The 43706-nt window shown below is 63.5% G+C and carries 43 protein-coding genes, 1 tRNA gene and 1 pseudogene; 15 read left to right on the top strand and 30 right to left on the bottom strand.

What is annotated here, in order from left to right; genetic code table 11:
• The 3 genes from DFO50_RS12865 to DFO50_RS12855 form a co-directional block, all read right to left on the bottom strand.
• Positions 1 to 195: acetyl-coenzyme A synthetase N-terminal domain-containing protein (locus DFO50_RS12865; RefSeq protein WP_146745083.1), on the bottom strand; the 195-nt coding region annotated here is incomplete at its 3' end.
• 129 nt (positions 196 to 324) lie between these two features.
• Complete coding sequence (locus tag DFO50_RS12860; RefSeq protein ID WP_028499674.1) at positions 325 to 2001, bottom strand: cation acetate symporter; 1677 nt, start codon at positions 1999 to 2001, stop codon at positions 325 to 327.
• The gene (locus tag DFO50_RS12855) at positions 1998 to 2312 is read right to left on the bottom strand and encodes a DUF485 domain-containing protein (RefSeq protein WP_028499675.1); all 315 of its coding nucleotides are present in this window, start codon (positions 2310 to 2312) and stop codon (positions 1998 to 2000) included. Before DFO50_RS12855 ends, DFO50_RS12860 begins: the two co-directional genes overlap by 4 nt.
• A 321-nt stretch (positions 2313 to 2633) precedes the next feature.
• Between DFO50_RS12855 and DFO50_RS12850 the strand changes: the two genes are divergently transcribed.
• Positions 2634 to 3542 carry a LysR family transcriptional regulator gene (locus DFO50_RS12850; protein WP_107889939.1) on the top strand — a complete coding sequence of 303 codons (909 nt, stop codon included), beginning with the start codon at positions 2634 to 2636 and terminating at the stop codon, positions 3540 to 3542.
• A gap of 74 nt (positions 3543 to 3616) precedes the next feature.
• Positions 3617 to 5056, top strand: a complete 1440-nt coding sequence (locus tag DFO50_RS12845; protein WP_112692669.1) for a YdiU family protein — start codon at positions 3617 to 3619, stop codon at positions 5054 to 5056.
• On the opposite strand, the gene DFO50_RS12840 is transcribed toward DFO50_RS12845, so the two are convergent.
• From DFO50_RS12840 to DFO50_RS12830, 3 genes are all read right to left on the bottom strand, one after another.
• The gene (locus DFO50_RS12840; RefSeq protein ID WP_112692668.1) at positions 5040 to 5792 is read right to left on the bottom strand and encodes a UDP-2,3-diacylglucosamine diphosphatase; all 753 of its coding nucleotides are present in this window, start codon (positions 5790 to 5792) and stop codon (positions 5040 to 5042) included. The two genes, DFO50_RS12845 and DFO50_RS12840, sit on opposite strands and share 17 nt — an antisense overlap.
• Before the next feature lie 148 nt (positions 5793 to 5940).
• On the bottom strand, positions 5941 to 6447 hold the full coding sequence (locus DFO50_RS12835; RefSeq protein WP_028499679.1) for a peptidylprolyl isomerase: 507 nt from the start codon (positions 6445 to 6447) through the stop codon (positions 5941 to 5943).
• Between the two features lie 21 nt (positions 6448 to 6468).
• Positions 6469 to 7029, bottom strand: coding sequence for a peptidylprolyl isomerase (locus tag DFO50_RS12830; RefSeq protein WP_028499680.1), 561 nt, complete (start codon positions 7027 to 7029; stop codon positions 6469 to 6471).
• 364 nt (positions 7030 to 7393) lie between these two features.
• On the opposite strand from DFO50_RS12830, the gene DFO50_RS12825 reads away from it, so the two are divergent.
• Entirely contained in the window at positions 7394 to 9790 is a 2397-nt protein-coding gene (locus tag DFO50_RS12825; RefSeq protein ID WP_146745082.1) for a hypothetical protein, read from the top strand.
• Positions 9791 to 9795: 5 nt separating this feature from the next.
• Here the strand turns inward: DFO50_RS12825 and DFO50_RS12820 are convergent, their stop codons facing one another.
• Positions 9796 to 11955, bottom strand: a complete 2160-nt coding sequence (locus DFO50_RS12820; RefSeq protein ID WP_112692666.1) for an AsmA family protein — start codon at positions 11953 to 11955, stop codon at positions 9796 to 9798.
• Positions 11956 to 12218: 263 nt separating this feature from the next.
• On the opposite strand from DFO50_RS12820, the gene DFO50_RS12815 reads away from it, so the two are divergent.
• The gene (locus DFO50_RS12815; RefSeq protein ID WP_028499683.1) at positions 12219 to 14597 is read left to right on the top strand and encodes a hypothetical protein; all 2379 of its coding nucleotides are present in this window, start codon (positions 12219 to 12221) and stop codon (positions 14595 to 14597) included.
• A gap of 221 nt (positions 14598 to 14818) precedes the next feature.
• Positions 14819 to 15979 carry a porin gene (locus DFO50_RS12810; RefSeq protein ID WP_028499684.1) on the top strand — a complete coding sequence of 387 codons (1161 nt, stop codon included), beginning with the start codon at positions 14819 to 14821 and terminating at the stop codon, positions 15977 to 15979.
• 1 nt (position 15980) lies between these two features.
• On the opposite strand, the gene DFO50_RS12805 is transcribed toward DFO50_RS12810, so the two are convergent.
• Both DFO50_RS12805 and DFO50_RS12800 read right to left on the bottom strand, forming a co-directional pair.
• Positions 15981 to 16589, bottom strand: coding sequence for a response regulator transcription factor (locus tag DFO50_RS12805; RefSeq protein ID WP_028499685.1), 609 nt, complete (start codon positions 16587 to 16589; stop codon positions 15981 to 15983).
• Entirely contained in the window at positions 16586 to 18367 is a 1782-nt protein-coding gene (locus tag DFO50_RS12800) for a PhnD/SsuA/transferrin family substrate-binding protein (RefSeq protein WP_112692665.1), read from the bottom strand. Before DFO50_RS12800 ends, DFO50_RS12805 begins: the two co-directional genes overlap by 4 nt.
• Before the next feature lie 189 nt (positions 18368 to 18556).
• Here DFO50_RS12800 and DFO50_RS12795 point away from each other — a divergent pair, with 189 nt between their 5' ends.
• From DFO50_RS12795 to DFO50_RS12765, 7 genes and pseudogenes are all read left to right on the top strand, one after another.
• On the top strand, positions 18557 to 19090 hold the full coding sequence (locus tag DFO50_RS12795; RefSeq protein ID WP_158537457.1) for an OmpA family protein: 534 nt from the start codon (positions 18557 to 18559) through the stop codon (positions 19088 to 19090).
• Between the two features lie 47 nt (positions 19091 to 19137).
• Positions 19138 to 19989, top strand: a complete 852-nt coding sequence (locus DFO50_RS12790) for a zinc ribbon domain-containing protein (protein WP_112692663.1) — start codon at positions 19138 to 19140, stop codon at positions 19987 to 19989.
• Positions 19990 to 20021: 32 nt separating this feature from the next.
• Complete coding sequence (locus tag DFO50_RS12785; RefSeq protein ID WP_112692662.1) at positions 20022 to 21197, top strand: hypothetical protein; 1176 nt, start codon at positions 20022 to 20024, stop codon at positions 21195 to 21197.
• A 5-nt stretch (positions 21198 to 21202) separates the two neighbouring features.
• Positions 21203 to 22051 (top strand): zinc ribbon domain-containing protein, encoded by an 849-nt coding sequence (locus DFO50_RS12780; RefSeq protein ID WP_028499688.1) that lies wholly within the window; start codon positions 21203 to 21205, stop codon positions 22049 to 22051.
• A gap of 81 nt (positions 22052 to 22132) precedes the next feature.
• Positions 22133 to 22297: an ESPR-type extended signal peptide-containing protein gene (locus tag DFO50_RS12775; protein WP_084300139.1), complete on the top strand. Its 165-nt coding sequence runs from the start codon at positions 22133 to 22135 to the stop codon at positions 22295 to 22297.
• Positions 22298 to 22423: 126 nt separating this feature from the next.
• Positions 22424 to 22693, top strand: a pseudogene (locus DFO50_RS12770) (autotransporter domain-containing protein); the annotation flags it as partial.
• 176 nt (positions 22694 to 22869) lie between these two features.
• Entirely contained in the window at positions 22870 to 24480 is a 1611-nt protein-coding gene (locus DFO50_RS12765; RefSeq protein ID WP_028499690.1) for a methyl-accepting chemotaxis protein, read from the top strand.
• 84 nt (positions 24481 to 24564) lie between these two features.
• On the opposite strand, the gene DFO50_RS12760 is transcribed toward DFO50_RS12765, so the two are convergent.
• A complete protein-coding gene (locus tag DFO50_RS12760) occupies positions 24565 to 26226 on the bottom strand; it encodes a PLP-dependent aminotransferase family protein (RefSeq protein ID WP_199489828.1) in 1662 nt (553 codons plus the stop codon).
• Between DFO50_RS12760 and DFO50_RS12755 the strand changes: the two genes are divergently transcribed.
• Together DFO50_RS12755 and DFO50_RS12750 are read left to right on the top strand one after the other, a co-directional pair.
• Entirely contained in the window at positions 26219 to 26938 is a 720-nt protein-coding gene (locus DFO50_RS12755; RefSeq protein WP_036386269.1) for a GNAT family N-acetyltransferase, read from the top strand. The two genes, DFO50_RS12760 and DFO50_RS12755, sit on opposite strands and share 8 nt — an antisense overlap.
• Entirely contained in the window at positions 26938 to 27669 is a 732-nt protein-coding gene (locus tag DFO50_RS12750) for a sulfite exporter TauE/SafE family protein (protein ID WP_028499692.1), read from the top strand. The genes DFO50_RS12755 and DFO50_RS12750 overlap by 1 nt, the downstream gene beginning before the upstream one ends.
• Positions 27670 to 27950: 281 nt before the next feature.
• On the opposite strand, the gene DFO50_RS12745 is transcribed toward DFO50_RS12750, so the two are convergent.
• The 18 genes from DFO50_RS12745 to DFO50_RS19195 all read right to left on the bottom strand — a co-directional run bounded on the left by DFO50_RS12745 (position 27951) and on the right by DFO50_RS19195 (position 41111).
• The gene (locus DFO50_RS12745) at positions 27951 to 28391 is read right to left on the bottom strand and encodes a hypothetical protein (RefSeq protein ID WP_051528930.1); all 441 of its coding nucleotides are present in this window, start codon (positions 28389 to 28391) and stop codon (positions 27951 to 27953) included.
• Positions 28392 to 28797: 406 nt separating this feature from the next.
• A tRNA-Gly gene (locus DFO50_RS12740) sits at positions 28798 to 28871 on the bottom strand.
• Between the two features lie 35 nt (positions 28872 to 28906).
• A complete protein-coding gene (locus DFO50_RS19400; protein ID WP_199489827.1) occupies positions 28907 to 30145 on the bottom strand; it encodes a hypothetical protein in 1239 nt (412 codons plus the stop codon).
• On the bottom strand, positions 30142 to 30942 hold the full coding sequence (locus DFO50_RS12730; protein ID WP_036386271.1) for an ABC transporter ATP-binding protein: 801 nt from the start codon (positions 30940 to 30942) through the stop codon (positions 30142 to 30144). The genes DFO50_RS19400 and DFO50_RS12730 overlap by 4 nt, the downstream gene beginning before the upstream one ends.
• 1 nt (position 30943) lies before the next feature.
• Positions 30944 to 31975: an iron ABC transporter permease gene (locus tag DFO50_RS12725; protein WP_051528932.1), complete on the bottom strand. Its 1032-nt coding sequence runs from the start codon at positions 31973 to 31975 to the stop codon at positions 30944 to 30946.
• A complete protein-coding gene (locus DFO50_RS12720; protein WP_107889926.1) occupies positions 31962 to 32984 on the bottom strand; it encodes an ABC transporter substrate-binding protein in 1023 nt (340 codons plus the stop codon). The genes DFO50_RS12725 and DFO50_RS12720 overlap by 14 nt, the downstream gene beginning before the upstream one ends.
• Positions 32981 to 35038 (bottom strand): TonB-dependent receptor, encoded by a 2058-nt coding sequence (locus DFO50_RS19810; protein ID WP_158537456.1) that lies wholly within the window; start codon positions 35036 to 35038, stop codon positions 32981 to 32983. The genes DFO50_RS12720 and DFO50_RS19810 overlap by 4 nt, the downstream gene beginning before the upstream one ends.
• A gap of 183 nt (positions 35039 to 35221) precedes the next feature.
• A complete protein-coding gene (locus tag DFO50_RS12710; RefSeq protein ID WP_028499695.1) occupies positions 35222 to 36598 on the bottom strand; it encodes a phosphomannomutase/phosphoglucomutase in 1377 nt (458 codons plus the stop codon).
• Between the two features lie 32 nt (positions 36599 to 36630).
• Positions 36631 to 37659 carry an anthranilate phosphoribosyltransferase gene (gene trpD, locus DFO50_RS12705; protein ID WP_028499696.1) on the bottom strand — a complete coding sequence of 343 codons (1029 nt, stop codon included), beginning with the start codon at positions 37657 to 37659 and terminating at the stop codon, positions 36631 to 36633.
• 14 nt (positions 37660 to 37673) lie between these two features.
• Positions 37674 to 38081 carry a hypothetical protein gene (locus tag DFO50_RS12700; protein ID WP_107889924.1) on the bottom strand — a complete coding sequence of 136 codons (408 nt, stop codon included), beginning with the start codon at positions 38079 to 38081 and terminating at the stop codon, positions 37674 to 37676.
• On the bottom strand, positions 38081 to 38650 hold the full coding sequence (locus DFO50_RS12695) for an aminodeoxychorismate/anthranilate synthase component II (protein ID WP_028499698.1): 570 nt from the start codon (positions 38648 to 38650) through the stop codon (positions 38081 to 38083). The genes DFO50_RS12700 and DFO50_RS12695 overlap by 1 nt, the downstream gene beginning before the upstream one ends.
• 100 nt (positions 38651 to 38750) lie before the next feature.
• Positions 38751 to 38966: an AlpA family transcriptional regulator gene (locus DFO50_RS12690; protein WP_112692659.1), complete on the bottom strand. Its 216-nt coding sequence runs from the start codon at positions 38964 to 38966 to the stop codon at positions 38751 to 38753.
• Positions 38967 to 39067: 101 nt separating this feature from the next.
• Positions 39068 to 39298, bottom strand: coding sequence for a hypothetical protein (locus DFO50_RS12685; protein WP_112692658.1), 231 nt, complete (start codon positions 39296 to 39298; stop codon positions 39068 to 39070).
• Positions 39295 to 39657: a hypothetical protein gene (locus tag DFO50_RS12680; protein ID WP_112692657.1), complete on the bottom strand. Its 363-nt coding sequence runs from the start codon at positions 39655 to 39657 to the stop codon at positions 39295 to 39297. The genes DFO50_RS12685 and DFO50_RS12680 overlap by 4 nt, the downstream gene beginning before the upstream one ends.
• Entirely contained in the window at positions 39650 to 39853 is a 204-nt protein-coding gene (locus DFO50_RS12675) for a hypothetical protein (protein WP_112692656.1), read from the bottom strand. Before DFO50_RS12675 ends, DFO50_RS12680 begins: the two co-directional genes overlap by 8 nt.
• A complete protein-coding gene (locus tag DFO50_RS12670) occupies positions 39850 to 40209 on the bottom strand; it encodes a hypothetical protein (protein ID WP_158537455.1) in 360 nt (119 codons plus the stop codon). Before DFO50_RS12670 ends, DFO50_RS12675 begins: the two co-directional genes overlap by 4 nt.
• Positions 40210 to 40491: 282 nt before the next feature.
• Positions 40492 to 40866 (bottom strand): hypothetical protein, encoded by a 375-nt coding sequence (locus tag DFO50_RS12660; RefSeq protein ID WP_112692654.1) that lies wholly within the window; start codon positions 40864 to 40866, stop codon positions 40492 to 40494.
• A gap of 68 nt (positions 40867 to 40934) precedes the next feature.
• Positions 40935 to 41111, bottom strand: coding sequence for a hypothetical protein (locus DFO50_RS19195; RefSeq protein WP_158537454.1), 177 nt, complete (start codon positions 41109 to 41111; stop codon positions 40935 to 40937).
• Between the two features lie 319 nt (positions 41112 to 41430).
• On the opposite strand from DFO50_RS19195, the gene DFO50_RS12655 reads away from it, so the two are divergent.
• Positions 41431 to 41820, top strand: a complete 390-nt coding sequence (locus DFO50_RS12655) for a hypothetical protein (RefSeq protein WP_112692653.1) — start codon at positions 41431 to 41433, stop codon at positions 41818 to 41820.
• Positions 41821 to 42000: 180 nt separating this feature from the next.
• Here the strand turns inward: DFO50_RS12655 and DFO50_RS12650 are convergent, their stop codons facing one another.
• Both DFO50_RS12650 and DFO50_RS12645 read right to left on the bottom strand, forming a co-directional pair.
• The gene (locus DFO50_RS12650) at positions 42001 to 42909 is read right to left on the bottom strand and encodes a recombination-associated protein RdgC (protein ID WP_112692652.1); all 909 of its coding nucleotides are present in this window, start codon (positions 42907 to 42909) and stop codon (positions 42001 to 42003) included.
• A gap of 15 nt (positions 42910 to 42924) precedes the next feature.
• On the bottom strand, positions 42925 to 43605 hold the full coding sequence (locus tag DFO50_RS12645) for a hypothetical protein (protein WP_028498277.1): 681 nt from the start codon (positions 43603 to 43605) through the stop codon (positions 42925 to 42927).
• Positions 43606 to 43706: the final 101 nt, after the last annotated feature.

The raw sequence follows: 43706 nt of genomic DNA, 5'->3' as shown, positions 1-43706 counted from the left end.
GAAGGTGCGGGTGAACGGCTTGTGCCAGCTCAGCAGTTCGCGGGCCAGGTCGGCCCAGAAGCCTTCGTAATCGTTGTTCGCGCGTTCGCAGACGGTGTTGTATGCCTCCATGCCGGACAGGGTGGCGTTCTGACGGAAAGCGTCGATCGGCGCGAAACTGCGGGTTTCCTTGAGTACGGATTCGATGGTGGACATGGCTGATTCTCCTTGGACATCTGTGAGACTGGTGTGGGGCAGTCCGGGTTGGGGCTTCCCCGACCCGGACTGCCGCCTCCCCGGTGGTGGCCGGGAAGGCCCCGCCCGTTTCCGGGCGGGTGACTTGCTTTAGTGCTTGGATGCGCCGGTGGCGCCGATGCCGGTCATGGCCCGCACGAACTGGGCGTCAAACCTGGCACGTTCTTCGTTCGCGGTACGCGAGTTGTCGAGGACCGAGATGAGCCAGGTGCTCAGGAACGCCAGGGTCATCGAGAACAGGGCCGGGTTCTTGAACGGGAACAGCGGGGCGTCATGCTTCAGCACATCGACCCAGACCGTCGGCCCGAGCAGGATCATGACCACGGCCGAGACCAGACCGATGGCACCGCCGAGCACGGCACCGCGGGTGGTCAGGCCCTTCCAGAACATGGACAGGAACAGGATCGGGAAGTTGGCCGATGCGGCGACCGAGAAGGCCAGGCCGACCATGAAGGCGACGTTCTGCGTTTCGAAGGCGATGCCGAGGATGATCGACAGCACGCCGAGCACCAGGGTGGTGATCTTCGACACACGGATTTCGTCCGCTTCGTTGGCCTTGCCCTTCTTGAACACGCTGGCGTACAGGTCATGCGACACCGCCGAGGCACCGGACAGGGCCAGACCCGACACCACAGCAAGAATCGTCGCGAATGCCACCGCCGAGATGAAGCCGAGGAACAGGTCGCCGCCCACGGCATCGGCCAGGTGGACCGCCGCCATGTTCGCACCGCCCAGCAGCTTGCCGCCCAGATTGCCGCCTTCGAAGAAGTTCGGGTTGGTGCCGACCAGCAGGATCGCGCCGAAGCCGATGATGAAGGTCAGGATGTAGAAGTAGCCGATGAAGCCCGTCGCGTAGAACACCGACTTGCGTGCTTCCTTGGCGTTCTTCACCGTGAAGAAGCGCATCAGGATGTGCGGCAGGCCTGCGGTACCGAACATCAGGGCGATGCCGAGCGAGATCGCGTCGATCGGGTTGGACACCAGCTGGCCCGGTTCCATGATCGCCAGATGCTTGCTGTGGACTTCGACCGACTTGGCGAACAGCGCCTCGGGGCTGAAGCCGACGTAGGCCAGCACCATGACCGCCATGAAGGTTGCACCGGACAGCAGCATGATCGCCTTGATGATCTGCACCCAGGTGGTGGCCAGCATGCCGCCGAAGGTCACGTACAGGACCATCAGCACGCCGACCATGACCACGGCCGACGAGTAGTTCATGCCGAACAGCAACTGGATCAGCTTGCCGGCACCGACCATCTGCGCGATCAGGTAGATCGACACCACGATCAGCGTGCCGGTCGCGGCCAGCGAGCGGACCGGGGTCTGCTGCAGGCGGTAGCTGGCGACGTCGGCAAACGTGTATTTGCCGAGGTTGCGCAGCCGCTCCGCGATCAGGAACAGAATCACCGGCCAGCCGACCAGGAAGCCCATCGAGTAGATCAGGCCGTCATAGCCGGAGGTGTACACCATGGCGGAAATGCCGAGGAAGGACGCGGCGGACATGTAGTCGCCAGCGATGGCGAGTCCGTTCTGGAAGCCGGTGATGCCGCCACCGGCTGCATAGAAGTCGGACGCAGAACGCGTGCGGCGGGCAGCCCAGTAGGTGATGCCCAGCGTGAACGCGACAAACACGAAGAACATGATGATGGCGTGCATGTTCAGCGGTTGCTGCTTCACGTCACCTTCGATCGCGCCGGCGGCAAGCGCGGCGAGCGGGAGCAGGGCGATGGCACCCCCTCCCAGAATGGAAAGCCAGCGTTGTTTCATGCGTTCACCTCATCGACAATTTGCTGATTGAGCTGGTCGAACTCGGTATTCGCCCGGCGCACATAGATGCCGGTCAGGACGAAAGCCGACAGAATGATGCCGATACCCACCGGGATGCCCCAGGTGGTCACGCCGCTGCTGCTGATGGGCGTGCCGAGCGTATGCGGCGAAAAAGCCAGAATCAGGATGAAGCCGTAGTAAATGACCAGCATGGCGATCGAGAGCGCCCAGCCGAAGCTGGTTTTCTTGTGCACCAGCTCTGCGAACTTCGGGTTTTGTTGTACCCGTTTTAGGACTTCGTCGTTGTTCATCGTTTCCTCCTTTGGGTGGCGCGGACAGCGAAGGTCCGGCACGCAATGGAATGTACGTTGACGTTGACGTCAGCCTCCAATCGCAATTTTTGATGCAGAAAATCACGCAGACTGATGCTGTGGTGCACAAACCCAGTACTGGCAAGGCTTTGCGGGCTGTTAATGACACTGGGAAGTGCGAGAAAAATTGGAACTTTTGCTCTAATTTACTGCTGTCGCTTGTCATGACCCCTGTAGAATCAAGGTCAATAATTGGGAATGAGCGTCGCTTTTCGTCGCCCTGGTGACGTGGGCGGCGGCCAGCCAGACCAGGAGGAGTAGATGGAACTCTATCAATTGCGCACCTTTGTCACCGTGGCCCAGCAGGGACACCTGACCCAGGCCGCCGAACTGCTGCACCTGAGCCAGCCAGCCGTTACCGCACAGATCAAGGCGCTGGAAGAAGACATGGGCATGCCGCTGTTCGACCGCAGCGCCGGTGGTGTCCGGCTGACGCGGGCCGGCGAGGAATTGCTGCCGCGGGCCCAGTCGATCCTGACGTCCAGCCGCGATCTGCTGAACCACGCGCGCGGGCTGAAAGGCCAGTTGGCGGGACGGGCCATCATCGGCACCATCACCACGCCGGAAATGCTGCATATCGGGCCGTGGATTGCGTCGCTGGTGGAAAAATACCCGCTGCTGGATATCCAGATCCGTCACAACGTGACCGGCGTCATTCTGAACCAGGTGCGCAAGAAGGAAATCGACGCCGGCTTCTATATCGGCAAGAACCCGTATGTGAACGTCAATACCGTGCACCTGGCCGACATCCGCTTCCGGGTCATGGTGCCGAACGGCTGGCGCGAACGGATCGAAAGTGGCGGGCCGAAGGCGCTGGGCAAGATTCCGTGGGTCGGCATGTCGTCGCTGTCGAGTTTCAACAAGCTCTGTAGCGAATTGTGGCGCGAACTCAATATTGCCCCGAAAAAACTGATCGACGTCGACCATGTCCCGATCATGGCGACGCTGATGTCGGTCGGTATCGGTGCAGTGCTGATGCGCGAGGACGATGCCATTCGCGCCGACGCCGACGGCATGGGCTATCTGGTGCCCGATGTGGTCAAGACTGCCGAACTGCAGTTCATCTATCCGGCTGATCGCGATGGCGATCCGGTCATCGATGCGTTGCGCGTCGAACTGGCCAGCGAATGGCGCGGTCTGGGCGTGCCTGCTCCCGGGGCGCAGCCATAACCCTGCTGGCGGTGTGAATTTCGCCCCGGCAGCGCAGGCCGTATGCTGGCCGCTTTCCCTCAGCCGTTATCGCCATGCCGACCCTGCAACAGCGCCTGCTTCCTTCCCGCCATGCCGCGGTGCATGCCGAATTCGCCCGCCGGGTATTGCCGACCCCGCTGCCGTCGCCGCGGCTGGCGATCGCCAACACCGCACTGGCCGCGTCGCTCGGCATTGACGCGCCGACGGCCGACGCGGTGGATACGGTCGCCCTGCTGGCCGGCAATGCCGGCGGAGAAGCGGTGGCCACGGTCTACGCCGGCCATCAGTTCGGTGTGTGGGTGCCACAGCTTGGCGATGGCCGGGCCTTGCTGCTCGGTGAGGTCGACAGCGCGGACGGCCCGCAGGAAATCCAGCTGAAAGGAGCCGGGCAGACGCCGTATTCGCGCATGGGTGACGGCCGGGCCGTGCTGCGTTCGTCTATTCGTGAATACCTGTGTTCCGAAGCGATGCACGGGCTGGGCATCCCGACCACGCGGGCCCTGGCCATGGTGACCTCGCCGGCCAGGGCACGGCGCGAGCGGATGGAAACGACGGCGGTGGTGACCCGGGTGTCACCAAGCTTCATTCGCTTCGGCCACTTCGAGTTCTTTGCCCATCACGGCCGGCTGGATGCGTTGCGTGCACTGGCCGACCATGTGATCGACCGCCATTTCCCTGCCTGCCGCGCCCATGCCGACCCGGTGCTGGCGCTGTTCGGCGAGGTGGTGGCCCGCACGGCGACGCTGATGGCCGACTGGCAGGTGGTCGGCTTCTGTCACGGGGTGATGAATACCGACAATATGTCCATCCTCGGCCTGACGCTCGACTATGGACCGTTCGGCTTTCTGGATGGTTTCGATGCCGGCCACATCTGCAACCACTCCGATCCGTCCGGCCGCTATGCGTGGGACCGCCAGCCCGGCATCGGCCAGTGGAATCTGGCCTGCCTGGCCAGCGCCCTGCTGCCGCTGACCGGGCAGGCCGGGCTGGAAGCCGCGCTGGCACGCTATACCGGGCTGTTCGAGACCGCACTGGCCGCGCGCTTTGCCGCCAAGCTGGGTCTTGCCGACTGGGAGGACGAGCGGGACTGGCCGCTGCTGACGGCGCTGCTCGAACAGATGAATGCCGAGCGGACCGACTGGACGCTGTTCTGGCGCCGGCTGGGTGATTTTGCCGCGCAGCGCAATGAGGCGGTTCGTGACCTGTTTGTCGATCGCGAGCGCTTTGATCGCTGGGCCGCCGACTATCGCCGCCGCCTGCACGGTGACGCGGCCGCACGCGGCCGGGCGATGCAGGCGGTCAACCCGCGCATCGTGCTGCGCAACTGGATGGCCGAGGCGGCGATCCGGGCGGCGGAACAGGATGATTTCTCGCTGATGGAGGCGCTGGCTGCGGCGCTGGCCCGGCCATACACCGACGGCATCGGCGACGAGGCCTGGGCCGGTCTGCCGCCGGACTGGGCCGACGGGCTGTCGGTCAGTTGTTCGAGCTGAGTGCGGCCAGATCGGCGAGTGGATCGGCGCTGAAGCGCGGGCCGCCGGCATCGACCCACAAACCGCCCATCTGACCGGGACGCCAGTCCGGCAGCACCCAGCGCTCGCGCTGGTCGCGTCCGACACGGTGATAGTGGTGACCCGGGCGATGGGTATGGCCATGGATCAGCGTGGCCCCGGGATGCGCTGCCAGCAGGCTGGCCACGGCGCCGGCATTGACGTCCATGATCGCGGCCGGCTTGCCTGCCTTGTCGGCCTGGCTGCGTGCGCGCAGCGTACGGGCGATGGCGCGACGAATGGACAACGGCAGGTGTTCCAGCAACCAGCGCCGAGCAGGACGGCGGATGGCGGCACGGTAGCGCTGGTAGGCGACATCATCGGTGCACAGGCTGTCGCCGTGGCTGAGCAGGTAGCGGCGGTCGTACAGGGTGACGGTGGCCGGATCGTCGAGCAGGCAGACCCCTGTCCGGGCGGCAAAGCGCCGGCCGATCAGGAAATCGCGGTTGCCGTTCATGACCCGGACCGGCGTGATGGCGGTAAAGGCGGCCAGACGCGCCTGCAGGTCACTGGAGAAGGGCGTGTCGTCGTCGTCGCCCAGCCAGGCATCGAACAGGTCGCCAAGCAGGTAGAGCGCGTCGATGCGCCCGCTGGCTTCGCCGAGCAGGGCGGTGAAACGGTCATTGAAGGCCGGAGTATCGGCAGACAGGTGCAGGTCGGACAGGAAAAGGGTGGCCACGTAGGGTGCGGTCCGGCAAGGGGTGCCATGCGGGTTGGAAGAGCGGGCGCAGCGGGCAGGCACCGGCGCCATGGCAGCCGTCGGACCCGCCTTCATCAGCAGCCGGAACGGCGCGGGCCAGGCGCCTGCGCCGTTCCGGCCGGGCGGATCAGGCCGCGGCGGCTTCGACCACTTCGGCCTTTTCGACCACGACGTCTTCCAGCGGCACATCCTGGTGCATGCCGCGGCGGCCGGTCTTGACCGTCTTGATATTGTCGACCACGTCCTTGCCATCGACCACTTCACCGAACACGCAGTAGCCGAAACCCTGTGCATCCGCGCTCTTGAAGTCGAGGAAATCGTTGTCGGCCACATTGATGAAGAACTGCGCCGACGCCGAGTGCGGGGCGCTGGTGCGGGCCATGGCCACGGTGTAGATCTTGTTCGACAGACCGTTGGCGGCCTCGTTCTCGATCGGTTCGCGGGTCGGCTTCTGCACCATGCCGGCAGCGAAACCGCCGCCCTGGATCATGAAGCCGTTGATGATGCGATGGAACACGGTGCCATCGAAATGGCCGTCGCGCACATACTGCTCGAAGTTGGCAACGGTCTTCGGCGCTTTGTCGGCGAACAGTTGCAGAGTGATGACGCCGAAGTTGGTGGTCAGCTTGATCATTACAGTCTTTCCTGGGAGAAATTACGGAAGCAGCGTGGCTTTTTCGATCAGGACCGGCGTGGCCGGCACATCCTGATACATGCCCTGCCGGGTCGTCCTGCTTTTGGCGATGCGGTTCACGACATCCATGCCCTTGACCACGCGGCCGAACACGGCATAGCCATAGCCTTGCGTGGTCGGTGCCCGGTAGTTGAGAAAGGCGTTGTCAGCCACATTGATGAAGAACTGGGCGCTGGCCGAGTTCGGGTCCGAAGTGCGGGCCATGGCTAGCGTGCCGAGCTCGTTCTTCAGGCCATTATTGGCTTCGTTCGGAATCGGTGCACGGGTCGGCTTTTCCTTGAACGTGCGGTCAAAGCCGCCGCCCTGGACCATGAAACCGTCGATCACGCGATGAAACTGCGTGCCGTCATAGAAGCCGTCTTTCACATACTGGGTAAAGTTGGCGACAGTCTTCGGCGCCTGCTCCGGATAGAGCTCGACTTCGACCGTACCCTGGCTGGTCTTCAACGCAACATGCGGGTTGGCGGCCAGCGCCGTCAGTGAGCACAGGCCCAGCGCGAGCGCGACAAGCGTGGTTTTCATCAAGAGTCCTTGCTGGCGTTGTACTTGAGTGCCGAATTCTAGCACGTTGGCCCTTTTCTTCCTGTCGGCCGCGCGGGGTTTTCGCGACAAAATCACTGGCCGGCCACTGCCGGGGTGGATGACGGCCGGCGGCGGCAGATCATAAAAACCACAGTAATGGCTGAGTCATTTGCCATGCCGTTTTTCGCGGAGTAGGGTCTTTTCCGAAGGCCAAGGATAAATTCGGGGGCTGCGTTTGCCTGTTCAGTCATCGCTGCAGGTTCAAGTGGCGCCTGAATTTCCATTTGTGTCACCTCTCATTGAAAATCCTGCGCAGGCAATGATGTAGGCCACCTACAAGGTATCCGATATGATTTGCCGAATCATGACTGGCGTCATGGCCGCAGCCTGCCTGCCGGCGATCGCCAGCGCAGGCACAATGCAGAGTGCCTGCCTGGCCACTGCAGATTCAAATATCTGCATCGCAGGAGAAAGTCCAACGCTGGATCTGGTATCCAATCCTGTTCTGGCCCGCCATTTCAAGGGAAAGGAAAAGGAAAAACGGCTGATTGTCAATGGTGATGCCAAAGTCTATCTGTATGGCCAGGGCCGATTCATGCAGCCATTGGCGGCCATCGACAGCAGTACATACGTCACGAAGCGGGATAGCCTGGCAAGGAAAGCGCTGTCCTTCTACATGGTGCCCCGCGCCTGCTTTTTTCAGCATGAACGGCAGCAGGGACTCAGCCTTTGCAGCGAGCCGGGTGCAGATATGGCCATGCCGTCCAGTATGGACAGAAAAACATCCTCGATCCGTATCCCAAAGGGAATCCGGGTTTATGCATCGTATGACCGGATAGGTACGCGGGCGGAGCGCTGGTATGCATACGACGACAGCGATGTGGACATGGCAACCCTGGCCGCGAACGGGCAGCAGGACAGTATCCGGAAAATAAAAGTGGCCCGGACCCGCGTTGGCTGCGATCGCGGCTGCCCCATCGGGGTTTCGGACAGCTATGCACTCGATGCCATTTTTGGCGACATGTGGAATGGCCCGCTTTTTGACAGAAAAACATTCCAGTTCACCTTCAGGACCGGGCGAGGCTCCATGTTCGAGGTCTCGCTGGATGGCCATGGCGGCGTCAGTTTCGTGCTGCATGGCGGTGTGCTGTACATTTATCACGCAGGTGCGAATCGTGCACAATTTTCCTCGGTATCCATCGCCAGTGATGTCCGGTATCTGTCGCTTGCGATTGAACTGATTACCAATGAATATATTCGCTATCAGGTTATTGGGCTTGACCACAGCAAGAAAATGCTGGGTGTGTCGCCCATTTTTTCAAAATTCCCGAATTACGCGCCGGTGAACGGTGAGATAAAGAATGACCCGTCCACAAGGAGCACCTTTACCATCAAATCAAGAAGTCAGGATGTGCAGATTGAAAACCTGACTTTTGCGGTAATGGTAAAGCCTGAAAAGGACAAAAAACGCTCTGCAGCCGGTATGACCATATGTTATCTCATGCCCATTCTGGCTATATATAATTATGTGACCAGCGGGGTGTGCAATCAGCCGGATCGGCTGTATCGCTATCTGAAAGGCATGGTCATTCCGCGGAAAGCGCTGATGCTTCATGTCGCCGGCGACGCCGACGCAAAACCGAGAGACACGTCCGTTCGGCATGGCATGCCGGCTTTCAGCAAAACCAGCGAAATCCTGATGAACGGGCGTAATCAATTCCAGGCCTACGGCATAGCGCGGGCATGCAGACTGCCGATGGAAATCGTGCTGGTATCTCGCGATGCGGGCCGCGTGGTGAAACGCGGCACGGACCACCATTGCCTTGTCCGGACGCAAGATATCCTGAGTGCCTTCAACCAGGTGTTCGGTGATACCCGGGATGCCTCCCTGTTCAACAGGGTGATCGCCAACATCATCGAAACCGGCTCGACCGGTCATGCGAGCAGCGAGCCGCAGGCAGAGCAACATCTGGTCAGCCTGGTACTGGCATCAGCACGGCAGCAGGACGTGGATACCATAGGGACTGCCATCCTGGCTTATTCCAGCGCGGCCTCCCTGTACTATGCCTCGGCGCTTCGGGTCTTGAATCCGGAGGACGTGTCCGACCCGGGCGGGGAGGCGCCGGACATGGCCCCGTCAGATGCCGAGATGGTACATGCCCCGCTTGGCGAGTACCGGCTGGACCTCCAGCACAGTGTGGCCAGGACGATCCCTCCGAGGCGGTGGCAGGGCCGGCACTGGGTTGCGACCGATCAGGATTTCACCACGACCGTGTTTCCGGCCTCGCTGGCAAGGCGCAGCAATCCGGCCTTTGCTGCGCTCTATGTCGAACTGCAGTCCTGGGCCTCCCGGTTTGACGATAATGCCACCGTGGGGATGGCTGCCGTGCCATCACAGCTGCCGATCTCATTGCGACGCTGGGGGTATGCGTTGTCAACGACGTTTGTCCAGGAAGCCACGCAGGGTTTCAGGCTGGGATCCCATGTCGTGGCTGTCTATTTCCGCGGCCGTCTGGTCAGCATGTTGCTTGGGGAAATCAGGGGGGACGCCGGCGAGGTCATCTCGATCGTCTCCCACCCGCAAAGCGTGCTCAAGCCGTACACCGAAAGCAGCCTGCGTGGCGGTGGCAGCCGGGCGCTGGAGGCATTCATTGCGCTGTGCCGGGCACGCAATGTCAGAAGCATTGCCGCCCGTGCCGTCACGCCACCGTCAGCCACAATGCATGCCCGGCTTGGTTTCCGGCTGGCAGATGAACTGTAGGCGGCTTATTTCAACACCTGCAGCGGGCGCGTCAGCTGGTCCTTCAGGACCTGCTGCTTTTCAGCATCGGTTTTCTTGTCCTTGACCAGGGCATTGAAGTCCAGCGCGTAGGTCGGGGCGGGCAGGGCACCGGTGATCTTGATCGGTACATTCAGTCCCTTGAGTTTCGGGAACTCTACCGGATTGGCGCGCACATTGAATGCATAGTCGACGATGTTCTGGCTCAGATCGAGCTTGCCCTGGCCATTGAGGTCGATCAGTGGTGAGGCCAGCTTCAGGTCGTGATTGCGGCCGACGCCCTTGTCGAACGCAAAGCTTGCCGACAGCCGCTGGAACGGCGTCTTCTGCTTCAGGTCGCTGGCGATGGTCTGCGTGCCCCATTGCGACAGCTCGGCCGGCAGGTTCTTCAGTGCTTCGACCAGATTGATGCCGGTCAGCGCACCCTCGGACAGGCTGACTGACAGTGTGCCGCCCAGCGTGCTGCGCAGCTCGTCGAACGTGCGCCCGCTGGCCGTCAGGTCGGCGGCACCGTTGCCGCGCCCTTCGATGCGGCTGAAGTCGAACAGGTCCTTCAGCAGAGGATGCACATTCATGTGCGACAGCTTCTGGTCGATGTGCAGCGATGGCGTGGCGTCGTTGCTGATGCTCAGCGTACCGGCGAGCACCCCCTGGTAGATCTGGGCGGTAAAGCGGTTGATGTCGACGCCGGTGCTGCTCGCCCTGACATCCATGTCGACCTGCTGCACCGAGAAACGGCCGACGTCGAACTGGCCGATGGCGACCCGGCCGTTCAGATCGACATCGGACAGCCAGTCGAGGTTGATCTTCTGGCTGGAACGCAGCAGCGGGGCCAGCGGCCCGTCCTGCGCCGGCAGGTAGCGGTTCAGGTCGAGCCGGGCCAGCGTCAGCGAGACGTCGTGATGCGGCCTGGTAAAGCTCTTCTGGCGGATGTCCAGATCGAGCCGGGCCCCGTCGAACAGACCGCTGAGGCGGGACTGCAGCGTTTCCGCCTGCAGGTCGGCGTCAATCTGGCCGGTCAGCTCGGTGCGGATCACGCCGCGCGGCAGGTAGGGCGTGCTCAGCGCGGCGCGCACACCGGCCGGTTGCAGCCGGAGCGACGACAGACCGTCCATCACGGCCGGTGCCGAATACTCGACCTTCAGCCGGTTCTTGCCGTTTTCCCACTGGAAGTTGCCGGCAATATTCTGCGCCTGGCTCCGGCCGTTGGCCGAGCGGACATTGCTGGCCTGGCCGTCCAGCAGATAGTGGGTTTCCTGGTCGCCCAGGTTCAGCGCAAAGCGCACCGACGGCGCAAAGATGCCGTCGGCGGACAGGTCCAGTTTCGGCGCGCGGATGACGGCGGTGGCGGCGGGTTTGGCGGTTTCCAGCTTGAGTTCCAGCTGGCTGGCCTCAAGCAGTCCCCTTGCCTGGTTCAGCATCAGGCTGCCGGTCAGCTGTGCCGACAGCACCTGCATGCGGGGCAGGTGGGTTCTGGCATCGAGCGCGAAACCGTCGACGCGGACCTGGTCGTCGGCGATCGAGACCGGCAGCTTGCCATGCAGATCGAACTGGCGGCCGTCCCAGGCCAGTTGCGTCGACACCTCGATCTCGCCGCTGTCTTCCATATTGCCTGCATCAAGACGCAGGGCGGTCAGCCGGCCCTTGCGTCCGGAAATCTCGTCGCGCCAGCTGATGTCGCCATCGGCAATGGACAGATCGTCCAGCTTGACGTGCACGCGTTCGTTCTGCTGCCGGGCATCGAACAGGTCGGCAATGTTCATCGTGCCGTCCGGGCGCCGGATGACGGTCGCATCGACGCCGAGCAGGCGCACCTGCCTGACCAGATAGTGCTTTTGCAGCAAGGGCAGCCAGGCGAAGCGCAGCTCGATCCGGCGCATGGCGGCAAAATCGCTGTGGCCGTCCGCCTCGCTCAGCGACACATTGTCGACCGCGATCCCGGGACGCGGCCAGAACAGCGGGGAAACCGGGCCGCTGACCTTCAGCGTGCGGCCCTGGGCGGCAAAGGCGTGTTCAAGCTCGCGGCGAGCGGCATCGCTGTCGAATTGCCACAGCAGCAGCAGGAAAACCGCCAGGCCGGCGATAACAGTTGTCAGCAGCGCATAAACCGCGGTTTTCAGCCAGAAGCGACCAGAGTTGAAATTCATCAGGTGTCGCAATTGCGGTCAGTGTGGGTCAGTGGGAAATCCGGTCCGGTCCCGATGGGCGCTGGGCCGTGAAGAGTCGGCGCGCCAGGGCAGCCAACGGCAAGCCGCGATTCTAACAGATCCGGGCCTGCCCATGCATGCCGGGCAGCCCGGGCAGGCCACCGAAACCACAGGAACGCGCGGGATGGCACGCGAATTTGTCCTGCCGGCGCGCTTGCCATAGCGTCATGCCATCGAGGTGAAAACCGTGATGGAGGCTGGGCATGCGGCATTTTCTGGCTGAATGGAAAACCATTATTGCATTGATCATGGTGGCCCCCGGCGCCGGCGCCGGCGAGCCGTTTGCCTGCCTGCTGGGCGCCAGTGCCGGTCGCTGCGTGACGGAGGAGGACCCACTGTTCGACCTGGAGGCGGCACGGGGCCGGCGGCAATGGACTGCCGGCGTGGTCAACCACCTCCACGTCGGCGGGAATGCCAAACTGTACCTGTCGCCGAACCGGCTGTACCAGCCGCCATACCGGATCCTGACCCGCAATGGCGAACTGGCTGTGTCGGGCAGGGTCGCTTCCGCCTTTCTGGTACCGCAAGCCTGCTTCTACGCACAGCCGAAGTCGGTCGGGCCGGCACAGTGTCGCGAGCCCGGCAGTCCGCTGGCGCTGACGGCGGGGTCCGGCGGGAAGATCGCCTCGGTCAGCATTCCCCAGGGACTGAGGGTCTACGCATCCGGCCGCGATCCGGCACGCGGCAGCATCGTCTTCAACCCGCCGGGGGCGGATCTGGCCGTGCCGGCACGGCCTGGCCTGCGCCAGTTCGACGTGGCCCGGACAAGGATCGGCTGCCATCGCGAGTGCCCGCTCGGCGAAACCGACAGCTATGCGATAGATGCCATTTACGGCGAACTCTGGAACCACGCGTTCTTCGACATCAAGACCTTTCAGTTCACGTTCAGCATCCGCCGCCCGACATCCTGGATGGAAATCACCCATGCCGGGCGCTTCCCGCTCCGTTTCAGCCTTGATCGCGGGCGACTCGGCCGGGGCCACGGCTCGCTCTCGCCCCCCGTCGGCCAGCCGCACGCACTCGATCCGGCAACCCGCTTCCTGACCCTGGCTTTCGAGCGCGAAGGGGAACGGGCCCTGCGCTATCAGGTCCTGGAACTCGGCGCGAACCGGCAGCTGCTGCGTGCCTCGCCACTGGCCGAGCTGTTCAACGGCACAAAGCCGGACGGGGTCGTGCCAGAAACCTTCACCATCCTGTCGCACAGCCCTGACGTCCGGCTGGCGAGCCTGTCATTCGCCGTGGGAACCGGGCCGAAAAGGGCCTACCGTTCCTATGGCCTGGCGCTGTGCTATGCCAATCCGCTGCTGGCCATCTTCAACTACGTGGTGCAGGGGAAGTGCAACCAGCCCGAAGCGATCCATCGCTATATAAAGGGTGACATGCCGCCGCGCAACGCCATGCTGCTGCACGTCGCCGGCGACCTCTCGCCGCTCGGCCGCAGCAACCACGTGCAGCCGGTCATCCCCCCGCTGACCCGGGTCCGGGAACTCTTCACCGACCGGCAGGACCCCTTCCTGCTGTACGGTACGTCGCGCGCGTGCGGAATCACGGTGGAGCGCATCCTGATGCCGAGGCGCTTCATGCGGCGCGGCCTCGACGGCGATCCTGCCGCGTGCGCGTACTGGACGCTGGACATCCTGACCGTATTTCATCGCCTCTACGGAGCCCGGTGGGATGTGGCGTTCTTCAATGGCGTGATCGATCGCATCATCCGGCATGGCACGGTGGAACAACACACCGGCATGAATCCGGCCGAGATTGCCCGCTTGATCGAGCGGGTGCAGAACCTGTACGCCACCCAGCGCGAACGGCTGGCCCAGATCAGACATGCTCATGACGTGGCGGCATCACTGTTCTATTCGTCCTCGTACGGAAGGCTGATTCCTGACGACTTCCCCTCCGGGAATGTGACTGACCAGTTCCAGCCGATCGTGGTTACGCCGGACACCCCTGCCGCCATTGGCCGCTATGAACTTGATGTAACCCGTTTCACCCCCCTGCCTGATTCTCCCCGGCTGTGGCGACAAGGCAACTGGGTCGAAGCGCCGGCCGATTTCCGCGTGGCGGTTTTCGACCAAAGCAGGCTGCAGGATCCGGCCTATCGCGAAGTGACTTCGACGCTGGAAGGGTGGCTGGCGGCCTATGGCGCCGCAGGCAGCGCCCTCAGCGACGATTCGGACAGCGAGGAAGAAGGGGCGGCGGGGCGCCCCCCGGGGATGGCGACCTCTCGGCTGGCGCACTGGGGCAGCTCGCTGACGTCTAACCTGTTGCTGGAAATGAGGCCGCCCCTTGCCCCGGGCAGGGTGCTGGTGGCGGTGTACTACCAGGACCGCCTGGCATCACTCGTGCAGGGGACGCTGAACGGCGGGCAGGCCACGGTCGAATACGTGTTGTCCCGGCCAGACAGCGTATTGCCGCCTTATACGGCATACAGTGTGCGCGGTGCCGGCCGGCGGGCGCTGACCGAATTCATCCGCTTGTGCATGGCCAGAGGGGTCCGGACCCTCGCCGCCCACGCCGTCACGCCGCCATCCGCCAGCCTGCATGCGGGACTGGGCTTCCGCCTGCTGGACGATCTGTGAGTATTCCCGCACAGCGCGGACCCGTTGCGATAAAAAAACCACACGATGAAGTTGTTTGCGGTTTGTGATTTGCCTGCGCCGTATTGATGATATTAAGGTGGTCGTGTGAGTTAATCACACGGCGGGTCGATATTGGTTATGGTCTCTGCATGGAGGCAATGTTGCTGTGCGCGGGAAATTAATTCCTGTCTCTCCCTCAATCAAATTATGAGCTATTTGCTATGAAAAAATGCACATTACTGGCGCTGACACTGCTGCCTGCGGCTGCAATGGCCGATGCAACGCTGTATGGAAAACTGGCGGTCGGAGTCGAGTACGGGAAGGCTGCCGACTATTCCTTTCAGACAGACCCGAAAGCAACCAGTGACGAACTGTTTTATGAACAATACAAGGCCGGCATGCTGGTAGGGGATAATGGTTCCTTTATCGGCTTCAAGGGCAACGAGAGTCTGGGCAATGGCCTGAAGGCGATCTGGCAGGTCGAGCAGAAACTGCGGCTGGATGGCAGTGCTGATGGTGACGGAGCGAAGTGGGCGACCCGCAACAGCTTTGTCGGCCTGTCCGGTGGCTTCGGCACGCTGCGGCTTGGCAATCTCGGCACCTACCTGAAGGACGACATGCAGAAAGTCGACCCCTGGGCCTATGGTGACGGGGTCAACGGCCTGTCCATCCTGTCGACCAACTGGCTGGACGACTATGTCCGCAATGCCATCCGTTATGACAGCCCGGAACTGGCGGGTTTCAAACTGACTGCACTGTACGGGGTCGACGAGGTTCGTCACTATGCAGCAGCGGGAACGCGGCGCACGAACCAGAGCACAAGCAGTCTGGGGCTGGGTTTTGAGCACAAGGGATTTTTCATTGATGCGGGTTATGTGAAATTTGGCAGTGCCAATCTGGAACCTTCCCTGGAAAGTGTGGGCATGGCGGGAAGCGGGAAAAAATCCAGCCATTACTGGCGACTGGAGACCGGCTACGATAACGGAAAATTGGCACTGGCATTAGCTTACGGGCAAAATAAAATATACAACCCCAGTCAAAATCTGATGAAAAAATTCAGGGATCCTCAGGAAAGAGATGGAGTGTTTGACCCTGAAAATTCGCTCAGCACTACTGAAGCTGCAATAACGGTTGCTTATACTTTTGGTGCGTTTACGCCACGAATTTCATATGCCAGAATCTGGGGTATACGTGATGAAATGCCTAATGAAGAAACAAAGGAAGCCTCGATAGATGAAAAAATTGCCCAGTATGTGGTTGGTCTTGATTATGCGTTAACGAAACGTACGCTGGCCCATGTGTCCTATGGGCTGGTGACCAGTGCCATGGAAAAGGCGTCGACGGAACAGACCCTCGGTTTCGGTCTGACACATTCATTCTGAATCAGGGCGCGCTTCCGTCCTCCAGCCGCAGCAGCGCGGCGGCGAGTTCCGCCGCCGACGCTGCGCCCATCTTGTCCAGCGCATTCTGGCGATGGACCTGCACCGTGCGCTCGCTGATGTCCAGTCGCTGGGCGATGCGCTTGTTCGGCATGCCGGCGGCGACCTGTTCCGCCACCATGCGTTCGCGCGCCGTCAGCGTTGCATACTTGTCGCGCAGCGACAGCATGCGCATGGCCGCCGGCACCTTGTGCAAGGCGCGCTCCAGCGCATCAAGCAGGGCCTGGTCGCGGAACGGCTTTTCGATAAAGTCGACTGCGCCGGCGCGCATCGCCTCCACGGCCATCGGGATGTCGCCATGACCGGTCATGAACACGATCGGCAACTGGTGGCCATCACGCCGCAGGCGGCGCTGCAGCTCAAGCCCGCTGATACCCGGCATGCGGACATCGAGCAGCAGGCAGGCGGGACGCTGCGGTTGCCAGCCGGCGAGAAAGGCCTCGCTACTGTCGAAGGCTTCCCTTTTCCAGCCGACCGAGTCGAGCAGATAGGCCAGCGAGCGGCGCAGGCCGGCGTCATCATCGACGATATAGATCAGGGTATCGGTATTCATGCGGGGTCCGGGGTGCAGGGCAGGGTGAAGGTGATGATCAGACCGGGGCCGTTGGCGGCCAACTGTGCCTGGACGCGGCCGCCGTGGCGTTCGATGATCGAATGGCAGATCGACAGCCCGAGCCCGAGTCCCTGCTCACGTGTGGTGTAGAACGGTTCGAACAGCCGGGTCAGGGTGGCTTCGCTGGCGCCGGGGCCGTTGTCCCGCACCGCAATGCTCAGCCAGTCTGCCTCGGCGCGGACATGGATGCGAATCGCCGGTTCCGCGCTGCGCCGGGTTGCCTCGACGGCATTCTGCAGCAGATTCAGCATGACCTGCTCGATCTGCAGCGGATCGACATTCAGCATGCGCGAGGCCGCGTCGGCGTCGATGTCCAGTTGCAGCGCGGCGGCGGCCGACGGCTGCACGCAGCGGAACAGCTCGACTGCGCCGGCCAGCAACGGGCCGGCCTGACGACGCTCGCGGTCTGTCGGACGTTTTCGCGCCAGATGGCGGACGCGGTCAATGATGGCCTCGGTGCGTTCGACCTGTTCAACCACGCCATGGCCGGCCTCGGCCAGTGCAGCCGGGTCGAGCGGCGTGCGGTCGAGCCGGCGCAGCAGACCGTGCGCGTAATTGCGGATGGCGGCCAGCGGCTGGGCCAGCTCGTGGACCAGCGTCGTTGACATTTCGCCGAGGGCCGACAGGCGGGCGGCATGCTGCAACTGTTCACGCTGGGCCTGCGCATCCTGCTCGGCCTGTTCGCGCTCGACGATGGCCTGGCGCAATTCTGCCGTGCGGCGCTGCACCTGGCGTTCGACCCGCAGGCTGTGCAGTCCCCACAGCAACAGCAACAGGGCCAGTCCGAGCAGGACCGGCCAGTAGCGCAGCGCGAGGCCTCGCGGCGAGGTCTCGCGCAGATAGAGATAGGGGCCGATTTCGAGTTCCTGCATCAGGGCCGACACCGGGCCGTAGTCGGTGGCAATGCTCCAGCCATAACCGTCGACCGTCGTCGGTGTCGACAGCAGCTGGATGGCCAGCCGGCGCGCTGTTTCTGGCGGGGTCGACCGCAGGGCGGCGACCGGCCAGTCCGGGTACAGGCGGGTCGAATGCCGGCATGACATGCCGTCGCCGTGGTGCGGCGACAGTACGCGCAATTCCCCGGCCGGCACCCGCCCGGCGGCGATCAGGTCTTCCAGCAGACAGGTCTGCACCACCCCGGCATCGATATCGCCCCGGCGCACCGCATCGACAATGCCCTGCAGCGGAAACCCGGCAAAGCGCAGCGCGGACAGATCGTCAGGGCTGATGCCCAGCGCATGCAGCTCGCGCCATGCCGTCTGCCAGCCGCCAAAGGCGTCCGGCGACACGGCCATCAGACTGTGGCCGGGCAGATCGGACAGCGCCTGCAGATCCTGGCGCGATGCCCGGACCAGCACGGCCGAACCGATGGCCCGATCCGGCGTGCCCCGTGGCGCGGCCAGGGTGGCAATGCGGCTGATGCCGAATTCGTGCTCCAGCGTGATGTACTGGCCGCTGTTGGTGATGACGAAGTCGACGGTGCGGTCGGCCACGGCCTGGCGCAGCCCGGCGATGTCATGGCTGATGATGCGCAGCTCGCTGCCGTTGCTGTGGCGCAGCAGATTGCGAATTGCCGCGGCAGAGCCGCCCAGTCCGCTGCGTTCACCCAGCGGATCGAGCAGGCCGATCCGCAGCGGTGCGGCAGCCTGGCAGCCGAGCGCGGTCAGCAGCAGGACCGATGCGAAAACGGAAAACCGGGGGAAAAGGGAATGGCGCATGGACGACGGGGCGGTGGGAAGGCGACCAGTATATAGGGGACCCTGCGCGGGCTGCGCGGGGTGAGGTCTGCACGGAATGTGCCATGGATCGTGCTGCAGAACATGGCGATGACATTGACCATAATCAGGGGCTGGCCATAAACTTGGTACGATTTTTTCATAAAAATTTATTTGTCATAAGGAATGGGCATGCCCCTGATCAGACTCGTGCTGTGCAGCCTGGGTATCGCGTTACTTGCCGCTTGCGCCACGCCGGCCGGCAACGGCAATGATGTCAATATTTCCCAGACCAGCCGGGGAGTGGAAATCCGCTCGTCCGATTCGATCCTGTTTGAACCGGGCAAATTCGAGATCAAGCCCGGCGGTGCAGTATTCCTGGACAAGGTCGCCAATCTGCTGAATACCCGTACCCGCAACAACGTGATCATCGAAGGGCATACCGACAATACCGGCAGCCGGCAACTGAACCAGGATCTGTCCGATGTCCGTGCGCTGTCGGTGATGAAGGGACTGGTCGACCGCGGCGTAGCCAAAAACCGCATCAAGGCGGTTGGTTATGGCATGAGCCGCCCGATTGCCGACAACGGCAGCGCGGAAGGCCGTCGGCTGAACCGCCGTACCGACATCATCATCGTGGGCGAAAAGCAGGAAAACATGGGCAAGGACCCGCTGGGGGACCTGGTCAAGAGCGTCGTCGACTTCAGCAAGCGCATTTTCAACTGAGTTCACGAGCGGGTCCGCCCGGACCGTAATCAAGGAGTAGCCACACCATGGCGGAATGTACTGCGTGCCATACCCGCAATAACGATGACGCGCGCTTTTGCCGGGGCTGCGGCAAGCCGCTGACAGCCGCGACGCCGGCTGCAGCCGACGCCGAAGCGGCCTGCACCGCCTGTGGCGCACCGCATCCCCCGGGGCAGCGTTTCTGCCGCGCCTGCGGACACGACATGTCTGCAGCGCCGGTCACCAGCAAGCCGGCTGACGCTCTGCGCCCTGCCCCCGTCCCGGAGGAAAAGGCCAGGCCAGGCCTGCCGCCGGTTGCACCCGAACCGGTCCGGCCGGCGCCGGCCGGGGATGTGCCGCTGACCGGTACGCGCCCGAAAAAGGCTGACGGTCAGCCCGGGGCGCGTCCTGCCAGGCCCGCCGCACCGGCCCGTTCCGGCCGCTGGAAAGGGTGGCTGCTGCTCGGGGTGATCGTGCTGGCCGTTGTCGCCGTGGCTGGCGCCTGGTTCCTGTCGCAGCCTGCGCCCGGTCAGTTGCCGGCAGCGGCCGCACCCGCCGAACCGGGCACGGTGGAACTGGCACCGGACATGAAACTGACCGACAAGCCGGCTGTGTCAGCGGACCCGGTGGCACCGCCCATGCCCGCCGTCACGCCCGAACCGGCCCCGGTGGCGCCGGCGCCGGCGCCGCAGGACATGCCGCCGGATGAAGCGGTCAGTGCCGCGCCCAAAGTGATGGTGCCCGATGCCCCTGCCAGCATGGCGGCGCCGGAGGCCGACGTTCCGGCCAGACCGAAGCCCAGGGCGGAAAAGAAGCCCGAAGCCAGGCCGAAGGCAACGAATCAGCATGATGAAATCCTGCGCCAGAAAGAGGCGCTGAAACAACAGCTTGGCATGTGACCGGCTGTTCAACCCGATACAAGGGAATGTTGATGAAAATGTCCGACCAACTGAAGCGCAGCGGCTCCCTGCTGGACGCCACCTCGGCGATCGGCAACTGGCGCGCGCTGGCACTGTTCGCCGCGAGCACGGTGGCGGCCGTGCTGGTCTTCGGCCTGCTGGTGGCAACGCAGAGTGCAGCCGGCGTGCTGCTTGGTGCCGTGCTGGGCTGGTTGCTGGCCTTCTATGGTGTCAATGCGGTCGGCATCATGCTGATGGATGCAACCCGCGACGGCGAGTCCCGCACGCCGATGCAGGCGGTGGCGGCCTCGTTGCTGACCAGTCACCGGCTGCTGCTGGTCGGGCTGCTGGCCTTCGCCGGTCTGCTGGCGCTGCTGATCGGTGTCGCCATCCTGTTGCTGCTGTGCAAGCTTCCGGTGATCGGTCCGCTGCTGTTTGCCGTGGTCATGCCGCTGAGCGCACTGCTGCTCGGCCTGACGCTGTTCACCCTGGCCTATGTGTTCTACCCGCTTGCCGCCTCGGCCATCTGGTCCGGCGCCACGGTCATGGAGGCGGCCGGCAATCTGCTGGCCATTGCCCGCAAGCGCCTGGTGGCCGTCGTGCTGCAGGAAGTGGTGCTGATGCTGATCGTGTTTTTTGTCGCCCTGATCCTGCTTGGCATCGTGTTCTCCGGGCTGGGTCTGACCACCATGATGTCGGCCGGCATTGTCGGCGGAGGCGAAGGCGGGCTGCAGTCGCTGGGCATGATGGCGATGGGAATGGGCAGCATGGGGATGGGCGGGCTGGGCGGCGGCGGGGGCTATGTGCTGGCCGGCGGGCTCGGTACCACCTTGCTGCTGGCACTGGCCGGCATCGTGCCGGGGCTGATCGCGCTGCAGGGCTTTTGCCAGATCTACCTGTCGTCGCTCGAAGGCCTTGATTCCGGTGATGCCCGGCGTGTGCTGGCAGCCACTTTGCAGAAAACGCAGGAAAAAATGCGGGAAGCACGCGAGAAGGTAGAAGCACAGGCACGGCGCCCGGTCACGCCGGCCGCAGCGGAAACGCCGGTTTCCCCTTCTGCACCGGCGACACCGGCAGCGCCGGTTGTGCCGGCCGTCGAGACGTCCGCGCCCGTTGCGCCGGCGGTGGTTGCCGCTTGTCCGGCGTGCCGGATGCCGGTCGAACCTGACGACGTGTTCTGCGGGCACTGCGGTCAGCGGATCGCCTGACTGTCATGCGCCGATTCTGTACCCGCTGTGGTCATCCGGACGATGATGCTGCCCGCTTCTGCGGCCAGTGTGGCGCCCCGATGAAAATCAAGGCACCGGCTGCCGCCGTTGCTCCCGCTGCCGTGCGCCCGTGGCTGAACCGGCGCCGGGTGGCGGGCATCGCCGTTGCGTTGCTTGTGGCCGGCGGTGCCGCGACCTGGGCGCTGTTGCCGCAATCCGCATCGGAGGCGGTATTTGCTGCCGCCATCGACCAGTCGCTGGCGGCCGATCGCGTCGCACAGCGCAGAACGGTGTGCCTGGGCAACTTCGATTACGGTCGAAGCCCGGTCAACACCAGCCGTTTTGACAGTGCGACCAACAATTGGCTGGCCGAGCTGGTCAAAGCGGGTCTGTACCAGCCTCCCCGTGAGCTGAACGGCGGTCTTTTCAGCCAGTTCCAGTATGTGCAGACCGAAACGGGCCGTGCGGCGGTTCGTGATGGCCGGTTGTGCGTGGCTGACGGTCTGCGGGTCGAGGCCGTGACCGCGTTCACGCCGCCGGAGACGCTGAATGGCGTCCTGGTGACCGAAGCCAGCGTGCGTTACCGGCTGGACCGGCCGGCAGCCTGGCTCAGCGAGCCGATCCGGCGCGAGCTGTTCCATGGCGAGAGCGGTCCGGGCGGGAAGGTCGCCCTGGCCCGCATCGACGGCAAGTGGAAAGTGGCATCAGCCAGCGAGCGGCAGGCCCTGAGTCAGGCGCTGTTCATCCGTGAACTCGGCGCGGCCGGGGTCGATCTTGCCCGCGAGGAAGTCCAGCGCCGGGGCCTGGTCGCCGCCGTCATCCACTGGTTCCAGCAGCTCCTCCCGGCGCGGTAACGATTACTGCGCTCTTTTTTCATCATCTTTTCTTGTCAATTATGCCGTTTGACCGGTTTTTTTCGATCGGCATGGATCATCATGAATCACGTATACCGTCTGGTATGGAGCCCCGCGCAGGGCATATGGAGAGTGACATCGGAGTTGAGCCGTCGTCATGCCGCGTCCGGTGGCGCTCACCGCCGTGCCGGTTCCCCGGCCCTGATGCTGGCACTGTCGCTGCTGGCAGCGCCGGCGCTGGCCTGAGAATCGCGCGGCAGCAGCAGGCGGCCCCCTGCTTGGCGGCAATGGCGGTGATGCCAATGGTGGTGGTGGCGGCAGTTTTGCCGGCCTGGCCCGGAATCTGCCGTTTATCGGGCTGGCGCAGCATGTGTATCTGGGCGTGACGACGTGCGGGCGCGCGGCCAGCTGGGCTGGCTGCATGCCGATGGCGATCTCCGCCCGGTCGGCGCGATGGCCTTTGCCGGCGGTGGCAACTTTGCACCGGCGGGCCTGCCGGTGGCGCGGGATGTGCTGCAGGTCGAGCTTGGAGCGGATATCGCACTGAATCGCTCCGCTTCACTGGGGCTGTACTATGCCGGGCAGTTCGCCGGGCAGGTAAGCGACCATTCACTGCGTGCGGAAGCGGTCTGGCGCTTCTGAATGCATGCGGCAGGAAAGGCACGACAGCATCGACGCTGGCGTGCTTTTCTCTTGCCGCATAGCATGCTGAGTGGGTAATTATGTTGTCGGCGGTCAAGAATGTAGTGATTTAAACCGATAGTCATTAATGACTGTGTGTTTGGACCCAAATCATCGTTTTTGCTTCAGGACAATTAATGCGCGTTTCAACCCGACTGATAATCATCATTCTGACCAGTTTTCTCGGCCTGTTGCTGGTCGCAGGCGTTTCCCTGTACGGGCTTCGCAGCGTGCTGCAGCAGGAGAAGGAAACCTTCATTACCGGCCAGCTGAAAGTGGCCGAGAGCATCCTCAGACACTATGCCGACGAGGAAAAGCAGGGCCGTCTGACGCTGGCACAGGCACAGGCGCAGGCCGCCGGCGCCCTGGCCATGATGAAGTACGACGATTTCTATTTCTTTGCGCGCAACAAGGACAACATCCTGGTTGTCCATCCGAAGCCGGAGCGGGTCGGCAAGCCCGACACCGGCAGCAGGTTGCCGGATGGCCGCACCACGCTCGATGCCTATAACGATGCACTGAAAACGGCCACTTACGGGCTGACGGTGATCCAGACGTCGCGCACCAGCGGCGGCGAGGAAGTACCGAAGCTCAATGGCGTCTACCGCTTCGAACCATGGGGCTGGATGGTGGGCACCGGCATCTTTACCGATGACATTGCGCGGACTTTCTGGCGCAGCGCCACGGTGCTGATGGGGATCGGGCTGGTCGTGCTGCTGGCCGTCGCAGGGCTGGCGATGGCGATGTCGCGGCAGATCGTCGGCGCGCTCGGCGGCGAGCCGGCCTATGCGGTGCAGGTGGTCGAGGCCATTGCCGCCGGCAATCTGCGCAGCGAAATCCACACCCGGGGCAAGCCGCACAGCCTGCTGGCGGTGATGCGCACCATGCAGGGCAATCTGCGGGCGATGATCGAGCAGATCGGCCAGTCGTCCAGCCAGCTGGCCGATACGGCACACCGCATGGCTGAACAGATGCAGAAGCTCGATGCCGCCTCGGGCGCGGCCAATGCGTCGACGTCGTCGGCGGCGGCCGCGATCGAGCAGCTGTCGGTCAGCATCGACCATGTGTCGGAAAATGCCCGGGAAACCGAAGTTGATTCGCGCGGTGTGGCAGAGCTGGCGCAGCAGGGCCGGGCGGTTGCCGGAGAGGTGGCAACGGACATTCGCTCCATTTCCGGCGAAATCGGCACGGCATCGACCCAGGTCGTGTCGCTGGCCGAGCGGACGCGCAATATCAGCGGCATCGCTGACACCATTCGCGACATTGCCGACCAGACCAATCTGCTGGCGCTGAATGCAGCGATCGAGGCGGCGCGCGCCGGCGAGGCCGGCCGGGGTTTCGCCGTGGTGGCGGACGAGGTGCGCAAGCTGGCCGAGCGCACGGCACTGGCGACCAATGAAATCGCGACCATCATCCAGACCGTGGTCAGGGAAACGGCCGAGGTCTCGGTGGCGATGGATCACATCAATCCGCTGGTCGAGGCCGGCGTGACCCGGGTCAACCAGCTGGCAGCTTCGCTCGGGGAGATCGACGACCGCATGGGCATCACGCTGGAGCGCTTCCGCAACGTGGCCTATGCCATGTCCGAACAGAGCCAGGCCGGTGCGAACCTGGCCGGGGACGTCGAGCGGGTGGTCGGCGTGGTCGAGGAAACCCAGTCGGCGGTGAAATTCACCCGCGATGCCGCTGCGCAACTGGAGCAGCTTTCGGATGAACTGCACCAGTCGGTCTCGCGCTTCTCGGTCTGAGCACCGTGACGCAGCCGGTCATGCCGGTGCCGATAAGGTAGTGCTCCGGTTATTGTTCGACCAGGCGGTAAAACCGGCATTCACTTATGAAAAATCTTCATGAATGGCAGAGGGTGTCCCGGCCGGCAGGCCGGTTTGCAGGTCTGCCGCTAGCATTGACAGACGCTGGACCAGGGGCACGAACCTGTCCTCGGGCGTGTTCCCGTAGCCCAGTATCAGGCCATTGTCTCCTGGCCGGGGATGGAGGGTATTGGCTGAAAGTGCAGCGGGGGCGATGTGATAACGCCAGGCCGCTTCAACGATTTGCTGATCCGGGTAGCACCCGGGCAGCCGGACGAGCAAATGCATCCCGCCGTGCCCGCCGGCCACCTCGCAGGGAACGGTCATTTCCCGGGACAGGGCTTCACGCAATGCCTGCTGTCGGTCGCGGTACAGTCTTCTCATGCGCCGGAGGTGGCGACTGAATTGCCCCGTTTCCATAAAGTCGGCCAATGCCAGTTGCTGGTGCCGTTGACTGCCGCGCAGCAATTCTTCAAGCAGGGCAGGCACGTCCGTTATCATCAGCCGGGCCGGAAGCACCAGAAACCCCATGCCCAGTGACGGAAACAGGGTTTTGCTGAAAGTACCGATATAAAGTACGGGGGCGTCATCCACCAGCCCCTGCATGGCACCGACCGGGGCGCCGGCATGGCGGAACTCGCTGTCATAATCGTCCTCGATGATCCATGTCTTGTTGCTGCGTGCGTATTCAATCAGTTCGAGGCGACGTGCCACTGTCAGCACCGCGCCGGTCGGGTATTGATGCGAAGGCGTGGCATAGATCAGGCGCGGGGCAGGGGACGCATAGTCGTCACGACTCACTGCCATGCCTTCTGCATCGGTCCGGATGGGCCTGATCCTGAGTCCCCCGGCCCGCATGGCTGCCCGGGCGCCCCGGTATCCGGGATCTTCCACCCAGGCGGTGTCACCCGGCGTGGACAACAGGCGCACGCACAGGGCCAGCGCCTGTTGCGTTCCGCCGGTGACAAAGACCTGCTCCGGCCGGCAGCGCACCCCGCGCGAGACCGACAGATGGTGAGCAATGGCCATGCGCAAGGCCGGTTCCCCGCCCGGAGGACCGTAGCCCAGTGCGGATGGGCCGGCATCGCGCATGGCGTGGTCGACGGCACGGCGCCAGGCTGCCAGCGGGAAGTGGGACAAGGCCGGATCGCCAGGCCTGAATGCACTGCCGGCCCTGGGTCTGGTGACCGAGAATGGCCCGGGCACGGCGACGGGACCGCCGGATGGCAGCGGCCAGCCTCCCTGCAGCGAAGCCGCAGGGGCCGGTGACAGATTGGCCACCCGGGTACCCCGTCGATCCGGCTGCACATAGCCCTCTGCGGCCAGCCCGTCGTAAGCGGCGGTTACCGTATTGCGCGAGACCGACAGCGACTCGGCCAATGCCCGCGCCCCCGGCAGCCGACTGCCCGGCAGCAGCCGACCATCAAGGATGGCTGCCTTGAGACGAAGATACAGCTGATGCTGCATGGAGCCGAAGCACCGCTCCCTGAGCAGTGGTTCTTCCAGCAGGCGCTGCGTTGCGGACTTCGGTTCTTCTGGCGTCATGGCAGCCTGTTTTTTTTGTGGCACCAATAAATATCCATTTTGTGGCACTTTTTCTGGTGCCACGAGGCCGCTATTGTAAAACCCGACCAGCCAGCCTGTCCGGCTTTGCAAACACACACCACTGGAACTGACGATGCACAATGCCTATTCGCAGGAAATCGGCCCGGCCATGCCCGGATGGAGCGCACGTCCATGGCCTGGCCGTGGGCCAATGGAGGGAGATCACTGCCGTCTGGAGCCCCTCGATGCTTCGCTGCATGCGGACGATCTTTACGCTGCCTACCACCTTGCGCCGGATGACCGCGACTGGACCTATATGAGCAGCGGGCCGTTTCCGGACCGGGCGTGTTACCAGGCCTATATCGACCAGGCGTCCGCCAGCCAGGATCCGTGCCACTACGCGGTGATCGACCGGACGAGCGGGCGCGCCGTCGGCAGCCTGGCGCTGATGCGCATCGACCCGGGAAATGGTGTGGTCGAGGTCGGACACGTGGCTTTTTCACCGTTGCTGCAACGCACGGTGGCGGCGACCGAAGCGCACTACCTGCTGATGAAGCATGTCTTCGACGAACTCGGCTACCGCCGCTACGAATGGAAGTGCGACAGCCTCAATGCGCGTTCCCGCCGCAGTGCTGCGCGCCTCGGCTTTACCTTTGAAGGAATTTTCCGCCAGGCCATCGTCTACAAGGGGCGCAGCCGCGACACGGCGTGGCATTCCCTGATTGACAGTGAATGGCCTGCCCGCCGCGCAGCCCTTGAGCGCTGGCTTGTCCCCGGGAATTTTGATGAACAGGGACGGCAGATCCAGCCGCTGGACGCGATGCAGGACCGGATTCCTCCCGTGCGCCGGTAATGCCGGCAGATCTCCTTCTGCTGGTGGTCGGTGCCGCCGTCGCCGGCTTGGTCCAGGGGCTTTCCGGCTTCGCGTTCTCCATGGTGGCCATGTCATTCTGGGCATGGGGGCTGGACCCGAAACTGGCATCGGTCATGGCCGTCTTCGGCTCGCTGTCCGGTCAGGTGGTGGCGGCCGTGAGCACCGGACGCCGGTTCCGGGTCGATGCCATCGGCCCCTACCTGGCCGGAGGACTCATTGGCATCCCGGTCGGCGTATTCGTCTTGCCCTGCCTGAATCCGGATGCATTCAAGCTCGGGCTTGGTCTGGCCCTCGTGATCTGGTGCCCGCTGATGCTTGTCTCGTCACGCCTGCCTGCGATCACTGCCGGCGGCCGCATCGCTGATGGACTGGCGGGGGCGGCGGGCGGATTCATGGGGGGGATCGGCGGATTGACCGGCGTGATTCCGACATTGTGGAGCACCCTCCGGGGACTGGAAAAGGAACACCAGCGGGCAGTCATCCAGAGCTTCAATCTCGTGACCCTGTCCGTCACCATGCTGGTCTATCTGGCAACCGGGCTGGTAAGCAAGGAGATGCTGCCCTTGCTGCCGGTGGTGTTCCTTGCCCTGCTGTTTCCCGTTCTGCTCGGCATCCGGCTGTATTCCCGGCTGAGTCAGGTGATGTTCAGAAAAATGGTGCTGGTCGTTCTGATGCTGTCTGGCGTGGCGATGCTGATGGCGCTGCGGTGAGTGCCCGGCATCTGGTGCAGACTCAGTGGGGACACGATATCGCGTCAATGATCTACAAAAGGGGAGGAGAGCAGCGTTCTGTTAATTTTCTGCTTGGTTCCATACCCCCAGGCACAATAAAGTTTGGTCATGGCTTCAATTTCCTTCAAGAATAAATACGCCTTGCTTTGATTTTTTTACTGCGAGACCATTTTTTTATACCCAAGATCATGATCTTCAGGCGATCGCCAAAATTGAGGGCACAACAGCAAGGTCGAAAGGAAGGGTTTTTTTAGTTGAGATCAGGGTTGCTCACGGATATTATTCAGTAGGCGCTGGATTGCAAAACGTGCAACAAGCAGAATGGTGGCCGGTATGAAGCAGTGAAATAAAACTATCCAGACGTAGCTGAATATAGTGTTGAACAAGAGAGAAAAATCCTGGCTTTTCAGGTTGAAAGCGTATACCGAGATGGCAGGAAGCGGTGAAAGCAGAACCGTCTTCGCGACAACCTGGCAGGCTCTGGAAATGTTATCCGTCAAGAATGCCGCCGGAACAAGGCAGGCGAATGCCAAATAGGCTGGGATTTTTTCTGGGGCAGAAAGGGTCTTTGCCCATTCTGGTATGTGGAACACTTTGGAGAAGGTGAAGAGATCTACCCAGATAACCATGACCGTCGAAAGCAAGACGGTACTGGCGATGAAGGCCAAGTGGTTGCGGTTGAGCGGGAATACGGTGGTCATGGCTAATTTTTTAGAGAGTCATTCTGCGCTGAAACTTCGGCCCCTGTCACCCTCATTTCGAACTGCCATATCAACAAAAATCGGCACGGCTGAGGTAACTCGATGATGTTGACTTAAAGGGTATAGCGGCAAAAGAGGTATCAAAAGCAGCCGGAGAGCACGTTTGCATGAAGATGCTAACGAATATCTGCTACACGGGTGAACGGTCAGTGCCACTCGTAGCTACAAGCGGTCATCTTACAACTTTGTCATAAATGAATGCAATGGCCGAGCAGCCGAAGCCAGGATCGCAGTTTCTCTGTGACGGACAAGACATACGTCTTTTTTGAGCACGCGGAAGATTTGCTCCCGCGCGTAGCGGAAACGCCATTGCCTGGTACCGCTGGAAGCCGGTGGACAGTGACTGTGGAGCGGGTGAAGGGAATCGAACCCTCGTCGTAAGCTTGGGAAGCTTCTGCTCTACCATTGAGCTACACCCGCGACGCGTTGCGCGAGGAGGCAGAATATAGCCATTTTCAATCGCCTTGGCAAGGCCGGAGAGTGCGCAGGTAGCGCAGGAAACCATCCAGAAAACGCCCGGTAACCGGCATGAACCAGGAGCCGAAATGGTAGAACGGGTCCAGTGTGCAGACGATCAGTCGCCCGGGCGTGCTGTGGCAGTCCTCGTACAGCAGGCAGCCGTCGCGGTGGTGAAAGCCGATCAGTGCGCTGACGCCAGGCGGCGGGCTCAGCACGCCGTGAAAATGCCAGCTGGCGTCATCCAGGCCGATATGGTCGAACAGCGTGTGGCGGGGTGTCGGCGTATACAGCCCCAGCGTGGCTCCCGGGGTTTTCCACCACCAGAAATTGACCGGTTCGTCCCGCCAGACGACAGCGGGCAACCACAGTTCGGGCCGGGTGCCGGCCATGGCGACCACAGTTTTGCCGGCGGCGAGCAGCGCGTGCAGCCGGGGCTGTGCCGCGCACAGCAGCCCCGGGTGGCAGCGGTCGGTGACGACCAGCACGTCGATGTCGTCCAGATCGGTGTCCGCCAGCTGGCGCAGTTCGATCAGCCGGTCGAAATAGCGCCGGAAACGCGGGTGGTACAGCGCGCGGCGGTGGAAATGACTGCCATTGTCGAGGGCGGCGAGGCGGGGTGTGCTCATGCCGGCCTGCCGATGGCGGACACGGACAGTGCCCATGCGACCAGTTGCACCGGCAGGCAGCGGGCGCCGCTGTCGCCGCAGCCCCACAGGTCGTTGCCGGCATGCATGAACAGCCTGCCGCCTCCCGGGGGCGACCATTCCCAGTCGACCGGCAGCCGGTCCGAGGCCGGTGACCGGCACGGCGCCATCTGGCGGCGGATTGCAGCCACGACCGTAGAAACCGGCCACGCCATGGCGGAAGGTCAGGTCGCGCATGTCGATGCCATCATGGACCGGATGCGATCGCAGCCGGTGGACGGTCAACTGCTCGACGTCAAAGGCCGGCAGCGGCCGGAACGGCGTCAGTCCGTCGACATAGGGATCGACGACATGGCCGTTGCAGACCAGCACGCCACCGGCATGCAGATAGCGGGTCAGCGCCGGTTTCTGCTCCAGCAGTTCGCGCTGGTCGCTGCCGGCGGCAATAAACAGCGCGCTGAATGAGGCTAGCGACTGCCGTTTCAGTGCATAGATGTCGATGGCGGTCAGCCGGGCAGCGAGCTCGGGGCGGGCGAACAGTGCCGGTGGGGGCGGGTCGCCGGTGGTGATGACGGCAATGGAGCGGGTCAAGGGCAGGGTTCCTGCTGGAGGGTAGCGGACGGAAACAGCGGCACGATGCCGGTATGGCGATGCGGCGGGTCGTGGATGTCGATCCGCCGCACCGGCAGGCCGTACAGCGCGGACAGCACCGGTTCGGTCAGGACCGTTCGGGCATCGCCGTGCAGGGGAAGATCATCCGCCCGCATCACCAGTACCTGGCAGTCACTGTCCAGCGCGTGCTGCGGATGATGGGAACTGAACAGCGTGCTGATGCCTTGCTGGTGCGCGAGCCGGGCCAGCAGCGCCAGCAGCAGCGACTGGTTGGCGAGGTCGAGCGCCGATGCCGGCTCATCAAGCACGATGCAGCGGGGTTCGGAGACCAGCGCCCGGGCCAGCAGCACCAGCTGTCGCTCTCCACCGGACAGGGTGCGGAAGCTGCGGGCAGCCAGTCGTTGCATGCCGACGGTCTGCAGCGCGTCCAGTGCCCGTGCATGATCCGTTGCGCCAGGCTGACGCCACAGACCGAGATGACGGCAGCGTCCCATCAGCACCATGTCGACGACCCCATAGTCGAACAGGCAATGGAAGCGCTGCGGCAGGTAAGCCAGCGCCGGGGTCACGCACACGCTGCCTTCGTCCAGCGGCGTCAGGCCGGCGATGGCGCGCAGCAGTGTGGTTTTGCCCCGGCCATTGCCGCCGAGCAGGCACAGTCGCTGTCCCGGTGCGATGCGCAGGTTCAGGTCGCGAAACAGCCAGGTGCCGTCCGGCAGACGGATGCCGGCATGGCGCAGCGCAACGACGTCGTTTTCGATCAGTCCGGTCGGCATGTCAGTCCTCGCTCCAGCCGCGCCGGGCGCGACGACGCAGAATCAGGGCAAAAACCGGTGCACCGAGCAGGGCGGTGACGATGCCGAGCGGAATCTCGGCCGCGGTCAGGGTGCGGGCGATGTCGTCGGCCAGCACGCTGAAGGTGGCGCCGAGCAGCAAGGCGGCCGGCAGCAGGCGTCGATGGTCGGCACCGACCATCATGCGTGCCAGATGAGGGACGACCAGTCCGATCCAGCCGACGATGCCGCTGACCGACACCTGACCGGCGATCATCACGCAGCAGGCGGCAAGAATCAGCAGCCGCAGCGACTCGACCGGCATGCCGTGCAGACGGGCGTCGTCATCGCCGAGCGACAGGATGTTGATGCGCCAGCCCAGCGGCAGCAGCAGGAGTGCGCAGACCAGCAGGCAGGTGGCCAGCACCGCCAGCGTGGTCCAGTCGCTGCTCGCATAACTGCCCATCAGCCAGAACACGATGCCGGGCAGGCTGCGGTCGGGATCGGCCAGGAAGACGGTCATGCTGGTCAGCGCGGCAAACAGCGCACCGGTGACGATGCCGGCCAGAACCAGCATCAGTACCGGCGTCTGACCGCGGACCCGGGCCAGCAGCAGGACCACGGCCAGCGCCAGCGCTGCACTCAGACCGGAGGCGACGATCATCAGCAGGGTCGACCAGCCACACAGGATGGCCAGCGCGCCGCCAAGGCTGGCGCCGGATGACAGGCCAATCACGTGCGGACCGACCAGCGGGTTACGGAATATCCCCTGCAGCGCCGCACCGGCCAGTGCCAGCCCGCCCCCGGCGCAGGCGGCGGACAGCACGCGCGGCAGGCGCACGGTACGGACGACGATCTGCTGGGTGTCATGCCAGTGAATGCCGAAGCCGGGGTCGAGACCGAACAGGGCGGCGGCGGCCTGTGACCACGGTACCGGGAAGCGACCGATGCCGAGTGACACGCCGAGCGTGCCTAGCAGTGCCAGCACCAGCCCCGGCCACAGCCAGCGGCCGGGCAGGCATTCATTGCCCGACATTGGCGGCCTCCCCGAACAGGGTGTAGCCGGCGGAGCCGGCATTGGCATTGCGGTGCAGAATGCGGTCGATCTCGTCACGGGTCAGCGTGTGCCGGTACAGCAGCCGATACTGGCTGCGCATGTCGGCCAGCAGCCGTGCGGCACTGGCTGGCGAGTGATTGAGCAGTGCGTGCAGCCAGATCCAGCCGAGTGCGGACTCGTGGCTCGGCACTTCCCACCAGATACCGCCGAGCGGCATCTTGTACACCCGCCGCTCGCGCACTGCCTTGACTGCCCGCCACTTCGGATCGGCATACAGCCGTGCCGGTACGTTGTCATCGAAACCGCCAAGCAGCAGGATGTCCGGCGCCCAGCCCAGCAGTTGTTCAAACGTGACATCGGCCATCGAACCATTGACGGCCGTGGCGAGATTGACGCCCCCGGCCAGCTCGATGACGTGGGTCATGTACGAGCCGTTGCCACCGGCCTTCAGCCCGTGCGCGAGACTGCGCAGATAGACGACGCGCGGGCGCGGGCCGGACGGGCCAGCCAGTGCCCGCCGGGTGTTGCGCTGATGGCGGAGCAGGGCCCCGGTACGGGCCTCGGTGCCGGTCGCTGCACCGATGGCGGTCAGCGCCGCTTCCAGATCCGCCTGGCTGCCGTAGCGCATGCCCAGCGTGCGCAGGCCGGCGCGCTCCAGCGTATGCAGGGAGGCGGTCGGCAGATGGGTCCATTGCAGGACCAGGTCGGGGCGCAGGGTCAGCAGGGTTTCGATGTTCGGCGTGAAACGACCGCCGGCCACGATGTCGGTGCGCAGGGTCAGCAGCGCGGGGAAACGCTGGCCGAGAAAACGGTCGCGAATGCCCGGCAATGCCCCCGGGTGGATACCGACCAGCCGCTGCGGTCCGGCATCGAGGGCCGTGATCATGCTGGCGGCCGGGATCGGAATGGTGACAATGCGCTGCGGCGTGGCGGCCAGCAGTGGCGCGCAGCCCGACAGCAGGGCGATCAGTCCGTGGCGCACGTTCATGGCGTGCCCACCAGATTGAGTACCAGCGAGCGCCCGGGCTCCAGCAGCGGATTGGATGGACTGGCCGGGTAGCGCAGATCGGCGACGGTGGCCGGGTGAGCGTAGCGTTTGTCGGCAAGGTTCTCGATACCGAGCACCAGCCGGAACGGCTTCAGTGCCGGATGGACCCGGGCGAGTTCCAGCCCGCCATACAGCGACACGATGCCGTAGCCTGCGCTGCGCGTTTCCCGTGCCGGATCGATGCGGCGCTTCGCCAGTGACCACTTCAGGCGCGCTTCCAGCGAGTAGCCGGCGGACTGGTGGCGCAGTGACAGCAGGCCGTTCAATGGCGGCACATGCGGCAGCGGCTGGCCGGTATCATGCCGGGCACCGCGGGCACGAGAGGCATTGAACCGCAGAGACAGTGGCGTCTGGATCTGCCAGATGCCGTCGAGCTCCAGGCCGCGCATGCCGGCCCGGGCGATGTTCTGCCGCTGCCGGACCTGGGGGCCGCTGTCGGCCAGCGCAATCAGCTGCCGATAGCGGCTGTCGAAGGCGGTCAGATTTCCCTGCAGCGTCGGCCACCGCAGGCGCAGCCCGGCCTCGGCCGTGATGCTGCGCTCCGGCGCCAGCGCCGGGTTCGGTTCGGTGATGCGGGTGCCGACCCGGCTGGCACCGAATTTCTCGAACGTGGCGGGGGCGCGAAAAGCCGTGGCCAGATTGCCGACCAGCTGCAGGCTGGATAGCGGTTGCAGGATCAGCCCGCCGCTGGCGGTCAGCGCCCGGTCGCTGGCCGCCGTTCGACCGGCAAAGGCCGCACGCGTGCGCGCATCCTCATCCGGCGCCGGCGTGGATCCGGTCCGGGTGCGGATCCAGTCGTAGCGGGCCCCCAGTGACAGTTGGTGCGCGGAGAACAGCGGCTGGTCATGGTGGAAGAACAGGCCGGCATTGAGCTGGGAGGCGGCACGGCTGATCCGGGTGCGCGGTGTCGATGAGGTCGGCGGTGCATGGCCATGCCCGCGCCAGCTTGCGAGTTCGCTGCCCTCGCGCGCCTCGTGGTAGAAATCCATTCCCCAGTGGCTGCGGCCTTGCGTCCACGGCGTGCCGACCAGCAGCTTGCCGCCCCATACCACCGGGCCGATGACAAAGCTGTGGTTGCGGGCATAGCGGCCGTTGCCGGCACGGCGCGTGGTGCCGGTCCGGGCGGTGTCCAGCGAGCGGCGATACAGCGACAGCTCGATCCGGTCGGCCCATGGCACGGCCTGATGGTGCTGGTAGCCGATCCGGAAATGGTTTTCGCGGATCGGGGATTCGCGTACCTCGCTCCACGGCAGGCCCGGGGCGCCGCCAATGCCGCCGGGGCGGCCGGCTTCGACCCGGGCCAGCCTGGCGCTCAGTTCCCAGCGCTGCTGCGCGTCCGGTGCATAACCGGCGCGGGCAGTGAACTCGGCCGTGCGGAAGTCGCTGTTTGCGATGGAACCGGCCGGGCTGCGGAAGTCGCCGGCATGGCGGATGCCGAGCCCGAGCAGCAGGTCGATGCCGTTGCCTACGCCTTCCAGCTCGGCGCGGCCGGCCCGGAGGTTCTCCGCCGAGGCATAGGCGAGCGATGCCAGTCGTGGTATCAGCGTGAAGCCATCCCGTGAGGCATCGCCCCGGGCGCGACGGGTGATGACATTGACCACGCCGTTCATGGCATCGGCGCCGTACAGTGCCGATGCCGGCCCGCGAATGACCTCGATGCGCTCGATGCCGGACGGGTCGAGCAGGTTGTATTCCAGCGTGTTGCGGCCACGGAAACGGTCGCCATCCAGCACCAGAACCATGCGCGGATCGTTGGAGTTCATGCCGCGCATGACCAGCTGGCCACCCAGCCCGCCTGCCCGCGAATGGCTGATGCCGGGCAGGGTCGCCAGCAGTGACTGGATCTGCCCGGCTGGTGCCTGTTCGATATCGGCCCGGGTCAGCACGCTGATCGGTATCGTGCTGCGGTCCGCACTGCGCGCATCGCGGGTAACGCTGACCACGACCGGGGACAGCGTGGTTGCGGCCGTGGTGCCGCTCAGTGCGGCGAGCACGACAGGCAGCCAGCATCCGGGGAGCCGGCGAAAAAAGCGGAAAGAGGCAGGAAACGGGGAGAAAGCAGACAGCGTCATGGCAGCACCGGACGGAAGGAAGAAGTTATTCCGTCCAGCGTGTCATGACGCCATGGCGTCAGGAATCAGAGCTGTCCCAAATTGCGCCGCCTGTGCTGAGTCGGGTCAGAACGGCAGCTCGACGTCGGTGGCCTGGCTCAGCACGCGGCGGAAGTCCGCCTTGATGCGTTCCAGCCCTTCAACGGTGTCGGCCTCGAAGCGCAGCACGATCACCGGCGTGGTGTTCGAGGCGCGCGCCAGCCCGAAGCCGTCCGGGTATTCGACCCGCAGCCCGTCGATGGTGATGACCTCGTCGGCACCGGTAAAGGTTGCGGTTTTCTGCAGTTGCTCGATCAGCGCGTAGTGCTCGCCCTCGCGCATCTTCATGTTCAGTTCGGGCGTGCTGATGCTGTTCGGCAGGTTGTTCAGCACCGCGCTGGGATCGTCGACCTCGGACAGGATCTCCAGCAGCCGGGCGCCGGCATACAGGCCGTCGTCGAAGCCGTACCAGCGTTCCTTGAAGAACACGTGACCGCTCATCTCGCCGGCCAGCAGCGCGCCGGTTTCCTTCATCTTGCTCTTGATGAAGCTGTGGCCGGTGCGGCTCATCAGCGGCTTGCCGTGCATCTCGCGGATCCACGGTGCAAGCTTGCGGGTCGACTTGACGTCATAGATGACCTGGGCGCCGGGATTGCGCGACAGCACGTCGCCGGCGAACAGCATCAACTGGCGGTCCGGGTAAATGATGTTGCCGTCCTTGGTGACCACGCCCAGCCGGTCGCCGTCGCCATCGAAGGCCAGGCCAAGTTCGGCATCGGTCGAGGCCAGGGCATGGATCACGTCCTGCAGGTTCTCGGGTTTGGCCGGGTCGGGATGGTGGTTCGGGAAGGTGCCGTCGACGTCGCAGAACAGTTCGCGAACGCGGCAGTCCAGGCGGCGATACAGCGTCGGCGCGAACGCGCCGGCGACACCATTGCCGCAGTCAACCACGATATTCATCGGCCGCGACAGCTTGATGTCGCCGGTAATGCGGTCGAGATAGGCCTCGACGATGTCGTGGGTGCGGTAGCTGCCTTCACCCGTTTCGACGTCGCCACTCTCGATGCGCTTCAGCAGCTTCTGGATGTCATCGCCGGCCAGCGTGTCACCGGCCAGCATCATCTTGAAGCCATTGTATTCGGGGGGATTGTGGCTGCCGGTCACCATGACGCCGGACAGCGTGCCGAGCTCGTGCGCGGCAAAGTACAGCATCGGCGTGGCCACGCGGCCGACGTCGATGACGTCGACGCCCGCCGCACGCAGGCCGCGGGCCAGCGCATCGGACAGCTCGGGGCCGGACAGGCGACCATCGCGGCCGACACAGACGGCGGCGACATCACGGGCGCGAGCTTCCGAGCCAATTGCCTGCCCGATCTGTTCTGCCATTTCCACTGTCAGTGATTTGCCGACAATGCCGCGGATGTCGTAGGCCTTGAAGATTTCCTTGTGGATTTTACGAGGCATGGGAGTCCAGGAAGTGCGTTAACAGCCGCCCATTATGCCGCTAATTCATGGCTGCGCCGGACGAGTTGGTCAAGTTTTTCCCGGGCTGCGCCGCTGGCCAGTGCTTCGCGCGCCAGTTCGATGCCGGTATCGAACGAGTCGGCAACGCCGGCGGTGTAGATGGCCGCACCGGCATTCAGGCAGACAATATCGCGTGCCGGACCGGCTTCGTTGTCCAGGACGCGCAGCAGGATTTCCTTCGAGGCGGCGGCACTGTCGGCGCGCAGCGCTTCCGCTTCGCACAGCTGGAAGCCGTGTTCGCGCGGATCGAACACGTATTCGCGGATCCAGCCGTTTTTGAGCTCGGCGATCTGCGTCGGCGCCACCAGGCTGATCTCGTCCAGCCGGTCCTGGCCGTAGACCACCAGTGCATGCTCGGCGCCAAGCTGGGCCAGCACCCGGGCCTGGATACCGACCAGATCCGGGTGGAACACGCCCATCAGCTGGTTCTGTGCGCCGGCCGGGTTGGTCAGCGGGCCGAGGATGTTGAAAATGGTGCGAACACCGAGTTCGCGGCGGATCGGCGCGACATATTTCATCGCCGTGTGGTGGTTCGGCGCAAACATGAAGCCGATGCCGATTTCGTCGATGCAGCGGCCAACCATTTCCGCCGGCAGCTGCAGGTTGACGCCAAGCGCCTCGATCACGTCGGCACTGCCGGAGCTGGACGACACCGAACGGCCACCATGCTTGGCCACGCGTGCACCGGCGGCGGCGGCGACGAAGGTCGAGGTGGTGGAGATATTGAACGTGTGGGCACCGTCGCCACCGGTACCGACAATGTCGATCAGGTGTTCGCGATCGGTGACCGGCACCTTGAGCGCGAATTCGCGCATGACCGTGGCCGCTGCGGCAATCTCGGACACACTTTCGACCTTGACCCGCAGTCCGACCAGAATGGCGGCGATCTGCGGCGGCGTCAGTTCGCCACGCATGATCTGGCGGGTCAGGTCGACCATTTCATCAAAGAACAGTTCATTGCCGTCGATCAGACGGTTCAGCGCTTGCTGGTGGGTAATCATCGGGAATCCAGGGTTCAGTGACCGCACGCCAGCCGCAACGCATTGGCGTCGGGGCGGCCGCTGGCTTTTTCAAGGTCGTTCAGGCAGTTGGCAATGGCCGGGCGATTGTCATCACCGGGCGGGGCGCTGCGTATCAGCGGGCTGTAGCCCGGCTGGCCGGCGCAGGCAGCCCGGCCCTGCGGCGTATGCGGGTTGCAGTCGGCCGGTGCATCGGCGGCCGTGCGCGGGGCCGACAGCGCATCCAGGCTGCGGCTCAGTGGCGAGGCCGTGTCCGGCGCCGCCACGGCAGCGGGGGCAGGGTCCAGCTGCAGCCTGACGCAATGCCCGCTAACCGGGTCATGCAGCTCGCCGGACGGGCAGGCGGAGGCCAGGGCCGGTGGTGCGCCGAGTGCCAGCACCAGGGCGGACAGGAGGGCGCGCATCAGCCGAAGGTCTCAAGGAAGTTGCGCAGCATCGCATGGCCGTGCTCGGTCAGGATCGATTCCGGATGGAACTGCACGCCTTCGATCGGCAGCGTCTTGTGCCGTACGCCCATGATTTCGCCGTCATCGGTCCAGGCCGTGATTTCGAGGCAGTCGGGCAGGGTGTCGCGTTCGATGACCAGGCTGTGGTAGCGGGTGCAGGTCACCGGATTCGGCAGGCCCCGGAACATGCCGACGTCGTGGTGATGCACCGGCGAGGTCTTGCCGTGCATCAGCGTCTGCGCGTGAACCACGCGACCGCCATACGCCTGGCCGATGCTCTGGTGACCGAGGCAGACGCCCATGATCGGGATCTCTCCGGCAAAGCGCTGGATTGCCGCCACGGAAATGCCCGCTTCGGACGGAGAGCAGGGACCTGGCGACACGACCAGGAACTGTGGTTTTTTCGCCGCGATCTCGTCCAGCGAAATCTCGTCGTTGCGATGCACCTCGACCTCTTGCCCCAGCTCGCCAAAGTACTGGACGAGGTTGAAGGTAAAGCTGTCGTAGTTGTCGATCATCAGAAGCATTTTATGGTCCGAAGCCTTGTCTGTGGCGGATTCCGCATCCGCCGGCTTGAATCTTACTCACAACCTTACTCACAACTGCGTTCGATGGGTCTCTTGTGAGTCAGGCGGCGATGGCGTTTGCATCATTGTCTTTCCATATCTCCCCGGCCGCAACTGCATCAACCCACGCCTGCACACGCGATTCAACCCACACTGCACGGCAGCCAACATAGATCTGCTTGGGAAACTTGCCGGCCTTGATCATGCGGTAGATCGTTGCCGTGCTGAGTGATGTCGCACGAGTGACGTCCTTGATGCCAATAAGTCGTTCTGACATGTTTGTTCTCCATAAAAGCGAAGCCGCCCATCGGGGCGGCTGTGAATCGGGCGTCATGCCCTCTATAAGTGAAATCTCAAACCCGGCGGCGCCGATCCCTCTCACGGCGCTGCCGGATTTTTTTGCTGGGCCCGGGCGGCGGGCATGCCCGCCTCCAGCTCTGCGATGCGGTCGAGCAGGGCGAGCACGGTCGTAGGCTGCACCGTAACGATGTATGCGGCAGAGCGATTTGTTATATCCGTCCTCCAGGGGCATGGCGCCTCAATCTCTGCCGCCTCAGCCGCCGCCCTGATCTGCTCGGCCGTGTAGCCGGCGTAGGTGTGGTCAGTCATTGCATCGTCTCCCCGATGGCAGCGGCGGTGCGGACGATGGCGTGCCGGGTGGCGGCAGTGCGCTGGCATTCGTCCTCGAAGTCCTCAACCGCGCACATCCTCATGGGATGCGCCCTGACAGATACCCATGGCGTTTCGTCGCTAGGGTGGTTGTGGTCTATCTCCATGCGCAGCGCCACCGCCAGCCGCAGCGCGTCGCCGTCGTCGGTGAGCGGGTTCCACTCGACGCCCGTCACCCTCCCGTCGTATCCGGATTTTGCGGACCGCGTGAACAGCATGTGCGATTGGACGCCAATGCCGGGCCATACCTCGATGCCAGCCGCCTTAGCAGCCAGCTCCAGCAGTTCGCGGTCAGTCATCGTCTACGTCCTCGTATTGAATCATTTCCACCTGTTCGCTTTCAAAATCAATGAACCCCATATAGACGTCGACAGGGGACAGGATCATGAGATTTTCGACTGTGTTGGTTGCCACGAGCGAGTCCGGCGGCAAGCTGCCAAGCAGTTCAGCAAGCCGAGCTGCCGGCAGGCATTTGAATCCCTCTGCGTGCATCATGCTGCCCGTCCTTTCTCGCCACGGGCGCGGATGGCAGCAGCGCAGATGCTCGGGTACGTATCAATCTGATCGCATACCTGAGCGCATGCCTCGCGCTCGGTAGCGGCAGCAGCGGCGGCGATCTGCTCGGCGAATTTCTGCAGCCGTATTGCTGACAGAATTCGGTTGAAATCGCCGTCCAGTCTAAGTTGACCAGACAGGCCAGACTTGACAGAGATGTCGATGATTTGATCGGGGGTCAGCATGCCGTCCCCCATTCTTTCGGCAGATAGATCGCTCGCGCCTTCGCGCCGATTGGCGTCGGCCGGTCCGGCTTTGCCGCCGTGTCGAGGCGCTGGACCAGCAACACCTTCCACGCCTCTTTGCTGTTCGGGACAACGGTGTGCTCGCCGCCGTCGTAGAGCCGCGCGAGTTCCGCTCTGCACGACCGGTGATACGGCGTGCTGCGGCTGATTTCTTGCGCTACCTGCTTAGTGACAGCAATGCACAGACCGCTGCGGCAGATGTCTCGCGCCTCGTCCTCGCTGTACAGCCCGGCCTTGTCTATGCAGATCGTGTAGCCGCGGCTGCCGGCCTTCCACCAGCAGACGTGCTCACTCCATTTGGTGCTGTGCCCGATGTGGCGATAAGGTAGTCACTCATGCTGCACCACCTTTCACGCTGGCGAGGGCATATACGGCCTTGTTCAATGCCGCTGAACTGGGCGCACCGTCGAATTCTAGCGATTCGCAGTCGTTGACCATGTGTTCCAGCGCCGCCACCAGCGCCGTGTTCTGCCCGCGCAGCGTGGCGATTTCATCTCGCTCTGCGCCGAGTCTGCGATGCCGATCAATCGTCCCCCGGATCAGGTCACGAACCATGCTGTGCCACCTCTCTGCGCCCTGGTGCGCATACCCGATGCATGACAGCGCGAATTGCAGCCGCTCGATGTCGTCGCAGGTCAGCTCGTCGGCCTGCATGGCCTGAGAGTCCACCTGCGGCGCCTCGGCCACGCGGGCCAGATGGTCATCCATTCCTGTCTCCTGAAATGCAGAACCGCCCGGGGTGGGGCGGTTCGTTGTGTGTTCATCGCAGGTCATGGCTATTCCTCGCCCTGATCGCCGGTATCACCACCAGCCGGCGATGCATCCGTGCCTGCCAATGCGCCAGCCTGCGGATCAGCCGCCAGAGGTGTGCCGACATTCGATTGTTTCCAGACATCGGCCTCGCTCCGTTCGGTGAGGTGATGGTCCTGGCCGTAGCCGTGGTAGGTGCTCATGCAATGACCTCCATATGTTCAGCCGGCACCAGCTGCACGCCGGGAGCGTGCCGGGTGTCAGCGGGGTGTCGAAAACGACGAACCCGCCATCGGGGGCGGGTTCGGGGTGGAAAGCTGGGAATTTGTTGTGCTAGTGTGGCTATGCGAATGTCAATTCGCAGGCATGTTATGGCTGCTGTCGGCTACTAGCGGACACCCAAAAGATCGAAGTTGTCAGAACCGCACACTCAGCTATGAGCTTCGGCGGCTTGACGTACAGCTCACATGTGATAGAATTCATCAAATTCATAAATATCAATGAATCAAATCAGGAGCCTGTATGCCGCCCTTTGAAATTTCCACGAGCGATCCTGTCCCTCCAGAGAACAGTAATGCTCTTCAGCCGCAGTCGCTTGTCCCAATGAGCCTGAACCTGAGCCTGAACATTGACCTTCACCGCGATACGTACATTATCCGCGGTGGCGCAGGTGTTGCTGTCGCTCATGTCCGCAAGCCCAATGGCCAAGTTTTTTCCTCGCGAGTGCAAGCCAACGGTGCGTTGAGGCAGTTCACAAGCTTCGATGCGAACGCGCTATCCGTTGCTGAGCGTCGTAATCTTGAACATCAGCTCTACACAGAGCACCGACTCCGCCAAACTGAAATCGCCGATCTGCTTGGCGTCTCCCAAGCAACGGTCGCCAACGATTTGAAAATTCTCCGTGGCAGCTAATGTCCCAACCACCCGTCCCTCGCGAGGGACGGGTGGTTGGACGCGGAAATCGGTCGTATTCGCCAGCTTAAGGGCTGCAATGGGTCGATAACAGTCACTGGTGTGGCGCAATCGATCCGCCCCTGAGCGACGGCGACATCGAATGGGCCGTAATACTGCCCGCGCTCATCGAGCGCGGCGTCATTCCCCATCCACCGGCAGCTCGCCGCCCAGCGCCTCGATCAGCTCACCGATCAGCCCGCGCAGCTCGCCGACCATCAGCAGCAGGGTGGCATCGAACAGCGCCTCGGCGTCGTCACCGGCCTGGTTGGCCTCGTCCTCGATCACGTCGAGAAACTGCACGCGTTTCAGCTCCAGCTTGTCGGTCAGCACGAAGCGGATACGTTCCTGCCAGATCAGGCCGAGGCTGGTCACCTGCTTGCCGGTGTCGACGTGCTGGCGGACCTCCTGCGCGGTCAGGTCCTGCCGACTGGCCTTGATCCGCGCGCCGTCATCTCCCGGTGACTGCATCAGGGCGTCACTGTCCAGCTCAAACCCAGCTGGCGCGCCCTCGGTCAGCCACAGCGTCATGGCCGTGGCCGGCGACAACAGCGTTCGCGGCAGGCGGGCCGGGAGCGGCGGCAGTTGCTGGCGGATGGCGCTGACCAGGTTCTCGGCCTTGGCGCCGCCGGCATCGGCGACCAGCCAGCCGGATTGCAGGTCGATATAGCAGCGGCTGCGGCTGCTCTTGGTGAACGCGCGCGGCAGCAGATCGTCCTCGACCGTTTCGCGAAGTTCCTTCTTTTCCTTGCGACCGACCAGGCGGAATTCCTTTTCCTCGATCTCGGCTACCCGGCGTTCGACGAAGTCACGCACCACGGCTGGCGGCAGCACCTTGTCCTCGCGCTTCAGCGTCACCAGCGCGGCGCCGCCGACGCGGGCCAGCATCTGGTCCGGCTTGTGCGGCGCGGCGGGGACGAAGCCGTCGCTGTACCAGTCCAGCCCGCCGCACGTGGCGAACGGATGCCGGGCCAGGGCGGTTTCGAGCTTGTCGAAATCGGGGAGATGCTTGGGGTCGAGGCGGAAGAGGGCGATTTGGCGAAACCACATGGCTGTGTCCTTTTTTCAGTCGTATTGTTCAGATGCAAGCGATTCAACGTCGTACTCGTCGATGTCCAGGTCAATGCTGGTTCGGCCAACGTACATAGACAGCAGCAGGCTATCGAATTGACCGATGACGTCCGGCACGCTGCCCGGAACGATGCTTTTCCCGTTGAGTTTGAGAGCGTAGACGGTGCCGTCATCGTCGATCGAGAGGCGGATACTGGCGCTATGGCTGCTGCTGATGCTCTCGTCTTCATCGAAACTCAACCAGCCGCCGCCATACTCGCTCGGCTTGTAGTTTGCGTAGAACGCATCTCCAGCCCCTTTGTGAAATCCTTCCCTGGCTTCCTGCATGAGATCCGACAGCTTGATCCGCTCGGGCACATCGGGGACGACATGATCAACCGCTTTTTTCATCGCGGCCTGGATGGTGGCGGCGTTGGCGCCATGCACGGCGTTTGTGATGGCGCTGTTAATCATGTGCTGGAATTTCGCGACATCACCGATATTGATGCCATGCGGCATGGCAGCCTTCATCTGGCTGGTTACCGCATTTTGGAATTCGGATCTGTAGCCGGTGGCATCATTGATGGCTGACTTCACTGCGTCGGCGATTGCTTTATCGACGATGGGTTGAATGCGTTCGGCGCTGACAGCCTGAGAAATGATGCTGGGCAGATCCAGCTCGATTTTGATTTCCATGGTGCGAATCCTTGAAATGAATCGCCCCGCTCATAGCGGGGCTGGTTGACCGTCGATGTATTGGCGGGTGGTGGTGATGGACCCCAGCGCCAAAATCTGTT

The sequence above is a fragment of the Microvirgula sp. AG722 genome, assembly GCF_003269145.1.
In the GTDB taxonomy this organism is placed as follows: domain Bacteria; phylum Pseudomonadota; class Gammaproteobacteria; order Burkholderiales; family Aquaspirillaceae; genus Microvirgula; species Microvirgula aerodenitrificans.
This window is presented reverse-complemented; position numbering and strand designations above follow the sequence as displayed.

Bases quoted from the DNA above. Each gene is read 5' to 3' on its own strand.
- DFO50_RS19195 (WP_158537454.1), bottom strand. From the start codon at position 41,111: ATGAGCACCTACCACGGCTACGGCCAGGACCATCACCTCACCGAACGG.
- DFO50_RS12795 (WP_158537457.1), top strand. From the start codon at position 18,557: ATGCCCCTGATCAGACTCGTGCTGTGCAGCCTGGGTATCGCGTTACTT.
- DFO50_RS12660 (WP_112692654.1), bottom strand. From the start codon at position 40,866: ATGGATGACCATCTGGCCCGCGTGGCCGAGGCGCCGCAGGTGGACTCT.
- DFO50_RS12745 (WP_051528930.1), bottom strand. From the start codon at position 28,391: ATGACCACCGTATTCCCGCTCAACCGCAACCACTTGGCCTTCATCGCC.
- DFO50_RS12720 (WP_107889926.1), bottom strand. From the start codon at position 32,984: ATGAACGTGCGCCACGGACTGATCGCCCTGCTGTCGGGCTGCGCGCCA.
- DFO50_RS12825 (WP_146745082.1), top strand. From the start codon at position 7,394: ATGACTGGCGTCATGGCCGCAGCCTGCCTGCCGGCGATCGCCAGCGCA.
- DFO50_RS12710 (WP_028499695.1), bottom strand. From the start codon at position 36,598: ATGCCTCGTAAAATCCACAAGGAAATCTTCAAGGCCTACGACATCCGC.
- DFO50_RS12655 (WP_112692653.1), top strand. From the start codon at position 41,431: ATGCCGCCCTTTGAAATTTCCACGAGCGATCCTGTCCCTCCAGAGAAC.
- DFO50_RS12765 (WP_028499690.1), top strand. From the start codon at position 22,870: ATGCGCGTTTCAACCCGACTGATAATCATCATTCTGACCAGTTTTCTC.
- DFO50_RS12785 (WP_112692662.1), top strand. From the start codon at position 20,022: ATGAAAATGTCCGACCAACTGAAGCGCAGCGGCTCCCTGCTGGACGCC.
- DFO50_RS12800 (WP_112692665.1), bottom strand. From the start codon at position 18,367: ATGCGCCATTCCCTTTTCCCCCGGTTTTCCGTTTTCGCATCGGTCCTG.
- DFO50_RS12725 (WP_051528932.1), bottom strand. From the start codon at position 31,975: ATGTCGGGCAATGAATGCCTGCCCGGCCGCTGGCTGTGGCCGGGGCTG.
- DFO50_RS12700 (WP_107889924.1), bottom strand. From the start codon at position 38,081: ATGCGCGCCCTCCTGTCCGCCCTGGTGCTGGCACTCGGCGCACCACCG.
- DFO50_RS12835 (WP_028499679.1), bottom strand. From the start codon at position 6,447: ATGATCAAGCTGACCACCAACTTCGGCGTCATCACTCTGCAACTGTTC.
- DFO50_RS12775 (WP_084300139.1), top strand. From the start codon at position 22,133: ATGAATCACGTATACCGTCTGGTATGGAGCCCCGCGCAGGGCATATGG.
- DFO50_RS12805 (WP_028499685.1), bottom strand. From the start codon at position 16,589: ATGAATACCGATACCCTGATCTATATCGTCGATGATGACGCCGGCCTG.
- DFO50_RS12830 (WP_028499680.1), bottom strand. From the start codon at position 7,029: ATGAAAACCACGCTTGTCGCGCTCGCGCTGGGCCTGTGCTCACTGACG.
- DFO50_RS12645 (WP_028498277.1), bottom strand. From the start codon at position 43,605: ATGGAAATCAAAATCGAGCTGGATCTGCCCAGCATCATTTCTCAGGCT.
- DFO50_RS12650 (WP_112692652.1), bottom strand. From the start codon at position 42,909: ATGTGGTTTCGCCAAATCGCCCTCTTCCGCCTCGACCCCAAGCATCTC.
- DFO50_RS12750 (WP_028499692.1), top strand. From the start codon at position 26,938: ATGCCGGCAGATCTCCTTCTGCTGGTGGTCGGTGCCGCCGTCGCCGGC.
- DFO50_RS12810 (WP_028499684.1), top strand. From the start codon at position 14,819: ATGAAAAAATGCACATTACTGGCGCTGACACTGCTGCCTGCGGCTGCA.
- DFO50_RS12845 (WP_112692669.1), top strand. From the start codon at position 3,617: ATGCCGACCCTGCAACAGCGCCTGCTTCCTTCCCGCCATGCCGCGGTG.
- DFO50_RS12820 (WP_112692666.1), bottom strand. From the start codon at position 11,955: ATGAATTTCAACTCTGGTCGCTTCTGGCTGAAAACCGCGGTTTATGCG.
- DFO50_RS12730 (WP_036386271.1), bottom strand. From the start codon at position 30,942: ATGCCGACCGGACTGATCGAAAACGACGTCGTTGCGCTGCGCCATGCC.
- DFO50_RS12815 (WP_028499683.1), top strand. From the start codon at position 12,219: ATGCGGCATTTTCTGGCTGAATGGAAAACCATTATTGCATTGATCATG.
- DFO50_RS12680 (WP_112692657.1), bottom strand. From the start codon at position 39,657: ATGACTGACCGCGAACTGCTGGAGCTGGCTGCTAAGGCGGCTGGCATC.
- DFO50_RS12675 (WP_112692656.1), bottom strand. From the start codon at position 39,853: ATGATGCACGCAGAGGGATTCAAATGCCTGCCGGCAGCTCGGCTTGCT.
- DFO50_RS12860 (WP_028499674.1), bottom strand. From the start codon at position 2,001: ATGAAACAACGCTGGCTTTCCATTCTGGGAGGGGGTGCCATCGCCCTG.
- DFO50_RS12780 (WP_028499688.1), top strand. From the start codon at position 21,203: ATGCGCCGATTCTGTACCCGCTGTGGTCATCCGGACGATGATGCTGCC.
- DFO50_RS12790 (WP_112692663.1), top strand. From the start codon at position 19,138: ATGGCGGAATGTACTGCGTGCCATACCCGCAATAACGATGACGCGCGC.
- DFO50_RS12695 (WP_028499698.1), bottom strand. From the start codon at position 38,650: ATGCTTCTGATGATCGACAACTACGACAGCTTTACCTTCAACCTCGTC.
- DFO50_RS12855 (WP_028499675.1), bottom strand. From the start codon at position 2,312: ATGAACAACGACGAAGTCCTAAAACGGGTACAACAAAACCCGAAGTTC.
- trpD (WP_028499696.1), bottom strand. From the start codon at position 37,659: ATGATTACCCACCAGCAAGCGCTGAACCGTCTGATCGACGGCAATGAA.
- DFO50_RS12690 (WP_112692659.1), bottom strand. From the start codon at position 38,966: ATGTCAGAACGACTTATTGGCATCAAGGACGTCACTCGTGCGACATCA.
- DFO50_RS12755 (WP_036386269.1), top strand. From the start codon at position 26,219: ATGCACAATGCCTATTCGCAGGAAATCGGCCCGGCCATGCCCGGATGG.
- DFO50_RS12685 (WP_112692658.1), bottom strand. From the start codon at position 39,298: ATGACTGACCACACCTACGCCGGCTACACGGCCGAGCAGATCAGGGCG.
- DFO50_RS12850 (WP_107889939.1), top strand. From the start codon at position 2,634: ATGGAACTCTATCAATTGCGCACCTTTGTCACCGTGGCCCAGCAGGGA.